Origin of the sequence: Caenimonas sedimenti (assembly GCF_007833165.1) — a bacterium.
In the GTDB taxonomy this organism is placed as follows: domain Bacteria; phylum Pseudomonadota; class Gammaproteobacteria; order Burkholderiales; family Burkholderiaceae_C; genus Ramlibacter; species Ramlibacter sedimenti.
Map to the genome: position 1 here is coordinate 223,722 of NZ_VOBQ01000013.1, position 57,671 is coordinate 281,392.

General features: G+C 67.1%; 48 protein-coding genes and 1 pseudogene (2 of these 49 cut by a window edge). 33 read left to right on the forward strand and 16 right to left on the reverse strand.

The window, feature by feature from the left end; translation table 11 throughout:
- The 3 genes in view from FN976_RS17340 to dapC are tightly spaced (at most 47 nt apart) and all read right to left on the reverse strand, a layout consistent with a single transcriptional unit that may run on beyond the window.
- Positions 1-168: the 5' portion of a PilT/PilU family type 4a pilus ATPase gene (locus FN976_RS17340; RefSeq protein WP_145894294.1), read on the reverse strand. The gene continues 978 nt to the left of window position 1, outside the view; the window shows 168 of its 1,146 coding nt (coding positions 1-168); it begins with the start codon at positions 166-168; the stop codon falls past the left edge of the window.
- A gap of 47 nt (positions 169-215) precedes the next feature.
- Positions 216-1,040, reverse strand: a complete 825-nt coding sequence (dapD, locus tag FN976_RS17345; RefSeq protein WP_145894295.1) for a 2,3,4,5-tetrahydropyridine-2,6-dicarboxylate N-succinyltransferase — start codon at positions 1,038-1,040, stop codon at positions 216-218.
- Positions 1,037-2,236, reverse strand: coding sequence for a succinyldiaminopimelate transaminase (gene dapC, locus FN976_RS17350; RefSeq protein WP_145894296.1), 1,200 nt, complete (start codon positions 2,234-2,236; stop codon positions 1,037-1,039). Before dapC ends, dapD begins: the two co-directional genes overlap by 4 nt.
- 161 nt (positions 2,237-2,397) lie before the next feature.
- Between dapC and FN976_RS17355 the strand changes: the two genes are divergently transcribed.
- The gene (locus FN976_RS17355; protein ID WP_145894297.1) at positions 2,398-2,850 is read left to right on the forward strand and encodes a hypothetical protein; all 453 of its coding nucleotides are present in this window, start codon (positions 2,398-2,400) and stop codon (positions 2,848-2,850) included.
- Between the two features lie 68 nt (positions 2,851-2,918).
- Here FN976_RS17355 and FN976_RS17360 read toward each other — a convergent pair whose 3' ends face one another.
- Positions 2,919-3,800, reverse strand: coding sequence for a DUF72 domain-containing protein (locus FN976_RS17360; RefSeq protein ID WP_145894298.1), 882 nt, complete (start codon positions 3,798-3,800; stop codon positions 2,919-2,921).
- A 143-nt stretch (positions 3,801-3,943) separates the two neighbouring features.
- On the opposite strand from FN976_RS17360, the gene smc reads away from it, so the two are divergent.
- Genes smc through def form a run of 5 tightly spaced genes read left to right on the forward strand, consistent with a single transcriptional unit; the run spans position 3,944 to position 11,588 of the window.
- A complete protein-coding gene (gene smc / locus FN976_RS17365; RefSeq protein ID WP_145894299.1) occupies positions 3,944-7,459 on the forward strand; it encodes a chromosome segregation protein SMC in 3,516 nt (1,171 codons plus the stop codon).
- On the forward strand, positions 7,456-8,484 hold the full coding sequence (locus FN976_RS17370) for a cell division protein ZipA C-terminal FtsZ-binding domain-containing protein (RefSeq protein ID WP_145894300.1): 1,029 nt from the start codon (positions 7,456-7,458) through the stop codon (positions 8,482-8,484). The genes smc and FN976_RS17370 overlap by 4 nt, the downstream gene beginning before the upstream one ends.
- The gene (gene ligA / locus FN976_RS17375) at positions 8,481-10,547 is read left to right on the forward strand and encodes an NAD-dependent DNA ligase LigA (protein WP_145894301.1); all 2,067 of its coding nucleotides are present in this window, start codon (positions 8,481-8,483) and stop codon (positions 10,545-10,547) included. Before FN976_RS17370 ends, ligA begins: the two co-directional genes overlap by 4 nt.
- A 60-nt stretch (positions 10,548-10,607) precedes the next feature.
- On the forward strand, positions 10,608-11,030 hold the full coding sequence (locus FN976_RS17380; protein ID WP_145894302.1) for an STAS/SEC14 domain-containing protein: 423 nt from the start codon (positions 10,608-10,610) through the stop codon (positions 11,028-11,030).
- An 18-nt stretch (positions 11,031-11,048) separates the two neighbouring features.
- Complete coding sequence (def, locus tag FN976_RS17385) at positions 11,049-11,588, forward strand: peptide deformylase (protein ID WP_145894303.1); 540 nt, start codon at positions 11,049-11,051, stop codon at positions 11,586-11,588.
- On the opposite strand, the gene FN976_RS17390 is transcribed toward def, so the two are convergent.
- From FN976_RS17390 to map, 3 genes are read right to left on the reverse strand one after another with little or no spacing between them, the layout of a single operon-like run.
- Positions 11,585-14,068: an alginate lyase family protein gene (locus tag FN976_RS17390; RefSeq protein WP_145894304.1), complete on the reverse strand. Its 2,484-nt coding sequence runs from the start codon at positions 14,066-14,068 to the stop codon at positions 11,585-11,587. The genes def and FN976_RS17390 overlap by 4 nt on opposite strands.
- Positions 14,069-14,105: 37 nt before the next feature.
- Positions 14,106-16,730: a [protein-PII] uridylyltransferase gene (locus tag FN976_RS17395; protein WP_145894305.1), complete on the reverse strand. Its 2,625-nt coding sequence runs from the start codon at positions 16,728-16,730 to the stop codon at positions 14,106-14,108.
- Positions 16,727-17,530 (reverse strand): type I methionyl aminopeptidase, encoded by an 804-nt coding sequence (gene map, locus FN976_RS17400; RefSeq protein ID WP_145894306.1) that lies wholly within the window; start codon positions 17,528-17,530, stop codon positions 16,727-16,729. The genes FN976_RS17395 and map overlap by 4 nt, the downstream gene beginning before the upstream one ends.
- A gap of 113 nt (positions 17,531-17,643) precedes the next feature.
- On the opposite strand from map, the gene purL reads away from it, so the two are divergent.
- The 6 genes from purL to FN976_RS17430 all read left to right on the forward strand — a co-directional run bounded on the left by purL (position 17,644) and on the right by FN976_RS17430 (position 26,777).
- Positions 17,644-21,600, forward strand: coding sequence for a phosphoribosylformylglycinamidine synthase (gene purL / locus FN976_RS17405; protein ID WP_145894307.1), 3,957 nt, complete (start codon positions 17,644-17,646; stop codon positions 21,598-21,600).
- On the forward strand, positions 21,597-22,004 hold the full coding sequence (locus FN976_RS17410) for a chorismate mutase (RefSeq protein ID WP_145894308.1): 408 nt from the start codon (positions 21,597-21,599) through the stop codon (positions 22,002-22,004). The genes purL and FN976_RS17410 overlap by 4 nt, the downstream gene beginning before the upstream one ends.
- A complete protein-coding gene (locus FN976_RS17415) occupies positions 22,001-22,990 on the forward strand; it encodes a Bug family tripartite tricarboxylate transporter substrate binding protein (protein WP_145894309.1) in 990 nt (329 codons plus the stop codon). Before FN976_RS17410 ends, FN976_RS17415 begins: the two co-directional genes overlap by 4 nt.
- Before the next feature lie 74 nt (positions 22,991-23,064).
- Entirely contained in the window at positions 23,065-23,733 is a 669-nt protein-coding gene (locus FN976_RS17420) for a heparan-alpha-glucosaminide N-acetyltransferase (RefSeq protein WP_145894358.1), read from the forward strand.
- A 99-nt stretch (positions 23,734-23,832) separates the two neighbouring features.
- Positions 23,833-26,262, forward strand: coding sequence for a catalase (locus FN976_RS17425; protein ID WP_145894310.1), 2,430 nt, complete (start codon positions 23,833-23,835; stop codon positions 26,260-26,262).
- 26 nt (positions 26,263-26,288) lie between these two features.
- Complete coding sequence (locus FN976_RS17430) at positions 26,289-26,777, forward strand: hemerythrin domain-containing protein (RefSeq protein WP_145894311.1); 489 nt, start codon at positions 26,289-26,291, stop codon at positions 26,775-26,777.
- A gap of 85 nt (positions 26,778-26,862) precedes the next feature.
- On the opposite strand, the gene FN976_RS17435 is transcribed toward FN976_RS17430, so the two are convergent.
- The 6 genes from FN976_RS17435 to FN976_RS17460 are packed head-to-tail and all read right to left on the reverse strand — an operon-like array spanning position 26,863 to position 31,128.
- Positions 26,863-27,642 carry a peptidylprolyl isomerase gene (locus FN976_RS17435; RefSeq protein WP_145894312.1) on the reverse strand — a complete coding sequence of 260 codons (780 nt, stop codon included), beginning with the start codon at positions 27,640-27,642 and terminating at the stop codon, positions 26,863-26,865.
- A 37-nt stretch (positions 27,643-27,679) separates the two neighbouring features.
- Entirely contained in the window at positions 27,680-27,943 is a 264-nt protein-coding gene (locus FN976_RS17440) for a BolA family protein (RefSeq protein WP_145894313.1), read from the reverse strand.
- Positions 27,940-28,488, reverse strand: a complete 549-nt coding sequence (locus tag FN976_RS17445) for a septation protein A (protein WP_145894314.1) — start codon at positions 28,486-28,488, stop codon at positions 27,940-27,942. The genes FN976_RS17440 and FN976_RS17445 overlap by 4 nt, the downstream gene beginning before the upstream one ends.
- 6 nt (positions 28,489-28,494) lie before the next feature.
- The gene (gene msrB, locus FN976_RS17450) at positions 28,495-28,914 is read right to left on the reverse strand and encodes a peptide-methionine (R)-S-oxide reductase MsrB (RefSeq protein ID WP_145894315.1); all 420 of its coding nucleotides are present in this window, start codon (positions 28,912-28,914) and stop codon (positions 28,495-28,497) included.
- Entirely contained in the window at positions 28,911-30,401 is a 1,491-nt protein-coding gene (locus FN976_RS17455; protein ID WP_145894316.1) for a protein adenylyltransferase SelO, read from the reverse strand. Before FN976_RS17455 ends, msrB begins: the two co-directional genes overlap by 4 nt.
- 43 nt (positions 30,402-30,444) lie before the next feature.
- Positions 30,445-31,128 (reverse strand): Crp/Fnr family transcriptional regulator, encoded by a 684-nt coding sequence (locus FN976_RS17460; protein ID WP_145894317.1) that lies wholly within the window; start codon positions 31,126-31,128, stop codon positions 30,445-30,447.
- A gap of 139 nt (positions 31,129-31,267) precedes the next feature.
- Between FN976_RS17460 and FN976_RS17465 the strand changes: the two genes are divergently transcribed.
- Entirely contained in the window at positions 31,268-32,413 is a 1,146-nt protein-coding gene (locus FN976_RS17465) for an ABC transporter substrate-binding protein (RefSeq protein WP_186510938.1), read from the forward strand.
- Here the strand turns inward: FN976_RS17465 and FN976_RS28915 are convergent.
- Positions 32,403-32,564 carry a hypothetical protein gene (locus FN976_RS28915; protein WP_186510939.1) on the reverse strand — a complete coding sequence of 54 codons (162 nt, stop codon included), beginning with the start codon at positions 32,562-32,564 and terminating at the stop codon, positions 32,403-32,405. The genes FN976_RS17465 and FN976_RS28915 overlap by 11 nt on opposite strands.
- Before the next feature lie 185 nt (positions 32,565-32,749).
- Between FN976_RS28915 and FN976_RS17470 the strand changes: the two genes are divergently transcribed.
- From FN976_RS17470 to FN976_RS17565, 20 genes and pseudogenes are all read left to right on the forward strand, one after another.
- Positions 32,750-34,378: a 3-(methylthio)propionyl-CoA ligase gene (locus FN976_RS17470; protein WP_145894319.1), complete on the forward strand. Its 1,629-nt coding sequence runs from the start codon at positions 32,750-32,752 to the stop codon at positions 34,376-34,378.
- A gap of 157 nt (positions 34,379-34,535) precedes the next feature.
- On the forward strand, positions 34,536-35,786 hold the full coding sequence (locus FN976_RS17475; RefSeq protein WP_145894320.1) for a branched-chain amino acid ABC transporter substrate-binding protein: 1,251 nt from the start codon (positions 34,536-34,538) through the stop codon (positions 35,784-35,786).
- 102 nt (positions 35,787-35,888) lie between these two features.
- Positions 35,889-36,836, forward strand: a complete 948-nt coding sequence (locus tag FN976_RS17480) for a branched-chain amino acid ABC transporter permease (protein ID WP_145894321.1) — start codon at positions 35,889-35,891, stop codon at positions 36,834-36,836.
- Between the two features lie 3 nt (positions 36,837-36,839).
- On the forward strand, positions 36,840-38,135 hold the full coding sequence (locus tag FN976_RS17485; protein WP_145894322.1) for a branched-chain amino acid ABC transporter permease: 1,296 nt from the start codon (positions 36,840-36,842) through the stop codon (positions 38,133-38,135).
- Positions 38,132-38,899 (forward strand): ABC transporter ATP-binding protein, encoded by a 768-nt coding sequence (locus FN976_RS17490; protein ID WP_145894323.1) that lies wholly within the window; start codon positions 38,132-38,134, stop codon positions 38,897-38,899. Before FN976_RS17485 ends, FN976_RS17490 begins: the two co-directional genes overlap by 4 nt.
- 1 nt (position 38,900) lies before the next feature.
- Positions 38,901-39,596, forward strand: a complete 696-nt coding sequence (locus tag FN976_RS17495) for an ABC transporter ATP-binding protein (RefSeq protein WP_145894324.1) — start codon at positions 38,901-38,903, stop codon at positions 39,594-39,596.
- A gap of 248 nt (positions 39,597-39,844) precedes the next feature.
- The gene (locus tag FN976_RS17500; protein ID WP_186510941.1) at positions 39,845-40,168 is read left to right on the forward strand and encodes a hypothetical protein; all 324 of its coding nucleotides are present in this window, start codon (positions 39,845-39,847) and stop codon (positions 40,166-40,168) included.
- 158 nt (positions 40,169-40,326) lie between these two features.
- On the forward strand, positions 40,327-42,426 hold the full coding sequence (locus FN976_RS17505) for a 3-hydroxyacyl-CoA dehydrogenase NAD-binding domain-containing protein (protein ID WP_145894326.1): 2,100 nt from the start codon (positions 40,327-40,329) through the stop codon (positions 42,424-42,426).
- Positions 42,427-42,447: 21 nt separating this feature from the next.
- Positions 42,448-43,938, forward strand: a pseudogene (locus tag FN976_RS17510) (M20 family peptidase); the annotation flags it as partial.
- 25 nt (positions 43,939-43,963) lie between these two features.
- Entirely contained in the window at positions 43,964-45,139 is a 1,176-nt protein-coding gene (locus tag FN976_RS17515; RefSeq protein WP_145894328.1) for an acetyl-CoA C-acyltransferase, read from the forward strand.
- Positions 45,140-46,963 carry an acyl-CoA dehydrogenase family protein gene (locus FN976_RS17520; RefSeq protein ID WP_145894329.1) on the forward strand — a complete coding sequence of 608 codons (1,824 nt, stop codon included), beginning with the start codon at positions 45,140-45,142 and terminating at the stop codon, positions 46,961-46,963.
- Positions 46,963-47,202, forward strand: coding sequence for a hypothetical protein (locus tag FN976_RS17525; RefSeq protein WP_145894330.1), 240 nt, complete (start codon positions 46,963-46,965; stop codon positions 47,200-47,202). Before FN976_RS17520 ends, FN976_RS17525 begins: the two co-directional genes overlap by 1 nt.
- Positions 47,199-47,993, forward strand: coding sequence for an SDR family oxidoreductase (locus FN976_RS17530; protein ID WP_145894331.1), 795 nt, complete (start codon positions 47,199-47,201; stop codon positions 47,991-47,993). The genes FN976_RS17525 and FN976_RS17530 overlap by 4 nt, the downstream gene beginning before the upstream one ends.
- 3 nt (positions 47,994-47,996) lie before the next feature.
- Positions 47,997-48,437, forward strand: coding sequence for a PaaI family thioesterase (locus FN976_RS17535; RefSeq protein WP_145894332.1), 441 nt, complete (start codon positions 47,997-47,999; stop codon positions 48,435-48,437).
- An 11-nt stretch (positions 48,438-48,448) separates the two neighbouring features.
- The gene (locus tag FN976_RS17540) at positions 48,449-49,465 is read left to right on the forward strand and encodes an NADP-dependent oxidoreductase (RefSeq protein WP_145894333.1); all 1,017 of its coding nucleotides are present in this window, start codon (positions 48,449-48,451) and stop codon (positions 49,463-49,465) included.
- 21 nt (positions 49,466-49,486) lie between these two features.
- Positions 49,487-50,167, forward strand: coding sequence for a glycine-rich domain-containing protein (locus FN976_RS17545; protein ID WP_255440536.1), 681 nt, complete (start codon positions 49,487-49,489; stop codon positions 50,165-50,167).
- Positions 50,168-50,196: 29 nt separating this feature from the next.
- The gene (locus FN976_RS17550) at positions 50,197-51,837 is read left to right on the forward strand and encodes an isovaleryl-CoA dehydrogenase (protein WP_145894360.1); all 1,641 of its coding nucleotides are present in this window, start codon (positions 50,197-50,199) and stop codon (positions 51,835-51,837) included.
- A gap of 23 nt (positions 51,838-51,860) precedes the next feature.
- Positions 51,861-52,811 (forward strand): glutathione S-transferase family protein, encoded by a 951-nt coding sequence (locus FN976_RS17555; RefSeq protein ID WP_145894334.1) that lies wholly within the window; start codon positions 51,861-51,863, stop codon positions 52,809-52,811.
- 5 nt (positions 52,812-52,816) lie between these two features.
- Positions 52,817-53,362 carry a methylated-DNA--[protein]-cysteine S-methyltransferase gene (locus FN976_RS17560; RefSeq protein WP_145894335.1) on the forward strand — a complete coding sequence of 182 codons (546 nt, stop codon included), beginning with the start codon at positions 52,817-52,819 and terminating at the stop codon, positions 53,360-53,362.
- Positions 53,363-53,456: 94 nt separating this feature from the next.
- Positions 53,457-54,779: a response regulator gene (locus FN976_RS17565; RefSeq protein WP_186510943.1), complete on the forward strand. Its 1,323-nt coding sequence runs from the start codon at positions 53,457-53,459 to the stop codon at positions 54,777-54,779.
- 5 nt (positions 54,780-54,784) lie between these two features.
- Here FN976_RS17565 and FN976_RS17570 read toward each other — a convergent pair whose 3' ends face one another.
- Together FN976_RS17570 and FN976_RS17575 are read right to left on the reverse strand one after the other, a co-directional pair.
- Entirely contained in the window at positions 54,785-57,157 is a 2,373-nt protein-coding gene (locus tag FN976_RS17570) for a PAS domain-containing hybrid sensor histidine kinase/response regulator (RefSeq protein ID WP_222432835.1), read from the reverse strand.
- A 91-nt stretch (positions 57,158-57,248) separates the two neighbouring features.
- Positions 57,249-57,671: the 3' portion of a DUF1223 domain-containing protein gene (locus FN976_RS17575; RefSeq protein ID WP_145894338.1), read on the reverse strand. It continues 309 nt past the right edge of the window; only the last 423 of its 732 coding nucleotides appear in the window; its start codon lies beyond the right edge, outside the window — the gene reads right to left on this strand; its stop codon occupies positions 57,249-57,251.

Here is a 57,671-nt window from a genome sequence, read left to right on the forward strand (position 1 = left end):
CAGCACTTCGGCCAGCAGTTGGCGAGTGGCCTCCGGCGGCAGCATCTGGTTGTTGATCGGCAGACACTGCCCGTTGATCTTGATCATGGCCGGCGCGTGCGCCGACAGATAGACGTCCGAGGCCTTTTTCTCGGCCATCAAACGCAAGATCTTTTCCATCGTGGACATGGGACCCCTCCGTCCTTCGGTTACTTCCGCCTACCCCTGGCGCACGTTCAATCGCGCAACAGGTCGTTCAAGCTGGTTTTCGCGCGCGTCTGCGCATCGACCCGCTTGACGATGATTGCAGCATACAGGCTGTATTTGCCGCCGTCTTTGGGGAGACTCCCGGAAATGACCACCGAACCCGCCGGAATCCGGCCATAGGTCACGGCGCCCGTCGCCCGGTCGTAGATCGGGGTGCTCTGGCCCAGGTAGACGCCCATGGAAATCACCGAGTTCTCCTCGACGATCACCCCCTCCACCACCTCGGAGCGGGCGCCGATGAAGCAGTTGTCCTCGATGATCGTGGGGTTGGCCTGCAGGGGCTCCAGCACGCCACCCAGGCCGACGCCGCCGGAAAGGTGCACGTTCTTGCCCACCTGGGCGCAGGAACCGACGGTGGCCCAGGTGTCCACCATGGTGCCTTCGTCGACGTAGGCGCCGATGTTCACGTAACTGGGCATCAGGATGGCGCCCTTGGCGATGTAGCTGCCCCGCCGGGCGACCGCCGGCGGCACCACGCGCACGCCCGTGGCCGCCATTTCCTCGGGCGACAGGTGGGCGAACTTGGTCTGCACCTTGTCGTAGAAGCCCAGGTCGCCGGCCCGCATGACCTCGTTTTCCTTCAGCCGGAACGACAGCAGCACCGCCTTCTTGACCCACTGGTGCACCGTCCACTGGCCGACGCCTTCCCGGGTGGCGACCCGCAGGTGGCCGTTGTTCATCTCCGCGATGACGTGGTCCACGGCCTCCAGCACTTCCTTCGGGGCGGACTTGGGCGAGAGGGTTGCGCGGTTTTCCCACGCGTTGTCGATGGTTTGCTGCAGTTGCTGGCTCATGAAGTGACTTCGGATTTCCGGACGAATTGGACAATGCGCTGGGCGGCCTCCACGCATTCGGCGGTGTCGGCGACCAGGGCCAGGCGCACGCGGCCGGCGCCCGGATTGGTGCCGCCAGCCTCGCGGGCGAGGTAGCTGCCCGGCAGTACCGTTACATTGTATTGAGAGAGCAGCTCGCGGGCGAATTCCGTGTCGCTGCCCTTCACGCCGGCCCAGAGATAGAACGATGCGTCGGGCAGCCGGACGTCCAGCACTTGCGCGAGCAAGGGCGTGACTTCGGCGAATTTGCGGCGGTACTGCTCGCGGTTGGCCGCCACGTGCGCCTCATCGTTCCAGGCCGCCACGCTGGCCGCCTGGACCACCGGGCTCATCGCGCTGCCGTGGTATGTGCGATACAGCAGGAACTGCTTGATGCAGGCGGAGTCACCCGCGACGAAGCCGCTGCGCAGGCCCGGCACGTTGCTGCGCTTGGACAGGCTGGTGAACGAGACCAGCCGGGGAAACTCGGTTCGGCCCAGCTTGCGGGCGGCTTCCAGGCCGCCCAGCGGCGGGGTGTCGCCGAAGTAGATTTCGCTGTAGCACTCGTCCGAGGCGATCACGAAGCCATGGCGGTCGGAAAGCTCGAACAGCTTTTTCCACTCCTCGAGGGGCATCACCGCGCCCGTGGGGTTGCCCGGGGAGCAGACAAAAATCAGCTGCGTGCGGTTCCAGATCTCCGTAGGCACGGCGTCCCAGTCGACGGCGAAGTTGCGCGCGGGGTCGCTGGGCGCGTAGTAGGCCTGCGCCCCTGCCAGCAGGGCTGCGCCTTCGTAGATCTGGTAGAACGGATTGGGGCAGACGACGACCGCATCCCGGGTGGGGTCGATCACCGTCTGCGCGAATGCGAACAGGGCTTCGCGCGACCCGTTCACCGGCAGCATCTGCGTGTTCGCATCCACCCCCAGCAGGCCATAGCGCACTTGCAGCCAGTGGCGGAATGCTTCGCGCAGCTTGGGCTCGCCGGCCGTCGCCGGGTAGACCGAGAGCCCCGCGAGCGAGCCGGTCAGCGCCTCCTTGATGAATTCCGGCGTGGCGTGTTTCGGCTCGCCGATGCCCAGGCTGATGGGGCGGTAGGCCGGGTTGGGCGTGACCCCGGCGAACAGTTGCCGCAGCCGTTCGAAGGGATAGGGCTGCAGCCGGGACAACAGGGGGTTCATGGGCGGGATTATCTCCGCCACCGCGGACCAGTCCGCGTGCAGTACCGGGCTGCGCGACTTTTGGTATCAGGAACCGACTCTGGCATGAAATAGCGGCACTGAGCGGGGCCGCAACCACGAAAGTGCAGGCACAAGCATGTGCTTGGGCCACCTGGATCTCCATGACGATCCGTGCGATCTCCCCCCGCTCCGCGGCTTTTGTGACCCTGATGGCTGCCGCCGCCGCCCTCACCGGCTGCTATGTGGTGCCCCTGCAGCAACCCCAGCCCGGTCCCGCCGTCATTCACGTTCCCACGCCACCGCCACCCGGGCCGGTGACTTTCACCGCGCGGCTGTACCCGTCGAACGACCTGGCGTCCCAGTATGGGATGGTCGGGGCACTGGTGACCAACGACCTGAACGGCCGGGGCCACTTCAGCACGAACATCGGTGGCGAAGCCTTCACCGGGGAAGCGACGCGGCACGCAGGTTCGCCGCGGGACGGAGTGGCCAATGGCGCGGGCAACCGCGGCGGCTACATCAACTGCCGCTACACCATGAACTCGCCGACGCTGGGCACGGGCACCTGCCGCCTCTCCACGGGCGCCACGTTCACCATGCACGTGGGCAGCTGAGAGGATCCAGCCCGCCGTTGCGCGGGCGCATCTCCGGAGGTGGCGGCGCGACAGCCATGGCGCGCATGTTAGGCAGCCGGGTCTCCTGCCAGCCCGATCAGCTCGCGCGCATTGTCCGGCGCGTGGCGCTTGTCGGTGTTGTCGAAATAGCAGTAGACGTCACGGCCGGTACGCACCGGTGGGCGCTCTCGCGTGATGAGGCGCGCATCGCTCACCTGCCGGCCGTCCCGCCAGGCCCGCACCAGCCGCGCCCAGCGTCGCAGTTCCTCGCTCGTGTAGCGGCTGTTGTACAGCTCGGTCGATCCATGCAGGCGCATGTAGACGAAATCCGCGGTGACGTCCTCGTACAGGGGCCAGGGCTTGGGGGTGTCCGCCACCACCCAGGCGACACCGTGCTTGCGCAACTGGCGCACGAAATCGGGCGTGACGAAGCTGGCATGGCGCACTTCGACGGCGTGGCGCCAGCGGCGGTTGCGCTGGGGCTCCAGGCTGGCCCGTCCTTGCAGGCGTTCATCGTGTCCGGCCGCCAGCTTGGCGGCGGCCGCGGCTGTCTTCGGGAGGAGCCGGAAGAACGCCTCGAACAGCGCCGGGTCGTACTGGAGATTCGGCGGAAACTGCCAGAGGATGGGACCGAGCTTGTCGCCCAGCTCGAACAGCCCGGACGCGAGGAAATTGGCGAGCGCCTGTTCGACCTTGCGCAGGCGCAGCATGTGGGTGATGTAGCGGCTGCCCTTGACCGCGAAGACGAAGCCGGGCGGCGTCTGCCGCGCCCACATCGCGTAGCTGGAGGGCCGTTGCAGCGAATAGAACGAGCCGTTCAGCTCCAGCGAGGGGAACTGGCCGGCCGCGAACTGGAGCTCGCGCGCCTGCGCCAGCCCCTTCGGATAGAAGTGCCCGCGCCAGGGCGTGTAGCGCCAGCCCGAAACACCGATGAAGGCCTTGCCCGCCATGCCCTGTTTTTGCCAGAAACCGGCGGGGCGCGGTGGTCTCTACCACAAGTCGTTGCAAGCGCCGCCCCAGAGCGGAAAGAACGCTTTCGTCCGCACGGTATCATTCCCCGCTCTTTCAGAACCAGCATCACGGGCGAGGGGTCGTGCGTCTCACTTCCATCAAGCTTTCCGGGTTCAAGTCCTTCGCGGAACCCACCAATTTCCTGTTGCCCGGCCAGCTGGTCGGCGTGGTGGGCCCCAACGGCTGCGGCAAGTCCAACATCATGGACGCGGTGCGCTGGGTGCTGGGCGAATCGCGCGCCAGCGAGCTGCGCGGCGAGTCGATGCAGGACGTCATTTTCAACGGCACGAACACGCGCAAGCCATCGTCGCGCTCTTCGGTCGAGCTGGTGTTCGACAACGCCGACCACCGGGCCGGCGGCCAATGGGCGCAGTTCGCCGAGATCGCCGTCAAGCGCGTGCTGACCCGCGACGGCACCAGCAGCTACTACATCAACAACCAGCCGGTGCGCCGGCGCGACGTGCAGGACGTGTTCCTGGGCACGGGTCTCGGGCCGCGCGCCTACGCCATCATCGGCCAGGGCACGATCAGCCGCATCATCGAATCCAAGCCGGAAGAGCTGCGCCTGTTCCTGGAGGAAGCGGCCGGCGTCTCCAAGTACAAGGAGCGGCGGCGCGAGACGGAGAACCGCCTCTCGGACACCCGCGAGAACCTCACGCGGGTGGAAGACATCCTGCGCGAGCTGAACGCCAACCTCGACAAGCTGGAGAAACAGGCCGAGGTGGCGCAGCGCTACAACACGCTGCAGGCCGACGTGACGCTCAAGCAGCACCAGCTGTGGTTCCTGAAGCGCGCCGAGAGCGAAACCGACCAGGGGCGGATCAAGGCGGAGGCCGACAAGGCCGTGAACGACCTCGAATCGCGCGTCGCCGACCTGCGGCGCATCGAAAGCGAGCTGGAAACCATCCGGCAGGCCCACTACGCCGCCGGGGACCAGGTGAACCAGTCGCAGGGCCTGCTCTACGAAGCCAGCGCCGAGGTCGGCCGGCTGGAGGCCGAAATCCGCTTCGTGGTGGAGGGCCGCCAGCGCGTCGAGCAGCGCCTGGTCCAGCTGAAGGAGCAAGCCGCCCAGTGGGTGGCACGCAAGGACGAGGCCACGGCCGAGACCGAGAACCTGGCCGCCCTGGGCATCGAGGCCGAAGAGAAGGCCACCGTGCTGGCAGCCCAGGTGGAAGACCAGGGCCTGCAACTTCCCGACTTGGAGGAAGCCCTGCGCCAGGCGCAGGCGCGCTCGTCCGAACAGCGCGGCGCCGTGGTGCAGGTGCAGCAGCAGATCCAGGTGCTGGCGGCCGACCAGCGCAACATCGAGGAGCAGTCGCGCCAGTTGAACCAGCGGCGCGAACGCCTCGTCGTCGACCGCAATGCGCTGGCGGCGCCGGACGAGGCGCGCCTCGTCAACCTGCAGGCGCAACTGGCCGCCGCCCAGGACGCCGCCGAAACCGCCGATGCGCGCCTGCATGAGTTGCAGGAGCAGGTGCCGCAGCTCGACGAAGACCGCCGGGCCAAGCAGCAGTCCGTCAACGCCGAAAGCGGCAAGCAGGCCGACCTGTCGGCGCGCATGGAAGCCCTGAAAGCCTTGCAGGAGAAGGTGCGCACGGACGGCAAGCTGCAGCCCTGGCTGGCGAAGCATGGCCTGGGCGGGCTGCAAGGCCTGTGGACGCGCATCCACATCGAGCAAGGTTGGGAAAGCGCCCTGGAAGCCGCGCTGCGCGAGCGCATGAACTCGCTGGAGATTTCCCGGCTGGACATGGTGCGCGCGTTCGCGAACGACGCGCCGCCCGCCCGCCTGGCGTTCTACAGCCCGCCGCCCGCGGGCGTGCCGGAACCCGCGGCCGCGCTGCCGCGCCTGGCCGACCTGCTGCGCCTGAACGACGCCGGCCAGAAGGCCTTGCTGTCCGACTGGCTGCACGGCTGCTACACGGCGGCGAGCTTCGAGGATGCCCTGGCGGCCCGCGAGAAGCTGCAGGCCGGCGAAGTGATCTACGTGAAATCCGGCCATGCGGTGAGCCACCACAGCGTGAGCTTCTACGCGCAGGATTCGGAGCAGGCCGGCTTGCTGGCCCGCCAACAGGAGATCGAGAACCTCGAGAAGCAGCTGCGCGCGCAGACGCTCATCCATGAGGAAGCGCGTTCGGCGCTGGTGCGCGCCGAGGCGGCCTACACCGATGCCTCCCAGCGTCTGATGGCCGCACGCCGCGAAGCGGCCGAGACGCAGTCGAAGTCCCACGAGCTGCAGGTCGAAACCCTGCGCCTGACCCAGCTGGCCGAGCAGACCCGCGCCCGAAGCGAGCAGATCGCCGGCGACCTGGCCGAAGTCGATGCGTTGCTGGAGGAACTGCAGGAGCGCCGCGTCGCCGCCGAAGGCCGCTTTGAAGAGCTGGACATGCAGCTGGCCGACAGCCAGGAGCGCCACGCCCAGCTCGACGAGCGTGTCATCGAGGGCGAACGCAAGGTGGCCGAGGCGCGCGAGCAGCATCGCGGCCTGGAGCGCCAGGCGCAGGAGGCGCAGTTCGCCCAGCGCGCGCTCGAAGCCCGCAAGGGCGAGCTGCAGCGCGCCATCGAGACTGCGACGCAGCAGGCCGCCTCCATCGCCGCGGAAGAACAGCGCGCACAGGACGAGTTGACGCGCCTGACCGACGCTGCCGCGCAGGCCGGCCTGCAGACCGCGCTGTCGCTCAAGCTGGAACGCGAGCAGGTGCTGGGCGCCAAGCGCAGCGAATACGACGACCTCACCGCCAAGCTGCGCGCGAGCGACGAACGCCGCCTGCAACTGGAGCGCGAGCTCGATCCGCAGCGGCAGCGCATCACCGAGCTGCAATTGAAGGAACAGGCGGCGCGTTTGGGCCTGGAGCAGTACACGCAGCTGCTGGCCGACGCCCAAGCGGACCTGGAAGCCGTGGCCCTGTCGATCACGCAAGGCAACGTGCGCCTCACCGGCCTGCAGTCCGAGATCGACCGGATCCACCGCGAAGTAGCCGCCTTGGGCGCCGTGAACCTGGCTGCGCTGGAAGAACTGACGACCGCGCGCGAGCGCAAGCAGTTCCTGGACGCCCAGTCCGCCGACCTGAACGAAGCCATCACCACGCTGGAAGACGCCATCCGCAAGATCGACGGCGAGACCCGCGAGCTCCTGGGCAGCACCTTCCAGACGGTCAACGAGCACTTCGGCAAGATGTTCCCCGAGCTCTTCGGCGGCGGCAACGCGCGCCTGGTCATGACGGGCGAGGAGATCCTCGACTCCGGCGTGCAGGTGATGGCGCAGCCGCCCGGCAAGAAGAACCAGACCATCCACCTGCTCTCGGGCGGTGAGAAGGCATTGACGGCGATCGCGCTCGTGTTCGCCATTTTCCAGCTGAACCCCGCGCCGTTCTGCCTGCTCGACGAGGTCGACGCGCCCCTGGACGATGCCAACACCGAGCGCTATGCCAAGCTGGTGACCAGCATGAGCCGCGAGACGCAGTTCCTCTTCATCAGCCACAACAAGATCGCCATGGAAATGGCGGAACAGCTGATCGGCGTGACGATGCAGGAGCAGGGCGTCTCGCGCATCGTGGCGGTCGACATGGAGTCGGCGGTGTCGATGGCCGAAGCTGCATGAGCGGTTTCACGGTCGGCCTGGCGATCCTCGGTGGGTTGATCCTGGCGGCGCTGGTCGCCTACAACGCCTGGACGACGCGGCGCAACACGCCGAAGCAGCCTGATTTCGTGGTCACCAAGACGAGCGAAGCAGGCGAAACGGTGCGTGCGGAGCCGACCTTCGATCCTGTCGTGACCATGGGCCCGATCCCGGTGCCGGAGCGCAAACCGGGGCTGGACGCGCTGATCGACGTCCTGGCGCCCATCGTCATCGACTCCGTGGTCACCGGTGAAGCGGCGCAGGCGGCCCTGCCGCCCACGCGACGCGCCGGCAGCAAGCCCTTCGCCATCGAAGGCCGCAACGAGACGACGGGCGAATGGGAAACGCCGCGCGCCGGCCAGCGCTACAACGCCTTCCAGGCCGGTGTGCAGCTGGCCAACCGCAATGGCGCGCTCAACGAGATCGAATATTCCGAGTTCGTCGTCAAGGCGCAGGCCTTCGCCGATGCCGTCAACGGCGCGCCCGAATTCCCGGAGATGCTGGACGAGGTGGCGCGGGCCCGCGAGCTCGACCAGTTCGCCAGCGCGCACGACGCGCAACTGGGCTTCACCTTGCGCGCCCGCGCCGCGGCGTGGAGCCCCGGGTACCTGCAGCAGCACGCCGCGAAGCTGGGGTTTGTCGCCGGCGCGCTGCCGGGCCGGATGGTGCTGCCCGCAGCGTCGAACGGCGGCTCACCGATCCTGGGGCTCTCGTTCTCGACCCAGGCGGCGCTCGCCGACGACCTCTCGCAGTCGGCCATCCGCGAGGTGACGCTCAGCCTCGACGTGCCGCAGGTGCCGCGCAGCGAACAGCCGTTCATGCGCATGCGTGACGCCGCCATCGCATTGGCTGCCTCGATGGAAGGCTTGATCACCGACGACAACGGCACGGTGCTCGCCAACGATGCGCTGGATTTCATCGGCGCCGACCTCGAAGACCTCTACGACACGCTGGACGCGCGCGACCTCTCGGCCGGGTCACCGCAGGCACGGCGCCTGTTCTCGTGAAGGCGCAGATCCCTGCCGCCGTCGCCGAGCGCGCGGACGCGCTGCGGCAACTGCTGCACCACCACGCCCACCGCTACTACGTGCTGGACGATCCGGAGCTCCCGGATGCCGAGTACGACAAGCTGTTCCGCGAGCTGCAGGAGCTCGAATCCGCGCATCCGGAGCTGTTGACGCCGGATTCGCCCACCCAGCGCGTGGGGGGCAAGGCACTCGAAGGTTTTGCCAAGGTGCGGCATCGCGTGCCGATGCTGTCGATCCGGACGGAAACCGACATCGAGGCCACGGGCGCGGAGAACTTCGACGGCCGCGTGCGCCGTGAACTGGGCCTGAAGGAAGGCGATCCGCCGGTCGAATACGTTGCCGAACTCAAGTTCGACGGCCTGGCCATCAACCTGCGCTACGAGAACGGGGTGCTGGTCCAGGCCGCGACGCGTGGCGATGGCGAGATCGGCGAGGACGTCACGCAGAACATCCGCACCATCGGCCAGATTCCGCTGAAGCTGCCGCAGGATGCCCCGCCGGTGCTGGAGGTGCGTGGCGAGGTCTACATGCGCCGCGACGATTTCGAGAAGCTGAACGAGCATCAGCGCGAGAAGATCGCCCAGGGCATGAAGAACGAGCGGACCTACGTCAACCCGCGCAACGCGGCGGCCGGGGCCGTGCGCCAGCTCGATCCGGCCGTGTCGCGGCAGCGGCCGCTTTCCTTCTTCGCCTATGGCTCGGGGGAGGTCACGCCGGCGGAAGCGGGCGGACCGGACTTCCGCAGCCACTACGAGGCGCTGCTCACGCTGCGCTCCTGGGGATTCCCGGTGTCCGCCCGGACGCAGCTCGCCACCGGCGCGGCCGAACTCGTCGCTTTCCACCAGGCGGTGGGCCAGGAGCGCGACAGCCTGCCGTTCGACATCGACGGCGTGGTCTACAAGGTCAACAGCTTCGCGCTGCAGAAGCAGATGGGCTTCGTCAGCCGCGAGCCGCGCTGGGCCGTGGCGCACAAATACCCGGCGCAGGAGCAGTTGACGACCGTCGACGCGATCGAGGTGCAGGTGGGCCGCACCGGCAAGCTGACCCCGGTGGCCAAGCTCGCGCCCGTGTTCGTGGGGGGCGTCACCGTGACCAACGCGACGCTGCACAACGAGGACGAGGCGCGGCGCAAGGACGTGCGGGTGGGCGACACGGTGATCGTGCGGCGCGCCGGTGACGTGATCCCTGAGGTCGTCGCCGTGGTGGCCGAGAAGCGGCGGGCCGATGCGCCGCAGTTCACCATGCCGCGCACCTGCCCCGTGTGCGGCTCGGAAGCCCTCCGCGAGGAAGGCGAGGCCGACTACCGCTGCACTGGCGGCCTGTTCTGCGGCGCGCAGCGCATGGGTGCCATCCTGCACTACGCGCAGCGGCGCGCCCTGGACATCGAGGGCCTGGGCGAAAAGCTCGTGGAACAGGTGGTGGAGGCCGGCATCGTGCGGACCCTCCCGGACCTGTACCGGCTGGGCCTGACCTCGCTGATGGCGCTGGAGCGCATGGGCGAGAAATCCGCCCAGAACCTCCTCGCCGGCCTGGAGAAATCCAAGCAGACCACGTTGCCCCGCTTCCTCTATGGCCTGGGCATCCGGCATGTGGGTGAGTCGACGGCGCGCGATCTGGCACGCCACTTCGGCAAGCTTGACGCCATCCTGGACGCGAGCGTCGACCAGTTGCTGCAGGTGCCGGACGTCGGGCCGATCGTTGCCGAGAGCGCCCATGCCTTCTTCCAGCAGCCGCACAACCGCGAGGTCATCGAGCAGTTGCGCGCCTGCGGCGTGCATTGGGAAGAGAGCGAACCGGAAGCCCAGGCGCCCAAGCCGCTTTCGGGCAAGACGGTGGTGCTCACCGGCACCTTGCCGACCCTGAGCCGCGATGAGGCCAAGGACCTGCTGGAGGCGGCCGGCGCGAAGGTCGCTGGTTCGGTCAGCAAGAAGACCGACTATGTCGTGGCGGGCGGGGAGGCGGGCAGCAAACTGGAGAAGGCCCGCGAACTGGGGATCGTGGTTCTGGACGAAGACGGGTTGAAAGCGTTGCTCCAGGGCTGAACGGGCCCTGTGGCGATTTTGCATATCGCCAGCGCGCATCATTCTTGCTACAACTCAACCGTGGCAGAAGAAGACCAGCACTCACGTTCCAAGGGCTACAAGGTGAAAGTCACCCAGGAAGCGGGCTATGCCCGGCTGACGGTGGTGGGGAAGCCGACGTTCGATGAACTGCTCTCGCTGATCCACGTGGTGGGCGTGCACAGCGGGGAATGGCCGGGGGAGCTGCTGCTGCTGGACCTGCGCGGCATCTTGACGCGCTATTCCCGGGAGCAGGAATACCGGGTCGGCCAGGAGATCGTGACCAGCCTGGGGCACCTGCGTCGCATCGCTTCGATCGTGCCCACCGACCGGATCACGCGCCTCGCCGAGCGCGCAGCCAGGCGCAGTGGGTTGCGGGTGCGAGTATTCGACGACAAGGCGGAGGCGGTGGAGTGGCTGACCGGGAGTGATGGCGGCCAGGACGTGCCAGACTCTTCACCATGATTCTGTAGGATCGCCATCATGGCCATCCGAGACATCCTGAAAATGGGCGACACCCGCCTGCTGCGCGTCGCCCAGCCGGTGAAGAAATTCAACACGCCCGAGCTTGCCGAGCTGCTCGCCGACATGGAGGACACGATGAAAGCGGCGAGCGGCGCAGGACTGGCGGCGCCGCAGATCGGCGTCGACCTGCAGGTGGTGGTCTTCGGGACCGATGCGCCCAACCCGCGCTACCCGGATGCGCCGCCGGTACCGAAGACCGTGCTGGTCAATCCGGTGATCACGCCTGTGGGCGAGGAAGAGGAGGACGGCTGGGAAGGCTGCCTGTCCGTCCCGGGGCTGCGCGGGGTCGTGCCGCGCTGGCGCCGCATCCGCTACCAGGGCTTTGACGCCCAGGGGCGCCCGATCGACCGGGTCGCCGAGGGCTTCCATGCCCGTGTGGTCCAGCACGAATGCGACCACCTGATCGGCAAGCTGTACCCGATGCGCGTTCGCGACTTCGCGCAATTCGGCTACACCGACGTGCTGTTCCCCGGGCTGGATGCGGCGGACGACGACTAGGGCCGGAACCGAGAGATCGAAATGCGGCGGCCGCTTGGCAGGCTCAGCACAGCCGAGGTCGTGCTGCTGAACTCCAATGTCACCTGGCCGACGTTCGCGTTTCCGACAACGGGCCTCCTGTACGCGCCCCCCAGGCTCTGCCCGAAGGCGTATTGCGCCCAGGTGCCGAGATAGCGGCCGGCCCCGCCGGTCGAGGTCAAGGTGGCCCCATACCAGACGCCCCGCCCGCTGTCCTCATACATGTAGCCGCCCAGCACCATCACGCCGTCCTGTACTTCCAGCACGAAGCCACGCCCGTTCTCCGTGGGATCCCACCACACGCCTGTCTCGGGCTCACCAAGAGGCTGCGGGCTGCGCGCACCGCCACTGCCGAAATCGAAGCGTTCGATGGGAACACTGCCGCCGGCCCACGTGAGCACGCCCGCATGCCCGGTGGAAAAGGACACGGTAACGCTTCCCACCGCTTGTGCCCCAGCGGGCGGCTTGTACGGTCCGCCCAGGGTCTGGCCGCCGCGGTACTCGAGCAAGGTGCCCGCGTAAGTGGCGCCCCCGCGGTTCTCAAGCGGCGCTGCATACCAGACTGCCTGCCCGGCGGCGTCGAACAGGTAGGCACTCAGCAGCAGGCCGTCCCCGTGAGGTGTGATGGCGAAGCCCCTGCCATCCTCCACTCGGTTCCACCACCAGCCCGCATTGGGCAGCGCGATGGCCGCGCTCCTCGTCCCGGCGTGGAAACAGCTGGCGTTGCCGCCGGCATGCGGGTGCGTGAGGGGCCGCGCGTTCACGACGCCGCCGCGAATGAGCTGGGCCAGCCGAACCGAGTTTGGGTGATCCGGGAAGCGCGCACCATAGGCTTCGAGCCAGGCGGAATACGTCGAGCCGCCGACGGCCTGCACGACCCCCACCATGTCGAAATCCGGATAGGCGGGCGCGTTGCTGCAGTTCGAGGCATCCGCGCCCGCATAAGCCCGCATCAATGCCGGGTTGTCCACCGCATCGAGCAGGAATTTGACGGCGGTGTGCAGCGACTTGCCATCCACGGCTAGCGCGTACGCGTCGTAGCCCTGCACCGCCGCCAGTTCGGCGATGAACACCAGGTTGAGCAGCATGGTGTCCTGGTAGCGGTAGGCGCATGCACCTCGCGCCACTTCCCGTGGGAAGCTGCCATCCGCGCGCATCTGGTGCAGGCCCATGACGACTTTTTCCATGCCCTCGGCCACTGCGAGCCTGTCACCCTGGACGATGCCCCAGGCCATCTTCATGCCTCGGCTGAGATAGCCCGTGTTGAAGGGCGCCTCCCCGTTCTGGATGCCGCCGGGTGGTTCGGTGGAAAAGGCGACCAGGCGATCGAACCAACGGTCGATGAGCACCCTGTCCGTCGGCATGACGAGCGGGTCATGCCGCAGCATGCTCCAGGTTTGCAGGACGGGCAGCATGGACCACAAGATCTCGTACTTCTGGCGAAAATCTTCCTGGTTCGGCTGGCCCACGACGATCCCGGGGAAGGCCGACAGCGCGTCAGCGGCGGCCCAGCTGCGCAAATGATCGAGCAGTTGCCTGGCGATGGCCGGGTTGCCCGTAGCCAGAAAGTCCGAACCGTAGCTGCTCATGAAATCCCGGAACCGGCCCAAGGCCTGCTGCTCCATGCATTCCGTTCCTGAGCAGGTCAGGGCGACGATGGGCGGATGCGTCGGCTGCGGGACGGAAAAAACGATGCTCGCGTGGGTGCCCGCCGATGCAGCCAGACTGGCGCGGTCCCACAGGGGACTGGAAGCGCCCGGCTGCGTCGTGAACTGCGTGGCGCCCATCACGACGTCCGGCAGCTTGCGCGCCAGGGCCAGCACCATGCTCCGCAGTTCGGCGGGGAGGCCCGCGATGCCGTCAACTCTGGCAGTACCGCCAGCCGTGTCGGCATTCAGGTACACGTCGGCCATCCCCGCGATGCCCCTCAGGTTGGGGTCGGTGCTTGGAAACAGTTCCAGCCGTAGCACCGGCTCGTCGCGCTGCCGGTTGTAGGTGAGTCCGAAGCGCGGGTAGGCGATGCCCTCGGAGTTGCGCAGATCGGTGAACGCGATCTGCGCGTACTCGCGCACACGCTGCTGGCCGCCTTCCACGTAGCGGGTCTCCCACACCGTGATGGCGGCCGATGCGAAGGTGACGGTGGGCAGCGAGGCCGCTTCCGCGGCCAAAGGATTGACGGCGCAGAAATCCAGGGCCTTGCGACCGCCGAGTGCCGCTAGTTCGGCGCGCCGCTTGTCCACGTCCACCAAGAGCTTGCCCGGCCTGTTGACGGAGAAATCCTCGAACCGCCGCCCGCCGATGACCGATGTGTCGACCGTGAAACAGGTGGCGGGTGGCAGTTGGGGCCCCGGGCACACTTGGGCCGTGCGACTCCATGCAGGCTCGGGGGCCAGCACCAGCGCCCCCGCCAGGATCGCGAGGAGGGAGACACTGTGTGCCTGCATGGACGTGGGCGGCTTCATCGATGGAGTATGCGCGCCATCGCCGGCTGAGCGGCGGTCAGGCGGAGATCGCCTCCAGCAGCTCCGTCTCGATTTCGATCTGCCGCCGGTTCTGCTGCAGCTCCGCACCGTCGATCAGGAAGGTGTCCTCGACGCGTTCGCCCAGGGTGCTGACCTTGGCGAGCTGCAGGTTGATCTTGTGCCGCGCCAGCACGCGCGCCACGGAATACAGCAGGCCGACGCGGTCGCTGGCGGAGATCGAGAGCAGCCAGCGCTGCGCCTTCTCGTCCGGCCGGAGGTCGATGCGTGGCGCGATCGGGAAGCTCTTGACCCGGCGCGACACGCGGCCGCGGCTGGGTGGCGGCAGCGGCCCGGCGGTGTTGATCGTCAGCGCCAGTTCCGACTCGACCATGCTGCACAGCTCCCGGTAGTGGTCGGGCAGCATCGCCGTCACCACCTGGAACGTGTCGAGCGCATAGCCGTTGGTCGCGGTGTGCACCTTGGCGTCGAGGATGCTGAAGCCGGCCTGGTCGAAATAGCCGCAGATGCGCGCGAACAGGTCGGTCTGGTCCGGGGTGTACACCAGCACCTGCAAGCCTTCGCCCACGGGGGACAGGCGCGCGCGCACGATGACGCGGTCGCCACCGACGTGGCGCGACACGTGGCGCGTGTGCCAGGCGATGTCGCTGGCGTCGTGGCGCATGAAGTAGCCGACGTCGAGCGAGTCCCACAGTTTCTTGTGCGCCTCGAAGGGCAGGGCGAACAGCTGCAGTTGCACCAGCGCGTCGCGTTTGCGGGCCTCCACCTCGGCGCTCGGGTCGGGGGCGCGCCCCCCCAGCCGGCGCAGGGTGTATTTGTACAGGTCCTCCAGCAGCTTGCCCTTCCAGGCGTTCCAGACCTTGGGGCTGGTGCCGCGGATGTCGGCCACAGTCAGCAGGTACAGGGCCGTCAGGTTGCGCTCGTTGCCCACGCGCTCGGCGAAGGCGCCGATGACGGCCGGGTCGCCCAGGTCTTCCTTCTGCGCGACGCGGCTCATCGCCAGGTGCTCGCGCACCAGGAATTCGACCAGCTGGCAGTCCTCGGCGGCGATGTCGTGCGCGCGGCAGAACCGCCGCACTTCGCGCGCGCCCAAATCGGAATGGTCGCCGCCGCGCCCCTTGGCGATGTCGTGGAACAGGGCGGCGATGTAGAGGATGTAGGGCTTGTCCCAGCCGGCGGCCAGCTGCGAGCAGAACGGATACTCGTGGGCATGCTCCGCCATGAAGAAGCGCCGGACGTTGCGCAGCACCATCAGGATGTGCTGGTCCACCGTGTAGACGTGGAACAGGTCGTGCTGCATCTGCCCGACGATGCGGCGGAACACCCACAGGTAGCGTCCCAGCACCGACGTCTGGTTCATGAGGCGCATGGCATGCGTGATGCCCTGCGGCTGCATCAGGATCGCGCGGAACGTCGCGTGGTTCACCGGGTCGTCGCGGAAGCGGGCGTCCATCACCTTGCGCGCGCTGTACAAGGCCCGCAGCGTCCGCGCCGACAGGCCTTTGACGCCCACGGTCGTCTGGTACAGCAGGAAGGTCTCCAGGATCGCCTGCGGCTGTTTCAGGTACAGGTCGTCGCTGGCCACCTCGATCATCCCGGCCTTCTCGAGGAAGCGCTCGTTGATCGGCCGCGGTTCCTGCGTCGCCGGGTTGAGCCGCTCCTCGATGTTGAGCAGCAGGATCTGGTTCAGCTGCGCCACCGCCTTGGCCGCCCAGTAGAAGCGCTTCATCAGCACTTCGCTCGCGCGTGAGACGACGCGTCCGTCGGCGCGCACCAGGGGCAGGTAGCCGAACGATTCCGCCACCGCGCCCTGCAGGTCGAAGACGAGGCGATCCTCCCGCCGGTTGGCGACCACGTGCAGCTTGGCGCGGATCAGGCTCAGCAATGCCTCGTTGCGCTTGATCTGGCGGGCCTCAAAAGGCGTCGCCAGGCCACGCCGCGCGAGCTCGTCCCAGCTCTTGCCGAAGCCCGCCGCGTTGGCCACCCACAGGATCACCTGCAGGTCGCGCAGGCCGCCGGGCGATTCCTTGCAGTTCGGCTCCAGCGAATACGGGGTGTTCTCGAACTTGGTGTGGCGCTGCCGCATCTCCAGCGTCTTGGCCACGAAGAAGTTGCGCGCGTCCACCGTCTGGCGGAAGCGGCCCTGGAACTCCAGGAAGAGCTTGCGCGAGCCGGTGATCAGGCGCGACTCGAGCAGCGAGGTCTGGACCGTGACGTCCCCCACGGCCTGGGCCACGCATTCCTCCACGGTGCGAACGCTCGACCCGATCTCCAGGCCGGCGTCCCAACAGCTGCCGATGAAGGCCTCGATGCGGCGCTTGAGCGGCGCGTCGCCGTCGGGCGATACGCCGTCGGGCAGCAAGAGCACCACGTCGACGTCGGAATGCGGGAAGAGCTCTCCCCGGCCGAAGCCGCCCACCGCCAGCAGCGCCACGCCGGCAGGCAAGCCGGCCTGCTGCCAGAGGGCCTGCAACGCACCGTCGGCGAGTTCGCTGAGGGCCTGCAGCAGGCCGCGGATGCCCCGGGTGGAAGCGCTGACGGCGCGCAGGCCGGCGATGACTTCGCCTTTGCGAGCGAGATAGGCTTCGCGGACCGCCTGGATGTCGCGGCCGGCGACAGCCGGCACCGCCGCGGCCTGGTTCATCCGTTGACGAAGGCCGGCGGTGGCGGACTCCCCGCCGAGAGCGTCAGCACCTCGTAGCCGGTTTCGGTCACCAGCACCGTGTGTTCCCACTGGGCCGACAGCGAATGGTCCTTGGTGACGATGGTCCAGCCGTCATTGCCGAATTCCTTCACGTCGCGCCGGCCGGCGTTGATCATGGGCTCGATGGTGAAGGTCATGCCGGGCTGCAGCTCTTCGAGCGTGCCGGGCTTGCCGTAATGCAGGACCTGCGGCTCTTCATGGAAGTTGCGGCCGATGCCGTGCCCGCAGAACTCGCGCACCACCGAGAAGCCCTGGCTCTCAGCGAATTTCTGAATGGCGAAGCCGACGTCGCCCAGGCGCACGCCTGGCCTCACATGGGTGATCCCATGCCACATGGCTTCATAGGTGATGCCGCACAGCCGCTTGGCGGCGATCGACGCCTCGCCGACCAGGAACATCCGGCTGGTGTCGCCGTACCAGCCGTCTTTGATGACGGTGACGTCGACGTTGACGATGTCGCCCTTCTTCAGCGGCTTGTCGTTGGGGATGCCGTGGCAGACGACGTTGTTGACCGAGGTGCACAGCGAGGCGGGGTAGGGCGGATAGCCCGAGGGCTGGTAGCCGAGCGTGGCGGACAGCGTGCCCTGCTTCTTCATGCATTCGGCTGCCAGCCGGTCGATTTCGCGGGTGGTGATGCCGGGCTTGATGTGCGGGGTGAGGAAGTCCAGCACCTCGGAAGCCAGCCGCCCCGCCGTGCGCATGCCTGCGATGCCCTGTTCGTCTTTGTACGTGATGCCCATGGGCCGATTATCCCATCGGGGCAAAGGCCCCGCAGTTAGAATCCTTGTTGCCCCGCGTCCCAGTCAGCGGCGCGGCGGCTCTCGAGAAATCCCCCAAGCGACCAGGCCATACCGTGTCCCTGCACATCACCGAGTTCGAGGGCGGCAATGCCCTCAGCGACTTCCGGGCCCAGCAACTCCTGCCCCGCCTCCAGGCCCTGTTCGAGGAGATCGAGGGCGTCGCCGCCCGGTACGTCCACCTCGTCGCCACCGAAGAGCTGCCATCGCACGTCGAGGACAACCGCCTCGGGCTGCTGCTGACCTATGGTGAGCCCTATGACGGCCCCAGCTCGGGCCCGCTGATCGTGGTGACGCCGCGGTTCGGCACGGTTTCACCCTGGGCGTCCAAGGCCACCGACATCGCGCGCAACTGCGGGCTGGCCGTCAAGCGCATGGAGCGCTTCGTCGAGTACCGGCTGGTCCTCAAGGGCAGCTGGTTGCGCGCCACGCGCGAACCCGGGGCGGAGACCCTGGCGGCGCTCGCGGCCCTGCTGCACGACCGGATGACCGAGAGTGTCGTGGCCGAGCGCCAGGACGCCATCCGCATGTTCCAGGAACTCGCGCCCCAGCCCATGGAGCACGTGGACGTGCTGGAGGGGGGCCGGGCGGCGCTCGAAGCCGCCAACAGCAGGTTCGGCCTGGCCCTCGCCGCCGACGAGATCGACTACCTGGTGACCGCATTCCGGGGCCTGGGGCGCAACCCGACGGACGTCGAGCTCATGATGTTCGCGCAGGCCAACAGCGAGCACTGCCGGCACAAGATCTTCAACGCCAGCTTCACCGTCGACGGCCAGCCGCAGGAGCTCAGCCTGTTCGGGATGATCCGCAACACGCACAAGCTGCATCCCGAGCACACTGTCATCGCCTATTCGGACAATGCCGCCGTGATGGAAGGCCACGCGGTCGAGCGCTTCCTGCCGGGCGCGGACCGGCTCTACGCCAAGACCGCGGCGACGCACCACGTGCTGATGAAGGTCGAGACGCACAACCACCCGACGGCGATCTCGCCTTTCCCGGGCGCTTCCACCGGCGCGGGGGGCGAGATCCGGGATGAGGGCGCCACCGGCCGCGGCGCGCGGCCGAAGGCCGGCCTGACGGGGTTCACGGTGTCGAAACTGTGGGACGGCCGGTTCGGCAAGCCGGACCACATCGCCAGCCCGCTGCAGATCATGACGGAAGGCCCGCTCGGCGGTGCCGCCTTCAACAACGAGTTCGGCCGACCCAACCTGCTGGGCTACTTCCGCGAGTACGAGCAGGAGGTGGCGGGCGTCGCCCGCGGGTACCACAAGCCGATCATGATCGCCGGCGGGCTCGGGCTGATCGATGCGGGGTTGACATCGAAGATCCCGTTCCCGCCAGGCACGCTGCTGGTGCAGCTGGGCGGCCCGGGCATGCGCATCGGCATGGGCGGCAGCGCCGCGAGTTCGATGGCGACCGGCACCAACACCGCCGACCTGGATTTCGATTCCGTCCAGCGTGGCAACCCGGAAATCCAGCGGCGCGCGCAGGAGGTGATCAACCAGTGCTGGGCGCTGGGCGAAGCGAATCCCGTCCTGGCCATCCACGACGTGGGCGCAGGTGGCTTGTCCAACGCCTTCCCCGAGCTGACCAACGATGCCGGCCGCGGCGCGCGTTTCGACCTGCGGCGCGTGCCGCTGGAAGAATCCGGCCTCGCCCCCAAGGAGATCTGGTGCAACGAGAGCCAGGAGCGCTACGTCCTGGCCATCGCCCCGGAATCGCTGGAGCAGTTCCGCGGCTTCTGCGAGCGCGAGCGCTGCCCGTTCTCGGTGGTGGGCGTCGCCACCGAGGAGAGGCAGCTGGTCGTCGCCGACGAAGGCGCCGACACACCTGTCGACATGCCGATGGAAGTGCTGCTCGGCAAGCCGCCCAAGATGCACCGCGACGTGACCCGCGTGCCGCGCGAGGTTTCAGCCATCGACCTGACAGGGGTCGCCTTGCAGGACGCCGCGATCCGCGTCCTTGCGCACCCGACCGTCGCGTCCAAGCGCTTCCTCATCACCATCGGCGATCGCACCGTCGGCGGCTTGAGCCACCGCGACCAGATGGTCGGCCCCTGGCAGGTGCCGGTGGCGGATTGCGCCGTGACCCTGGCCGATTACCGGGGACTCGCCGGCGAGGCGATGAGTGTGGGCGAGCGCACGCCCCTGGCATCGACGGACGCCGCCGCGTCGGGCCGCATGGCGGTCGCCGAGGCCATCACCAACCTGCTGGCCGCGCCGATCGAGCTGCCTCGCGTCAAGCTGTCGGCCAACTGGATGGCGGCGTGTGGCGAGCCCGGCGAAGATGCCGCGCTGTACGACACGGTGCGAGCCGTCGGCATGGAGCTTTGTCCGGCGCTGGGCGTTTCCATCCCGGTCGGCAAAGACAGCCTGTCGATGCGCACGCAGTGGAACGACGCGGAAGCCATGCGCAAGGTCACCTCGCCGGTGAGTCTGATCGTGACGGGCTTCGCCAGCATCGCCGACGTGCGCGGCACGCTGACCCCGCAGCTGGAGGCGACGCAGGACACCACGCTGGTGCTCGTCGATCTCGGCAAGGGTCGCCATCGCATGGGTGGCAGCATCCTGGCGCAGGTTCTCGAACAGCCGGGGGGCGCGGTGCCCGACCTGGACGAAGCGCAGGACCTGGTGAATCTCGTGACCGCCGTCAACGCACTGCGGGCACAAGGCCGGATCCTGGCTTACCACGACCGCAGCGACGGCGGCCTGTTCGCCGCGGCCTGCGAGATGGCTTTCGCCGGGCATGTCGGCATCGCGCTGAACGTCGACATGCTGGTGACCGAAGGCGACGGCATCAGCGACAGCCGCGCCGAGTTCGGCGACGCGAAGAACTGGGCCTCGCAGGTGAGCGCGCGGCGCGAGGAGCTGACGCTCAAGGCGTTGTTCAACGAGGAACTGGGCGTGTTGTTGCAGGTGCGCACCGAAGACCGCAATGACGTCATGCAGGTGCTGCGCACGCATGGACTGTCGAAGTTCAGCCACTTCGTCGGCAAGACCCGTCCCGCGTCGTCCGAAATCGATGCCGGCAAGGGCGAAGTGCAGGTCTGGCGCGACACCAGGACGGTATTCAGCGCCAAGCTGGCCGACCTGCACCAGGTCTGGGACAGCGTGAGCTGGAAGATCTGCCAACTGCGTGACAACCCGGTGTGCGCGGACAGCGAGCACGCGGCGGCCGGCGAGGCCACCGACCCGGGCCTGCACGTGCATATCCCCACTGAAATTCCGGTGACCCCGGCCTTGTTGCTCTCGCGCCCCAAGGTCGCCATCCTGCGCGAGCAGGGCGTGAACTCGCACGTCGAAATGGCCTATGTGTTCACCGAAGCCGGTTTCGATGCCTACGACGTCCACATGACCGATCTGCAGACCGGCCGCGCCTCGCTGGCCGACGTGCAGGGCATCGTCGCCTGCGGCGGCTTCAGCTATGGCGACACGCTGGGCGCCGGCATCGGCTGGGCCCGCAGCATCACCTTCAACCCGGTGCTGACCGGGCAGTTCCATGCGTTCTTCGCCCGCAGCGACACCTTCGGCCTGGGGGTGTGCAACGGCTGCCAGATGTTCGCCGAGCTGGCCGACATCATCCCTGGCGCTGAAGCCTGGCCGCGGTTCACCACCAATCGCAGCGAGCGTTTCGAGGCCCGCCTGTCGATGGTGGAGGTGCTGGAATCGCCCAGCCTTTTCCTGCGGGGCATGGCGGGCTGGCGCCTGCCCATCGCCGTGGCGCACGGCGAAGGCTACGCGGACTTCTCGCAGCGCGGCAACCGCGAGCGCATCGTTCCCGCCATGCGCTTCGTCGACAACGACGGCCAGCCCACCGAGCGTTATCCGTTCAACCCGAACGGCAGCCCGGGCGGGCTGACGGCGGTGACGACACCGGACGGACGCTTCACCGCGCTGATGCCGCACCCGGAACGCGTGTTCCGCAACGCCCAGATGAGCTGGACGCCGGGTGACGCGGCCGATTTCAGCCCCTGGATGACCTTGTGGCGCAACGCGCGCAGGTGGGTCGGATGACGAAGGAACCCGATCCGCAGGGCGGCGCGTTGCGCCGCTTCAGGGATCCGGCGTACCGTCCGCTCGCCGGCGACCTGGCCGGCATCCGCCGGGAGATCGACCGCATCGACGATGCCGTCGTGCGCCTGCTGGCCGAGCGCGCCATGTACGTGAAAGACGCCGCCCGCTTCAAGCACGATGCTTTCCAGGTGAGTGCGCCGGCGCGGCAGGCCCAGGTGTTCGCCCATGTGCGCGCGCTGGCCGCACGGCACAATCCTGCGTTCAACGGGGGCTTCGAAGGACTGCCGGAGGTGGTGGAAGCCGCTTACCGGGCCCTGGTCGCCGGCTATATCGCCAGCGAACAGCAGTACTTCGGCCAGACCGAACCCATTTCTCCATCTACCCAAGACGAAGTTCCTGAATGACCCAGCGCCGCAAACTCCTGCAAGCCCTGGCGGCCACGCCCGCTGTTCTCCTGGCCGGCCCCTGGTCGTCCGCACGTGCGCAGGGCGAATACCCCGCCAAACCGATCCGCCTGATCGTGCCGTTTCCCGCCGGCTCCACGCCCGATGTCTTCGCGCGCGTGGTGAGCGAGAAGGCGTCCCAGGGCTTGAAGCAAGCCATCGTCATCGAGAACCGCGCGGGTGCCGGCGGCAACCTGGGCACCGACCTCGTGGCCAAGGCAGCGCCGGATGGCTACACGATCGGCGCTTCCATCACCGGGCCTCTGGTGAACAACGTCGTGCTGTACAAGAAGATGCCGTACGACCCCTTCAAGGATCTCACGCCCATCACTTTCGGTGTGCACCAGGCCAACGTGCTGGCCGTCAGCCCGGCCCTCGGCGTCAACACGCTCAAGGAGCTGATGGACCTGCTGCGCAAGAACCCGGGCAAGTACAACTATGCGTCCATCGGCCTTGGCAGCCTTTCGCACCTGAGCATCGAGATGCTCAAGTCGCTGACCAACAGCTATGTCGTGCACATTCCTTATGGCTCGTCCCCCGCGGCCGTGACCAGCGTGCTGGCTGGCGACACGCAGATCGTGAGCCTGGCGCCGCTGGCCGTGATGCCCCAGGTGGCGGCGGGCAAGCTGAAGGCCATCGCGGTTTCCACTGCCAAGCGTGTGCCGCAGATCCCGAACCTGCCGACATTCCGCGAGTCGGGGGTGGATTTCGACGGCAGCGCCTGGATCGGGCTGGTCGCGCCCGGTGCGACACCGGCGCCGATCATCGAGCGCCTGAACCGTGAATTCGTGGCCGCCATGCGCGACCCCGCCATCAACGAGAAGCTGAGGTCGCAGTACATGGACGCGGAGCCGGGCACCCCGCAGCAGTTCGCCGCTTTCATGCAGGGTGAACTGAAGAAGTGGGGCCCTGTCATCAAGCGCAGCGGCGCGACCATCGACTCCTGAACCCCTTGGCCGGGACTTCCGCCAGCGCCCGTTTCGACCGCATCGACGCCCTGCGGGGCGTCGCCATCACGTGGATGACGGTCTACCACTTCTGCTTCGACCTGAACCACTACGGCTGGCTCAGGCAGGACTTCTACCGCGACCCGTTCTGGACCTGGCAGCGCACCGCCATCGTCAGCCTGTTCCTGTTCTGCGCGGGGTTGGGGCAGGCGGTCGCCGTTGCGCAAGGGCAGAGCTGGCAACGCTTCTGGAGGCGTTGGGCGCAGGTGGCAGCTTGCGCGCTGCTGGTGACGATCGCGTCGTCGTTCATGTTCCCCCACAGCTTCATCTACTTCGGGGTGCTGCACGGTATCGCCCTGATGCTGGTCATCGTCCGGCTGACCGCGCATTGGGGCCAGTGGCTGTGGCTGGCTGGCGCGCTCGCGATTGCCGCCGCGCTCAGCGCGCCTGCCTTGCATGCCAGCTGGCCGGGCGGAAGCTTCCTCCACGAGCGTGCGTGGAACTGGATCGGCCTGGTGGCGCACAAGCCGCGCACCGAAGACTACGTGCCGCTGCTGCCTTGGCTGGGTGTCATGTGGTGGGGCGTGGCGGCGGGCCAGTGGGCGTTCCGGCACGCGCCCCATGGGCTGCAAGGACCCATCCCGCGCGCGGCCGCGCCACTCGCATGGATGGGCCGCTGGAGCTTGAGCTGGTACATGCTGCACCAGCCCTTGCTCATCGGTTTTTTGCTATTGGTCCGATAGGCGCCGGCGGCGCAGCAGTCGAACTCCGCCTACATGCCGGGCCAACGGCCCCGCGTACCGTCAAGCCCGGCACTTTCGCCGCCTGACGAGAACGAAGCAATGCCCAAATCGACCAAGGCGCAACCCGCGCCCAGGAAAACCGGCGCCAAGTCGGCCGCCCGCAACACCGACAGCGGCCCCAGCAAGGTTCCACCCGCCGCCACCCATGACTTGCCGGCCCGGAAGGCGCAGGACGTGCAGGCTCTGGCTGCGGGCATGCCGCACAACCTGAACAAGGCAGGGGAGCACGGCTTCGCCAATGGCGTCGCGCCACGCGCCGGCGCCACCGTCGAGCCGCAGTCCCGCCTGCCCGCCGCCAGCACGCTGTCCGAAGAGAACGGCTCCGAGAAGCTCGGCAGCACCGCGGTGGACGGCCTGAACGCGACCATCGAGCCGCTTGACCGCGTCCGGGTGGACTCGACCGGGCGGTTCCTCACCACGAACCAGGGCGTGGCCGTCGCGGACAACCAGAACTCGCTGAAGCTGGGCACGCGCGGGCCGGTGCTGCTGGAAGATTTCATCCTGCGCGAGAAGATCACGCACTTCGACCACGAACGCATTCCGGAGCGCATCGTGCATGCGCGCGGTTCGGGCGCGCATGGTTTCTTCGAGTGCTACGAACCCTGCACGGACATCACCAAGGCGGCGCCCTTCCAGGCCGCGGGCAAGATCACGCCGGTGTTCGTGCGCTTCTCCACCGTCCAGGGCGAGCGCGGCTCCAAGGACACGGCGCGCGACGTCCGCGGATTCGCCGTCAAGTTCTACACCGACGAAGGCAACTGGGACCTCGTCGGCAACAACATCCCGGTCTTCTTCATCCAGGACGCGATGAAATTCCCCGACCTCGTGCACGCGGTGAAGCCCGAGCCCCATCACCAGATGCCGCAAGCGGCGAGCGCGCACGACACGTTCTGGGACTTCGTCTCGCTGATGCCCGAGTCCACGCACATGCTGATGTGGGTGATGAGCGACCGGGCCATTCCGCGCAGCTACGCCACCATGCAGGGCTTCGGCGTGCACAGTTTCCGCATGGTCAACGAGGCGGGCGAATCGGTGTTCGTCAAGTTCCACTGGAGTCCCGTCGCCGGCACGCATTCGCTGGTCTGGGACGAAGCGGTGAAGATTTCCGGGGCCGACCCGGACTTCCACCGGCGCGACCTGTGGGAGCGCATCGAGGCGGGCAACTATCCGGAGTACGAACTCGCCCTGCAGGTGTTCACCGAGGAGCAGGCCGACCAGTTCAGCTTCGACATCCTGGATGCCACCAAGATCATCCCGGAGGAACTGGTGCCGTTGCGCAAGGTCGGGCGGATGGTGCTCAATCGCAACCCCGACAATTTCTTCGCCGAGACGGAGCAGGTGGCTTTCTGCGCCGCGCACGTGGTGCCGGGCATCGATTTTTCCAACGACCCGCTGCTGGCCGGGCGCATCCACTCCTACGTGGACACGCAGATCTCGCGCCTGGGCGGCCCGAACTTCCACGAGATCCCGATCAACTCGCCTGTCGCCCAGGTGCACAACAACCAGCGCGACGGCATGCACCGGCAGGCCATCCACCGCGGCCGCGTCTCCTACGAGCCGAATTCGCTGGCGGGCGGCTGCCCGTTCCAGGCCGGTGCGGCGCAGGGGTTCGTCAGCGTCCCGGCTCGCCTGCAGGCGCAGGACGAGCAAGCCAAGGTCCGCGCCAAGCCGGAGAAGTTCGCCGACCACTACACGCAGGCGACGCTCTTCTTCGAAAGCCAGACGCCGGTGGAGCAGGACCACATCGCCAACGCGTTCCGCTTCGAACTTTCCAAGGTGACGGTGCCCGCGATCCGGGAACGCATGGTGGCATCGCTGCGCAACGCTTCCGAGGCGCTGGCGAAGAAGGTCGCCATGGGCCTTGGCATGGACCCGCTGCCGGCGCCGTTGCCGCGCGCGCTGCCGGACCCAGCCGCGCCCGAGGTGGCGAAGTCGCCTGCGCTGTCCCTGCTCTTCCGTCCGGGCGACGGCTCGATCAAGGGCCGCAAGGTCGCGATCCTGGTCGCGCCCGGCGTGGAAGGGGAGTCGATCAAGAAAGCCCAGGCCGCGTTGCTGGAGCAGGGCGCCGTGGGCCGGCTGGTCGGGCCGCGGATCGGCCCCATGCCAACGGCGAGCGGCGATGCCCTGGACGCCGATGCTTCACTCGAAAACGAGCCAGGCTTCCTCTTCGATGCGCTGATCCTCCCCGATGGCGACGAGGCCGTGGCCGCCCTGGCGCAGGACGGCCACACCATGGAATTCATCAAGGACCAGTTCCGCCATTGCAAGACCATCCTGGCCCTCGGCGCGTCGCGCCTGCTCCTGGTGAAAGCCGGCCTGCCGGCCAGCATGGACAAGAGCCAGGCACAGGGCGACACCGGTTTGCTGGTCGCGGAAGCGGCTGGAGTGGACGAGGCGATGAGTGCCTTCATCGCCGGCATGGCGAAGCACCGCCACTTCGGCCGCGAGATGGACCCGCCGCTGCTTTGAACCGATCACCCACTCGAGGAGACCCCATGCCACAAATCCCCGACAACAAGGACGCCTGCGAACTGCTGGACGCCGACCACATCGCCGTCAAGCACCTCTTCGTCGAATACGCGCGGCTGGCCACTGCGGCGCCGGACGACAGCGCCGCCGACCGCACTGCCCTCGCGCTGAAGATCTGCGCCGAACTCACGGTGCATGCCCAGATCGAGGAAGAGATCTTCTACCCCGCCTTGCGCGAGGCGCTGCCGGATGCCGGCGACCTGCTGGAGGAGGCCGAAGCCGAGCACCAGGAAGCCAAGGACCTGATTGCGCAGATCCAGGCGCTGGGACAGGCGGACGCGGAGATGGACGCGCTGGTGGCCAGGCTGAACGGCGCGATCGAGCACCACGTGAAGGAAGAGCGCGACGAGCTGTTTCCCAAGGCCAAGGCCGCACCCGAAGTGGATCTGGTTGCGCTGGGCGAGCAACTGCGGCAGCGGCAGGCGGAGTTGGCGGGGCAAGCGGCCACCACCTGAGCCAACGAAAAAGCGGCGCTTGGGCCGCTTCCTGGATCCCCGCCTGCGCGGGGATGGAATGACATGCGCGCCACAGCGCGCGCTGTCATTCCACCTTCGCGCTCTTGCGCAAGTTGTCCTGGAAGGTCGACAGCTTCTGCTGCTGCAGCTGCTGCGAGATCTGCGGCTTCACATCGTCGAACTTCGGCAGCTGCGCTTCACGCACGTCGTCGACGCGGATCACGTGCCAGCCGAACGTGGTCTTCACCGGAGCGTCGGTCGTCTGGCCCTTGTTCAGCTTGGTCATCGCCTGGGCGAACTCGGGCACGTAGCTGCTGGCGGTGGCCCAGTCCAGGTCGCCGCCGTTGGCACCCGACCCCGGGTCCTTGGACTGCTTCTTGGCGAGGTCCTCGAACTTCTGGCCCTTCTTCAGGTTGGCGATGACCGCCTTGGCGTCCTCTTCCTTCTCCACCAGGATGTGGCGCGCCTTGTATTCCTTGCCGCCGTTGGCCGCGGCGAACTTGTCGTACTCGGCCTTGATTTCGGCGTCGGTGACGGGGTTCGCCTTCTGCCAGTCGGCGAACAGTTCGCGGATCAGGATGGTCTGGCGGGCCAGCTCGATCTGGGCCTTGAAGTCGTCGGTGGCGTCCAGGCCGCGCTTCTGCGCTTCCTGCATGAAGATTTCACGGGCGATCACTTCGTCCTTCAGCTGGCCCTGCATTTCCGGCGGCACGGGCCGGCCGGCCTTGGACAGCTGCAACGCCAGCATGTCGACGCGCGCCTTGGAAACGGGCTTGCCGTTGACGATGGCGACGTTCTGCGCGGCGGCCGGCAGGGCGATGCTCAAGGTGGCCGCGGCCAGCGCGGTCAGGAGGACTTTTTTCATGGGAATTTCCCTTTGGGGACAGGAGGGTGTTCAGTGGTCAGAGTGTCTCGATCGCCAGCGCATGCAGGCCGCGCTCGAGAAAATCGCGCAGGGAATCATACACAAGGCGATGGCGCGCCACCGGAGACAGGCCGGCGAAGCGGGGGGAGGCGATCCGCACCCGGAAATGGGTGCCGCCGCCAGGCGCCGCGCCCGCGTGCCCCGCATGGGCAGCGCTTTCGTCGATCACTTCGAGCTGGCTGGGCGCGAGGAGTTCCGCGAGCCGGGCGCGCAAGGCTTCTGCCGTGATGCCCGTCGTCACGAGTCGCCGGCTTCCTTGGGTTCCTTGACGAACCGCCCGAGGTACACGGCCTGGGCGACGACGAAGACCGCCATCAATCCCAGCCCGCCGAACAGCTTGAAGTTCACCCAGGTGTTGGTGTCGTAGTTGAAGGCCACCCAGAGATTGAGGACGCCCATGACGGCGAAGAAGCCGATCCAGCTCCAGTTCATGGTGCGCCAGGCGTTGTCGGGCAACTCCAGCTGCGCGCCCATCAGCGATTTCAGGAAGTTCTTGCGGAAGAACAGCATGCCGGCCGCGAGCGCGCCGCCCATCAGCCAGTAGAGCACCGTCGGCTTCCACTTGATGAACGATTCGTCGTGCGCCAGGATGGTGGCACCCCCGAACACCACGATGATGCCCAGGCTCAGCCATTGCATCGGCTCGATCTTGCCGGTGGAGTAGCGCAGCCAGGCGATCTGCGCGATGGTCGCCACGATCGCCACGCCGGTGGCGACGTAGATGTCCCAGATCTTGAACGCCGCGAAGAAGAGGGCAATGGGGAAAAAGTCGATCAGGAGTTTCATCAGGCCTCAGGATTTTTGGTCTTCGCCCTGGAAATCCAGCGAAGCGGAATTCATGCAATAGCGCAGGCCGGTGTCCGTCGGACCGTCGGGGAACACGTGTCCGAGATGGGCGCCACACTGCGCGCACACGGTTTCGGTGCGGACCATCCCATGGCTCATGTCACGGATCTCCTTGATGGAACCGGGCACCGCCTCGGAAAAGCTCGGCCAGCCGCAGCCGGCGTCGAACTTGGTGGCGGAGTCGAACAGCTTGGCGCCGCAGCACACGCAATGGTAGCTCCCGTCGGCCCACACGGCTTCGTACTTGCCGGTGAAGGGCCGTTCGGTGGAGGCCCGCCGGGTGACTTCGAAGGCGCCGCGTTCGGCTCCCTTCTGGTCCAGCAGGGCTTTCCATTCGGCGTCGGTTTTCTGGATCGGGAAGGTCATGAGGAGCAACTGATCTCGATGTGGGCAGCCCAGTCGGGCGGGAAGCCGGCCTTGTCCTCGTCCCCCGGGTGCTCGTCGAAGGGCGATTGGACCAGGCGCAGCAGCGTTTCGACCCCGGAATAGTCCTTAAGTTTCGCCTGCCGGATGGCAAGCTCGCACAGGTGGTTGCGCAGCACGTACTTGGGGTTGATGCTGAGCATCGCAACTGCCGCGGCGTGCCGGTCTGCCGGCAGTCGCGCCTCATACAGTCGGAGCCAGCCATCAAAACCTTGCCGGTCCAGGAACAGGTCGCGCAGGGAATCCACGCCGGCACCGCCAACGAAGTGCGAGAGGCGACGCCAGAAGATCGGGTAATCGACCCGGCCGGCCGCCAGCAGCTTCAGCACGCCTTCGATCAGTTCGCGGTCCCCGGGCTGCTCGTCCGCGAGGCCCAGCTTGGCCCGCATGCGCGCTTCGAGCTCGCGCGGGAACACCGTCTTGTACGACTCCAGCGCGGCCAGCGCGAGCTCCTGCTCGCCAATCAGCGGCAGCAGGGCCTGGCCCAGGCAGAACAGGTTCCAGTAGGCGACGTTGGGCTGGCGGTTGTAGGCATAGCGTCCCGCATCGTCGCTGTGGTTGCAGATGTGGTTCGGATCGAAGGCGTCGAGGAACTGGAACGGACCGTAGTCGATCGTCAGGCCCAGGATGCTCATGTTGTCCGTGTTCATGACGCCGTGGCAGAAGCCGGTGGCCTGCCACTGCGCCACCATGGCGGCGGTCCGCTCGCTGACCTGCTCCAGGAAGGTGGCATAGGCGTTGCCCGTGAACTTCTCCGTCGCGCGGCATTCCGGGTAGAACTTGTCGATGACGTAATCGGCGAGCTGGCGCAATTCATCGTACCGCTCGCGCGCCGAAAAGTGCTCGAAGTGCCCGAAGCGCACGAAGCTGGGCGCCACGCGCGTCACCACCGCCGCGGTCTCGACCTCCTCGCGCCGGACCGGCTGGTCGGAGCCGGTCACCATCAGCGCACGCGTGGTCGGGACGCCGAGGCCATGCATCGCCTCCGAGCCGAGGTATTCGCGGATGCTGGAGCGCAGGACGGCGCGGCCGTCCCCCATGCGGGAATAGGGCGTGAGCCCGCTGCCCTTGAGTTGCAGCTCCTGCACACCCAAGGGTGTCTCGATGCCGCCGAGCAGGATCGCGCGGCCATCGCCGAGCTGGCCGGCCCAGACGCCGAACTGGTGGCCGCTGTAGACCGACGCGAGCGGCCGGCTGCCTTCGGGCACGCTGTTGCCGGTCAGCGCGGTAACGGCTTCCGCGGACTCGAGCCGGGCAGGGTCCAGGCCCAGGGAACGAGCCAGTGCCGCGTTGCGGCTGACGAGGTAGGGCGCGGGCAGCGGCGTGGGCCGCAGGTCGGTGAAGAAGGCAGGGCCGAGGGCGGCGAAGCCGTGTTCCCAGCGTGTGCCCAGCACCGGTGCGGCGGCCGGTGCGTCGATTGTTTCGGACATCCGCCGATTGTCCCCGCTTCGGGGCGTCCGCAGGGACGTACGGTTACTGGTCGTCCAGCATGGCCATGAGCCGGGACTCATCGGCGATGCCGACCCGGCCGGATTCCAGAGTGACGATCCCCTGCCGCTCCAGGTCCTTCAGGACACCGTTAACCGTCTGGCGCGAGAGACCCGCCAGGATTCCGAGCTCTTCCTGCGAGAGGTGAACCGAGCGGCGCCCGTGCCAGAACATGCGGCTGAGCGACAGTGCGACCCGCTGCTCGGGTGACCGGATGCGGCCGGCTTCGATGATCGCCATGGCCTGGCCCAGCCGCAGGTTCAGGTGGTCCGCCAGCGCATGGTTGAAGGCCAGGCTGGTCTCGCGCAGCGCCTCGAACTCCGCTCGCGGCAAGCAGAGCAGCTCGGTTTCGCGCAGCGCGATCACGTCATAGCGGCGCGGCTCCTGCTTCATCACCGAGCCGCCGCCCAGCCACTCGCCGGCGGGGATGCCCATGAAAGCGGCCAGCCGGCCCTCTGCCGACTGGCTCTGGATTTTCACCAGCCCCGACAACACGGCGTACCAGCCTTTCACTTCCTCGCCCGCGTGGAGCATCACGTCGCCCTTGTTTCCCTGCAGGGTGTAGGCGTGGCCGGCGACGCGCGTCCGCTCGTCTTCGGAGAGCGGGGCAAACCAGGGCTGCGCCCGCAGGAACTGCACGGAGGGCCGGGAGACGTCGTGAAGGAGCATGGCGGAAGAGGACGGCGGCGCGAACATGTCGCCGCGTGGACACCTGCTGTCGGTGTACCGACAGCTTTTGGCATTGTCAATGGCGTCTTCCAGACTGCTCCGGCCGCGCGCCATCGGCGCGGACCACAAGGAGACAGACATGGACGCATGGAAAATCGGCCGCCGCGCATGGGGCCTCGTACTGGCTGGCGCCCTGGCGGGAGCGGCAGCCGCCGCCGAGCCGGGGGTGAGCGACCGCGAGGTGGTCGTCGGCCAGTCGATCGGCCTCACCGGCCCGCTGGGCGAGCTGGGGCAGGACATCGCCAACGGGGCGCGGGCCTACTTCGACGGGGTCAACGAGCGCGGCGGCATCCATGGCCGGCGCGTGCGGGTCATCACGCTCGATGATGGCTACAAGGTCGACCAGACGGTGCGCAACGTGCAGCAACTGGTCGAAGAGGACCAGGTGTTTGCGCTGTTCAACGTGATGGGCACCCCCAACAGCGCGGCCATCCTGCCGCTGGTGGAACGCGCCGGCGTCCCGTTCTTCTCCCCCTTCACGGGCGCGGAGGTCACACGCAGCCCGGTGCTGCCCGGGGTCTTCAACGTGCGGGCGAGCTATCGCGACGAGGCCGAAAAGCTGGTGCAGCACCTCGCCACGGTGGGCATCCAGCGCGTTTCGGTGGTGCACCAGGCGAACGGCTTCGGCAAGGACGGCATGGCCGGCGTCGAGGCGGCCATGCAGCGGCGGGGCCTGAAGATCCATTCGGCGGCATCGATCCAGACCGACGCTTCGGACGCCGGCCAGGCGGTCGCCGCGCTGAACGACTCGCGCCCGGGCGCCGTGATCCTCATCACGGCGGGCAAGCCCACCTTCGAATTCATCAAGGCCTACAACAAGCTGCGCCGCGGCATGCAGTTCTACACCTTGTCCGTGATGGGCGCCCAAGCGAACATCCGGGCGTTGGGACCGGATGGCGTCGGGGTGGTGGTGGCGTCGGTGGTGCCTTTTCCCTGGAGCCACGCGCATCCGCTGGCCAAGGAATACCAGGCCGCGATGAACCGCATCGGGCAGCGCGAGTATTCCTTCGTCAGCTTCGAGAGCTACATCAACGCGAAGGTCCTGGCCGAGGCCATGCGCCGCGCCGGGCGCGACCTGACGCGTGCCAGGCTGGTGGCCGCCGCCGAAGGCATGGCGCATGTGAGCTTCGGCGGCTTCGATCTCGGCTACGGCAAGGACCAGCGGCAAGGTTCCCGCTTCGTCGAGCTCACCATCATCGGGGCCAATGGCCGCTTCACGAAGTAGCGGTGCCCGTCTGCACCCAGCGGCGGTAGCGGGCGGGCTCCATCGTGAACCAGCGCTTGCAGGCGGCCCCAAACTCGTTGGTCGTGCCGTACCCGAGCAGGCGCGTGCGATCGATGCCATGCGCCTCGAACAGCTCGACCACGCCCCGCATCCAGGCCGATGAACTGCTGATTTCGGGTCAGGCCTGCATCGCATCCCATTCCACGGAAGTCCAGGCCGGCCGTCAAGCCGGGTTTCTGTCTACTCGCCGACACCAGTTGCATCGTGGCGGCGCCCTGCCGCACACTGCGCGGCTTACCATTCACGCACCCTGAAGTTCAAACAAGAGGAATTCCGATGCTGGGCCTGATGCAAGACCGTCCCCTGCTGATCTCGTCGCTGATCGAGTTCGCCGACCGCCATCACGGCGACGGCGAGATCGTGTCGCGCCGGGTCGAGGGCGACATCCACCGCTACCAATGGAAGGACGTGGCCCGGCGCGCGCGCCAGGTGGCCAACGCGCTCGACGGGATGCAGCTGCTGTTCTCGGACCGCGTCGCCACGCTGGCGTGGAACGGCTACCGGCACCTCGAACTGTATTTCGGCGTCTCTGGCTCCGGCCGTGTGCTGCACACCATCAACCCGCGCCTGCATCCCGACCAGATCGCCTGGATCGCGAACCATGCCGAAGACCAGGTGCTCTGCTTCGACCTGAGCTTCCTGCCCCTGGTGCAGGCGGTGCATGCCCGCTGCCCCGGCATCAAGGCCTATGTCGCCCTGTGCGACGCCGCCCGCCTGCCCAAGGACAGCGGCGTGCCCAACCTGTTGGCCTACGAAGACTGGATCGGCGGCCAGTCCGTCGCTTATGCCTGGCCCACCTTCGACGAGAACTCGGCCTCGAGCATGTGCTACACGAGCGGAACCACCGGCCACCCGAAAGCGGCGCTCTACAGCCACCGCTCGACAACCTTGCACGCCTATGCGGCAGCGCTGCCGGACGTGATGTCGCTGTCGGCGCGCGACTCCGTGCTGCCTGTCGTCCCCATGTTCCACGTCAACGCCTGGGGCATCCCGTATTCGGCGGCACTCACCGGCTGCAAGCTCGTGTTCCCGGGACCGGCGCTGGATGGCAAGTCGGTCTATGAACTGATCGAGGGCGAAAAAGTCACCTACGCCGCCGGCGTGCCCACCGTCTGGCAGATGCTGCTGACGCACATGAAGCCCGAGGGGCTGCGGTTCTCCACCCTCAAGCGCACCGTCATCGGCGGCTCGGCCTGCCCACCGGCCATGATCGATGCCTTCCGCGAGCAGTACGGCGTCGAAGTCCTGCATGCCTGGGGCATGACCGAGATGAGCCCGCTGGGCACGCTGTGCACCCTGAAGAACAAGCACCTGGATCTGCCCGCTGCCGAGCAGATGAAGATCCGCCTGAAGCAGGGGCGGGCCATCTACGGGGTCGACATGAAGATCGTGGATGACCAGGGCACCGAGCTGCCCTGGGACGGCAAGACCTTCGGCGACCTGCTCGTGAAGGGCCCCTGGATCGTGCGCGAGTACTTCAAGGGCGAGGGCGGTGACCCGCTGGTCGACGGCTGGTTCCCGACCGGGGACGTCGCCACCATCGACCCCGACGGCTACATGCAGATCACCGACCGCAGCAAGGACGTCATCAAGTCCGGCGGCGAATGGATCAGCTCAATCGACATCGAGAACATCGCCATGTCGCACCCGGCCGTGCTGATGGCCGCGTGCGTCGGCATGCCCCACCCCAAGTGGGACGAGCGCCCCATCGTGGCGGTGGTGAAGAAGCCGGGTGCCGAGGTGAGCCGCGAGGAACTTCTGCAGTTCTACGAAGGCAAGATCGCCAAGTGGCAGGTCCCGGACGACGTGGTCTTCGTCGACGCCATCCCGCTCGGCGCCACCGGGAAGATGCTGAAGACGCGGCTGCGCGAACAGCTCAAGGACTACCGCTTGCCGGGCGCCTGACCCGCCACAGTGGTGCATCGCCTGACCCGCACTGCGAAACGGCTGTCGCCTGCGCGATAACGCCGCTGCGGGTTAGGTGCAATCCCTGACGCTGCGCTGCACAAATGGTTATACCCTGCGCCCTGTCGCGATTCATCTTTCAAGTAGGAGACAGCCCGTGAAATTCATGCTGAAAACAGTTGCCGCCGGTGCCCTGATGGTGGTGGCCGGCGCCGCCTTCGCCCAGAAGGGCGAAACCGTCAGGATCGCCTTCATGGACCCGCTGTCGGGCCCGTTCGCGAACGTCGGCCAGAACCAGCTGAAGAGCTGGCAGTACGTCGCCGACCGGTTCTCCAACAAGAACGCCGCCGGCGTCAAGTTCGAGGTGGTGGGCTTCGACAACAAGGGGTCGCCGCAGGAAAGCCTGAACACGTTGAAAGCCGCCATCGACCAGGGCTTCCGCTACGTCACGCAGGGCAACGGTTCCGGTGCGGCCTGGGCCATCCTGGACGCCGTCAACAAGCACAACGAGCGCAATCCGGGCAAGGAAGTCGTCTACCTGAACTACGCCGCGGTGGACCCGGCGATGACCAACGCCGCCGAGAAGCCCGGCACGCCCGAGTGCAGCTTCTGGCATTTCCGGCTCGACGCCGACACGTCCATGAAGATGGAGGCCCTGACCTCCTTCATGAAGGACCAGCCGAAGGTCAAGGCCGTCTACCTGCTGAACCAGAACTACTCGCACGGCCAGCAGGTCGCCAAGTACTTCAAGGACGCGATCGCCCGCAAGCGCCCGGACGTCAAGATCGCCGGTGAAGACCTGCACCCGATCGGCCAGGTCAAGGATTTCGCGCCCTACGTCGCGAAGATCAAGCAGTCCGGCGCGGACTCGGTGCTCACGGGCAACTGGGGCCAGGACCTGACGCTGCTGGTCAAGGCCATGAACGATGCCGGCCTGAAGATCCCGCTGTACACCTACTACGCCGGTGTCACCGGCACGCCCACGGCCCTGGCCGGTGGCGGCGACAGCGAGGTCTACGTGGTGGCCTACGGGCATTCCAACCACAAGGGCGAACTCGGCGAGATGGGCCAGGAGTTCCTGAAGAAGTTCAACGACGACTACTACACCTTCGCCACCTACAACGGCATCCAGCTGCTGTCGGCCGCGATGGCCAAGGCCAAGTCGACCAACCCGGTGGCCGTCGCCAAGGCGATGGAAGGCCTGTCGGTCAAGAGCTTCGCCGGCGAAGTGCAGATGCGCGCGTCCGACCACCAGCTCCAGCAGCCGATGTTCATCACCAAGTGGCAGAAGGCGAAGCCGGGCGAGTACAGCGTCGAGAAGACCGGCTACACCTTCGTGCCGATCAAGCAGCTGGACCCGTATGTCTCCAGCACGCCCACCAGCTGCCAGATGAAGCGGCCGGGCTGATCCCCGCAACGACCGGGCCGGGGCACAGTCGCTGCGTCCCGGCTTTTTTTCGCGCGTCCTGCCATCACTCTTGATGGCCATTAGAACGAGAAGCTGACACGGATGGAGTTCTTCACCATATCGCTGCTGAACGGCATCAGCTACGGGCTGCTGCTGTTCATGCTCAGCTCGGGCCTGACGCTGATCTTCAGCATGATGGGCGTGCTCAATTTCGCGCACGCCAGCTTCTACATGCTCGGTGCGTACTTCGCGTACAGCACCACGCGGCTGGTCGGCTTCTGGCCGGCGCTGTTCATTGCACCGCTGCTGGTGGGACTGCTGGGCGCCATGTTCGAGAAGTACGCGCTCCGGCGGGTGCACAAGTTCGGCCATGTGCCCGAACTGCTGATCACGTTCGGCCTCTCGTTCATCATCCTCGAGATGGTGCAGCTGATCTGGGGCACCAGTTCCGCCGATTACCGCGTACCGTCCGAGCTGGGCGGACCGCTGTTCACGCTGTTCGGCACGCAATTCCCGCTGTACCGCGGCTTCATGATGCTGGTGGCGGTGCTGATGCTGATCGCGATCTGGCTGCTCCTGACACGCACCCGCATCGGTCTGGTGATCCAGGCCGCGCTGACCCACCCGGACACCGTCGAGGCGCTCGGCCATAACGTGCCGCGGGTCTTCATGCTGGTGTTCGGCGGCGGCGCCGCGCTCGCGGGGCTGGCAGGCGTCATCGGCGGCAATGCCTTCGTGACCGAACCCGGCATGGCCGCGACCGTCGGCTCGGTCATCTTCGTCGTGGTGGTCGTCGGCGGCATGGGCTCGCTGGCGGGGGCCTTTGTGGCCTCGCTCGGCATCGGCATCATCCAGACCTTCGCCGTCGGCGTGGATGCTTCACTCATGGGCGCCGTCGGCATGTTCGGCATCAACATCACGCCGGAGAGCTTCGGCTTCGCGCTGTGGAAGCTGAAGATCAGCCAGATCGCACCGATCCTGCCTTACATGTTCCTGGTGCTGATCCTGATCTTCCGCCCCAAGGGCCTCCTCGGAACGCGGGAGGGCTAGAGGATGGCCAACAAGAACTACTACGAATTCAAGCCGCACAACGTCGGCCGCTGGATCATCTGGGGCCTGTTCGCGGCCGTGCTGCTCGTGGCACCCATGCTGTTCCGCAGCAGCCTGGCCCACACGATGCTCAGCCAGATGGGCATCGCGATCATCGTCTGCCTGTCGTACAACATGCTGCTGGGGCAGGGCGGCATGCTCAGTTTCGGTCACGCCGTGTATTCGGGCATGGGTTCGTTCCTGGCGGTGCACACGTTGAACCTGGTCACCAAGGGCCAATGGCCGATCCCGGTCAGCCTGATCCCGATCGTGGGCGGCCTGTCCGCGGCGTTCTTCGCCGTGCTCTTCGGCTACGTGACCACCAAGAAGGCGGCAACCCCCTTCGCGATGATCACGCTGGGCATCGGCGAGCTTGTATGGGCTTCGTCATTGATGTTCCCCGAGTTCTTCGGCGGCGAGGGCGGCATCTCCACCAACCGGGTGACCGGGCCCAAGCCCCTGGGCATCACGTTCGGGCCGCAGATCCAGCTGTACTACCTGATCGCGGTCTACACCTTCATCTGCACCGGGCTGATGTTCGCCTTCACGCGCACGCCGCTCGGCCGGATCATCAACGCCGTGCGCGACAACCCGGAGCGCGTGGAGTTCGTGGGCTACGACACGCAGAAGGTGCGCTACATCGTCTTCATCATCGCGGCCTTCTTTGCCGGCATCTCTGGCGGGTTGGCGACCCTGAATTTCGAGATCGTGACTTCCGAAGTCGTCAGCGGGCCGCGTTCCGGCGCCTACCTGCTGTTCACCTTCCTGGGCGGCGCCACCTTCTTCTTCGGCCCGATCATCGGCGGGATCCTGATGGTGCTCGCCTTCGTGTTGTTGTCGGAGCTGACGAAGGCGTGGCTGCTATACCTGGGGCTGGTCTTCCTGTTCATGGTGATGTACGCGCCGGGCGGCATCGCCAGCCTGATCATGATGAATTTCCGCGTGGCCGCGTTCGGCCGCTTGAAGGAACTCTGGGTGAGCTACCTCGCGCTGGCGGTCACGGCGCTGATCGTGCTGCTGGGCGCCGCGGCGATGATCGAGATGGTCTACCACCTGCAGCTGAACGCGGCGCTGGGCCCCAAGCTGAAGTTCCTCGGCGCCGAACTCGACGCCAAGGGCGTCAACAGCTGGTTCGGCGCGGCATTCGTCATGCTCACCGGGATCGGCCTGTTCGAGGTTGCGCGCAGGCACTTCTCGCGGCAATGGGGCGAGATCCAGGAATTCATCGAGAAAGAAATGAAGCGTAGGGAAACCCTGTGACAGCGGCACTCGAACTCAAGGACCTGCGCAAGAGCTTCGGCAAGACGGAGATCATCCGCGGCTGCAGCCTGGCGGTGAATGCCGGCGAACGGATCGCGGTGATCGGGCCCAATGGCGCCGGCAAGTCGACGCTGTTCAACCTGATCAGCGGCCGCTTCGCGCCCTCCAGCGGGGAAGTCCTGCTGAACGGCCACCGGATCGACGGCAAGAAGCCGTTCGAGATCAACCGGCTCGGCCTCTCGCGCAGCTTCCAGATCACCAACATCTTCCCCAAGCTCTCGGTCTTCGAGAACCTGCGCTGCGGCGTGCTCTGGAGCCTGGGCTACAAGTACACCTTCCTCAAGTTCCTGGCCGACCTGGACGACGCCAACGAGCGGGCGGAGCAACTGCTCCAGATGATCCGCCTGCACAAGAAGCGGGACGTGCTGGCGATCAACCTCACCTACGCGGAGCAGCGGGCGCTGGAGGTCGGCATCACCATCGCCGGCGGCGCCAACGTCATCCTGCTGGACGAACCGACGGCCGGCATGAGCCGGGAAGAAACCCGGCGCTTCATCGAGCTGATCAAGGAAGTGACCGTCGGCAAGACGCTGCTGACCGTGGAGCACGACATGGGCGTGGTGTTCGGCCTGGCGGACAAGATCGCCGTCGTGGTCTACGGCGAGATCATCGCCTTCGACACGCCGGAGAACGTGCGGGCGAACCAACGCGTGCAGGAAGCCTACCTCGGCTCCTCCGTCGCCGACGCACAGGCTGGGCACTGACATGCTGAAAATCGAGAACCTGCACGCCTACTACGGCAAGGGCCACGTCCTGCACGGCGTCGAATTCGAAGTGGGGCAGGGCGAAATCGTTGCCCTGCTCGGGCGCAACGGCTCAGGCCGCTCCACCACGGCCAAGGCCATCATGGGCATGGTGGAGAACACCGGCTCGATCACCTGGAAAGGCCAGCCGATCCAGGGACGCAAGCCCTACGAAATCGCCCACCTGGGCATCGGCTACGTGCCCGAGAACCGGGACATCTTCCCCAAGATCACCGTGCACCAGAACCTGATGCTCGGCCAGAAGAGCTCCAAGCAGGTCGGCCGCTGGAGCTTCGATGACATGTACACCATGTTCCCGCGCCTGAAGGAGCGCCAGCACACCGAGGCCGGCGTGCTCTCCGGCGGCGAGCAGCAGATGCTGACGCTGTGCCGCACGCTGATGGGCGACCCGGAGCTGATCATCATCGACGAGCCGACGGAGGGCCTCGCGCCGAAGATCGTGGAGCTGGTGGGCGAATACCTGAAGACCCTCAAGGCGAAGGGCGTTTCGGTGCTGCTGATCGAGCAGAAGCTGACCATCGCGATGGCGATCTCCGACCGGGCCCTCGTGATGGGGCACGGCAGCATCGTGTTCAACGGCACCCCCGACACGCTGCGCGCGGACGCCTACATCCGCAAGGAATGGCTCGAAGTCTAGGATCTTCCCGAAGCCTCATCCGGCAGCTGATCAGCCGGGCAGACCCCGAAATACCGGCCGCCCCCGACGGCCTTTCTCCCAACGCCTGAAGGCGGGCCGCGCGGATGAGCAAGTCGGCCGGCCCGTAGAGTGTGGCAACACGTAAGCCATCCTGACCGGCACGGCTGCTGGGTGTAGGCTGTCGTTTCGAAGAGGAGGGTCCGCTCGTGTCCGGCTCACGCTTTCCGCGATCCGCGGTTGCTTTTCAGATGCTCGCCGCACTCGACAAACACGAAGCGGAGATCACCGCCGTCATCGACCATTGGTGGGATGCGGCCGAATACTCGCAGGTGAGTGCGACAGCGGACGAATTGCGCGCCTATGCGAGCGCACTGCCGCATTGCGCCGTGGCATCGTTGAGCGTCCTGATCTCGCACACCGAGCTGTTGCAACGGGCGTGGCTGGCGGCGAAGTGCGGAATGGCGGTGGCTGGGAACCCCGAGGTCCGTTCGCTGCTGGAGGAGCACCTGAGGGGGGTCGGACTCCTCAAGGCGAAGCTCTGCCATCCGGTTCGCATCGATTCCCACGGCTAGAGGCGCAAGGGCTACCATGCCCAGGCGGGCGCCGGATGCTGGCGATTCGGCTTCCAGCGCCTTTGTCCCGGTCGCGACAAACGGGGATCTCGAACCGCGCGCACGCCTTAGAATCATCAAAATAGTACGACCGTTCTTTTCTTCCAAAGGAAACCAGCATGACCGCTGAATACAAGGTGCACGGCGACGTGGCCGTGATCACGTTGAACAACCCGCCCGTGAACGGCCTGGGCTACGCCACCCGCACCGCGATCACCAGCGGTCTCGACCAGGCGAATGCGGATCCGGCGGTGAAGGCCATCGTGATCACCGGCGCCGGCAAGGCGTTTTCCGGCGGCGCGGACATCAAGGAGTTCGGTTCGCCCAAGGCCGGTGCCGAGCCGAACCTGCTCTCCGTCATCCTGGCGTTGGAAGCTTCTGCGAAGCCCACGGTGGCCGCGGTCCATTCCGTCTGCATGGGCGGCGGTCTCGAACTGGCCCTGGGCTGCAGCTACCGCATCGCCGCGCCGGGTACGAACGTCGCGCTGCCCGAAGTGAAGCTGGGCCTGATCCCCGGCGCCGGCGGCACGCAGCGCCTGCCGCGCGTGCTGGGCGTGGAAGTCGCGCTGAACATGATCGTGAGCGGCGAGCCGGTGAAGAGCGAGATGCTCGCCCAGATCCCCGGGCAGAGGCTGTTCGACAAGATGGCCGCTTCGCCGGAGTCGCTGGCCGAAGAGGCGCTCGCTTACGCGCGCTCCGTGGCTGACGTCCGTCCCATGCCGCTGGTGCGTAACCTCCCGTGCAAGCACCCGCTGGGCGACGCCTACTTCCAGTTCGCGCGCAACATGGTCAAGGGCATGGCGAAGAACTTCCCGGCGCCCGCCAAATGCGTGGATGCCGTCGAAGCGGCGACGAAGATGAAGTTCAACGACGGCATGGCCAACGAACTCCAGATCTTCACGGCGCTGATGCTCACGCCGGAAAGCCGGGCGCTGCGCCACCTGTTCATGGCCGAGCGCGCCGCCAGCAAGATCGCCGACGTGCCGGAGGACACTCCGAAGCGCGAGATCAAGGCGGTGGGCGTCATCGGCGCCGGCACCATGGGCGGCGGCATCGCGATGAACTTCCTGAATGCCGGCGTGCCGGTGACCATGCTGGAGATGAAGCAGGAAGCCGTTGACCGGGGCGTCGCGACGATCCGCAAGAACTACGAATCGCAGGTCAAGCGCGGCAAGCTGAAGCAGGACAAGTACGACCAGCGCATGGCGCTCCTCAAGACGACGCTGGACTACGGTGACCTGAAGGATGCCGACCTGATCATCGAAGCGGTGTTCGAGGAGATGGGCGTCAAGCAGAAGGTCTTCGAGAAGCTCGACGAGGTCGCCAAGAAGGGGGCCATCCTGGCGTCCAACACTTCCACGCTGGACGTCGACAAGATCGCGGCGTTCACCAAGCGGCCCGAAGACGTCGTCGGCCTGCACTTTTTCAGCCCGGCCAACGTGATGAAGCTGCTGGAAGTGGTGCGCGGCAAGAAGACCGCCAAGGACGTGATGGCCACCGTGATGGGCGCGGCCAAAAAGATCAAGAAGACGGCGGTGGTCTCCGGCGTCTGCGACGGCTTCATCGGCAACCGCATGATCGAGCAGTACAGCCGCCAGGCCGGCTTCCTGCTGGACGAAGGCGCGACGCCGGCGCAGGTGGACCGCGCGGTCGAAAAATTCGGCTTCGCCATGGGCCCGTTCCGCATGGGCGACCTGGCCGGCAACGACATCGGCTGGGCGATCCGCAAGCGCCGCGCCACCGAGATCGCCGACATGAAGTACAGCCGGACCGCCGACAAGCTGTGTGAACTCGGCCGCTTCGGCCAGAAGACCGGCGCCGGCTGGTACGACTACCAGGCGGGCAAGCGCGACGCGATCCCGTCCGAGCTGGTCGTGAAGATGATCGAGGACTACCGCAAGGAGCAGGGCATCACCCCGCGCAAGATCTCCGACGAGGAGATCGTGCAGCGCCTGGTGTTCGCGCTGGTCAACGAAGGCGCGCGCATCCTGGAAGATGGCATCGCCGCCCGCGCCAGCGACATCGACATGGTCTACATCACGGGCTACGGCTTCCCCATCCATCGCGGCGGCCCGATGCTCTACGCCGACCAGGTCGGCCTGTTCAACGTGGTGCAGGCCATGAAGCGCTTCCAGCAGAACCCGCGCGACGACGCGAAGTTCTGGGAACCGGCGCCGTTGCTGGCGAAGCTGGCGGCTGAAGGGAAGACCTTCAGCTAAGCACCGTCATCCCCGCGGAGGCGGGGATCCAGGGCTCCCTGCATGATCAAGCGCATCGCTCTCGCACTCGCAGGCCTCGTCGGCCTGCTGGTGCTCGCCGTCGCCATCAACACGCTGCGGCAAGGCTCACGCCAGATCGATGTGCCGCCGGCACCGCCATTGGCTCTGGATGAAAAGGCGGTGGCCGACAAGCTGGCCGGCGCGATCCGCTTCCAGACGATCGCCAGCTACGACAACCCATCCCTGAACGCCGACCAGTTCCTTCAGCTGCACGAGTACCTGAAGCAACGCTTCCCCCGGGTGCACGCCTCGCTGCAACGCGAGGTGGTGGCCGGGATGACGCTGCTGTACACCTGGAAGGGCAGCGACGCCAACGCCAAGCCTGTGGCGCTGATGGCCCATCACGACGTGGTGCCCGTCGCACCCGGCACGGAACGCAGCTGGGAGGAAGAACCGTTCTCCGGGACCGTGAAGGAGGGCTTCGTGTGGGGCCGTGGCGCCTGGGACGACAAGGGCAACCTGATCGCCCAACTCGAGGCCGTGGAGATGCTCCTCGCATCCGGTTTCCAGCCACGGCAGACCATCTACCTCGTGTCGGGGGCGGACGAAGAAGTCTCCGGCGCGGGCGCGGCTGCGGTCGTCAAGCTGCTGCAGGAACGCAAGGTCCGGCTCGACTTCGTCCTCGACGAAGGCATGCTGATCGCCGACGGCCTCGTCCCCGGACTCGACAAGCCGGCCGCCCTGATCGGCATCGCGGAGAAGGGCTACCTGTCGGTCGTCCTGCGCGTTTCGGGCACGCCTGGCCACTCGTCGATGCCGCCGCCCAAGGGTTCGACCGCCGTCGGCATGCTGGCCGCGGCGCTGCGCCGGATCGACGACGAGCAATTGCCCGCGCAGCTGCGCGGGATCGCCCGCGAGATGTTCGAGACACTCGCGCCGGAAATGAGCGGCTTGCAGCGGGTGGCCTTGTCCAACCTGTGGCTGTTCGGCCCCCTCGTGCAGGCCCAGCTCGAGAAGGGCGCCAGCACCAATGCCATGCTGCGCACGACGACGGCGCTGACGATCGTGAACGCCGGCAACAAGGAAAACGTGATCCCGGGCGTCGCCGAGGCCACTGTCAATTTCCGGCTCCTGCCGGGTGACACGCGTGACGGCGTCCTGCAGCACGTGCGCAGCAAGACGGGCGAACGCTTCGAACTCATCTCGCTCGGGGGTGCCGAGCCTTCGCCCGTATCGCCCACGTCGTCGGACTCGTACCGGCAGCTCAGCCGCACGGTCCGTTCGCTTTTCCCCGGCGCGGTGGTCGCTCCCGGCCTGCTGGTGGGCGGCACCGACTCGCGGCACTTCACGCCCATCAGCGACCACATCTACCGCTTTTCCCCCGTGCGTGCCAAGCCGGAAGACCTGACGCGCTTCCACGGCACCAACGAACGCATCGCCGTCGCCAACCTCGGCGAACTCGTCCGCTTCTATCACCAGCTGCTGCGCAACCTGAACGCGCCAGCCCCTTGAGATCCCCACCAGAAAGGCCTTTCCCATGACCAACGCCGTCATCGTCTCCACCGCCCGCACGCCGCTCGCCAAGAGCTGGAAGGGTGCCTTCAACATGACGCACGGGGCGACGCTGGGTGGGCATGCCGTGAAGCACGCCGTGCAGCGCGCCGGCATCGACCCCGGCGCGATCGAAGACGTGCTGATGGGCTGCGCCAACCCCGAGGGCGCGACCGGCGCCAACATCGCACGCCAGATCGCCCTGATGGCCGACCTGCCCATCACTGTGTCGGGCGCCACCGTGAACCGTTTCTGCTCCAGCGGCCTGCAGACCATCGCCATGGCCGCCCAGCGCGTGATCGCCGGTGAGGGCGACGTCTACGTGGCGGGTGGCGTGGAGAGCATCTCCTGCGTGCAGCAGGAAATGAACCAGCACATGCTGGCTGACACCGCCCTGGCCAGGAAAAAGCCCGAGATCTACTGGTCGATGCTGCAGACGGCGGAGCAGGTCGCGAAGCGCTACAACATCAGCCGCGACGTGATGGATGAGTACGGCGCGGCCAGCCAGCAGAAGGCGTGCGCGGCGCAGGCCGAGGGCAAGTTCAACGACGAGATCGCCGCGATGACGGTGCAGGCCGGCGTGGCTGACGCGGTGATGGGCCTCATCACCAAGGAAGTGACGATCAGCAAGGACGAAGGCCTGCGCGAAGGCACGACCAAGGAAGGCATCAGCGGGATCAAGCCGGCGCTGCCGGGCGGCGTGATCTCCGCCGGCAATGCCAGCCAGTTTTCGGACGGCGCAGGGGCCTGCGTGATCACCAGCGAGGCGTACGCCAGCAAGAACAACCTCAAGCCCCTGGGCCGGTTCCTCGGCTTCGCCGTCGCCGGCTGCGAGCCGGATGAAATGGGTATCGGCCCGGTGTTCGCCGTGCCGAAGGTGCTCAAGCGCCTGGGCCTGACGGTGCAGGACATCGACCTGTGGGAGCTGAACGAAGCCTTCGCGGTGCAGGTGCTCTACTGCCGCGACAAGCTGGGCATCCCGGCGGACCGCCTGAACGTGAACGGCGGCGCCATCGCCGTCGGGCACCCGTATGGTGTTTCCGGCCAGCGCCTGACGGGCCACGCGCTGATCGAAGGCAAGCGCCGCGGTGCGAAGCGCGTGGTGGTCACGATGTGCATCGGCGGCGGCATGGGCGCGGCGGGCGTGTTCGAAGTGCTGTAAATGAGCCTGCGCCCGACCCTCGACTTCCTCCTCTACGACTGGTTGAAGGTCGGGCAGCTCGGCGAGCGGTCCCGCTTCAGCGACCACTCGCGCGAAACCTTCGACGCGGTGCTGGACACCTGCGAGCGCATCGCCCGCGAGAAGTACGCCCCGTTCAACCGGCTGGTCGACACCGAGGAGCCGCGCTTCGACGGCGAGAAAGTGATCCTGCCGCAGGCGACCCACGACGCCTGGGAAGCCTACGCCGGCTCCGGCATGCTGGGCGCGGCGCAGGACTACGCCATCGGCGGCATGCAGCTGCCCTACACGGTGGAAGCCGCGGCCAACACCTTCTTCACGGTCGCTTCGGCCAGCATCGGCGGCGGCCTGCTCACCGTGGGCAACGCGAACCTGTTGCTGGCCCATGGCACCGAACTCCAGAAGAAGGTCTTCGCGCTCAACGAGTTCTCCGGCCGTTGGGCGGGGACCATGTGCCTGTCCGAGCCGCAGGCCGGCTCGTCGCTGTCGGACGTCGCGACGCGCGCCACGCCGGACGGCGCGGATTTCGAGAGCGACCCGTTCGGTCCGCGCTACCGCCTCAAGGGCAACAAGATGTGGATCTCGGCCGGCGAGCATGAGCTCACCGAGAACATCGTCCACCTGGTGCTCGCGAAGATCCCGGGACCGGACGGCAAGCTGGTGCCCGGCACCAAAGGCATCTCGCTGTTCGTTGTGCCCAAGAAGATGGCGGATGCGGAAGGCCGCCTCACCGGCGAGCGCAACGACATCGCGCTCGCCGGACTGAACCACAAGCTGGGCTGGCGCGGTACCACCAACACGCTGCTGAATTTTGGCGAAGGCAAGTACCCCGTGCGCGGTGCGCCCGGAGCCATCGGCTACCTGGTCGGCAAGCCGGGCGAAGGCCTGCGCTGCATGTTCCACATGATGAACGAGGCGCGCATCAGCATCGGCCTGGCCGCGACGGCGCTGGGCCTGGCCGGCTACTACGCCTCGCTGGACTACGCGAAGAATCGCCCGCAAGGCCGCCCCGCCGGGCCCTCCGGCAAGGATGCGTCACAGCCGCAGGTGCGCATCATCGAACACGCGGACGTCAAGCGCATGCTGCTCGCCCAGAAGTCCTACTGCGAAGGCGCGCTGGCCCTGCTGCTGAACTGCGCGCGCCTGGTCGATGAACAGCACACCGGCACGCCCGAGGCGGCGGAGGAGGCCAGGTTGCTGCTGGAAGTGCTGATGCCCGTGGCCAAGAGCTGGCCCAGCGAGTTCTGCCTGGAGGCGAACTCGCTGGCGATCCAGATCCATGGCGGCTATGGCTACACGCGCGACTTCCCGGTCGAACAGTATTGGCGCGACAACCGCCTGAACATGATCCACGAAGGCACGCACGGCATCCAGGCCGCCGACCTGCTGGGCCGCAAGGTCGTGATGGAGGGCGGCAAAGGACTCACGCTGCTGGCCGGACGCATCAACGCCACGGTCGAGCGCGCCTTCAAGCGCGGTGATCTGGCCGAATACGGCAATGCGCTGGCGCAGGCCCTGCAGAAAGTCGGCGCCGGCACGCGTGCCGCGTGGTCCACGAACCAGCCGGGCGATGCCCTGGCGAACGCGGTGCCCTACATGCAGGCCTTCGGCCACCTGGTGATCGCCTGGACCTGGCTCGATGTGCTGCAGTCCGTCCCGCCCACCGGGGGGACGCCGGCCGACGAAGGCCGCCGGCGCGCGGCCCGCTATTTCTTCCACTACGAGCTGCCGAAGATCGGGGCCTGGCTGCGGGTCGTCGAAACGCGGGACCGCACCTGCGCCGACACGCCGGAAGAGGCCTTCTGATGGCGACGGCGCAAACCATCGAACGGATCGAGAAGCTGATCTGGGTGCTGGCCTATGGCGGGTTGATCCTGCTGGTGCTGGGCCTGGCGACCACCCGGCTCAGCGCGGTGACGGGGTGGGTGATGGTGGTCGCCGGCAGCCTGATCGCGCTTTCCGGCTTCGTGCTCATCCCCGTGCGAGCCCGCATGGGCACGGCCGACGGCGCACAATCGAAACCCATCCAGACGGAGAACGAATGACGACGCGCACGACCCAGCAACTTTTCAACCTTGAAGGGCGCACGGCGCTGGTGACCGGCGGCTCGCGCGGACTGGGCCTGCAAATGGCGCACGCGCTGGGCGAGGCTGGTGCCAAGGTGATGCTCACCTCGCGCAAGGCGGCCGACCTGGAGGAGGCCGTGGCCGACCTGCAGGCCGCCGGCATCGATGCGCGCTGGATCGCGGCCGATTGCTCGCGCGAGGACGACATCCGCAAGATGGCCGACCAGGCCATGGAACGCATCGGCGACATCGACATCCTCGTCAACAACGCGGGCGCTGCCTGGGGCGCACCCGCCGAAGACCACCCGGTGGAGGGGTGGGACAAGGTGATGAACCTCAACGTGCGCGGCTATTTCATCCTCAGCCAGCACGTCGCCAAGCGCAGCATGATCCCGCGCAACAAGGGCCGGATCGTCAACATCGCCTCCATCGCCGGCCTGGGGGGCAGCCCGCCGGACATCCAGACCGTGGCCTACAACACGTCCAAGGGTGCGGTCATCACGCTGACCCAGGCGCTCGCCTGCGAATGGGGCAAGTACAACATCAACGTCAACGCCATCTGCCCGGGCTTCTTCCCGAGCAAGATGACGCAGGCGACGCTGCAGCGCCTGGGCGAAGACGAGCTCGCGGCGCACGCCCCGCTGCGGCGGCTGGGCGACGATGAGGACCTGAAAGGCATCACCTTGCTGTACGCCTCGGACGCCGGCAAGCACATCACCGGCCAGTGGCTGGCGGTGGACGGCGGCGTGAGCGTGATCACCGGAGGCTGACGCGTGGCCAGTCCCAAGCTGTTCGGCGTCGAGATTCCCTTCGTCCACCATCTCGGCTTCGAGCTGGTGAAGTTCGAAGGCGGCCAATCGCAGATCGACTATCTCCCCAAGCCGGAGCACCTGAACTCGTTCCTGGTGACCCACGGGGGCGCCGTGATGACCTTGCTGGACGTGACCATGGCCACCGCCGCGCGCAGCGTGGAGCAGGACATGGGGGTGGTCACGATCGAGATGAAGACGCTGTTCATGCAGCCCGCCCGCGGCCAGTTGAGCGGCAAGGGCCGGCTGATGCACCGCACCGCGACCATGGCCTTCACCGAAGCCACCATCTACGACAGCGCCGGACGCGCCTGCGCGCACGGCACCGGCACGTTCAAGTACGTGAAGCGGCTGCCCACGGGGCCGAAGAGCGCCAATCCATTGAACGTCATTTCCACCGACTGAACGAGAAAGACATGCCCAAGAACAAGCAGATCCTGCTGGACAACCGCCCGCAGGGCGAGGCCAGCGCCAGCAATTTCAAGCTCGTGACCACGGAGACACCGCCCCTGAACGAGGGCGAGGTCCTGGTGCGGCATCACTACCTGAGTCTCGACCCGTACATGCGCGGCCGCATGAACGATGCCAAGAGCTATGCCGTCCCGCAACCGGTGGGCCAGGTCATGCAAGGGGGCAGCGTCGGTGAGGTGGTGGAGAGCCGGCACCCGAAGTACGCGGTGGGCGACAAGGTGCAGGGCATGGGAGGCTGGCAGGAGTACAGCGTCGTGAAGGCCGACACGCCGGGTGCGCTGCGCAAGCTCGACACCACGCATGTGCCGATCTCGCACTACCTGGGCGCCGTCGGCATGCCGGGCGTGACCGCGTTCTACGGCTTGGTCAAGATCATCGAACCGAAGGCCGGGCAGACGGTCACGGTCAGCGCGGCCAGCGGCGCCGTCGGCAGCGCCTTCGGCGCGCTCGCCAAGGCGCGCGGCTGCCGCGCGGTCGGTATTGCCGGCGGTCCCGACAAATGCAAGTACGTGGTCGAGGAGCTCGGCTTCGACGCCTGCATCGACTACAAGGTCCACAAGGACGCCGCTTCCTTGAGCAAGGCCTTGCGCGACGCCTGCCCCGATGGCATCGACGGCCACTTCGAGAACGTCGGTGGCATGGTGCTGGATGCGGTGCTGCTGCGCATGAACGCCTTTGGCCGCATCGCCCTGTGCGGGATGATCGCGGGCTACGACGGCCAGCCGATCCCGTTGTCCTATCCGCAGCTGATCCTGACCAACCGCCTGCGTATCCAGGGCTTCATCGTCAGCGAGCACATGGAAGTCTGGCCCGAGGCGCTGACGGAACTCGGCACGCTGGTCGGCACCGGCAAGCTGCGCCCCCGCGAGTCGGTCGCCGAGGGCCTGGAGGCGGCACCCGAAGCTTTCCTGGGCATGCTGAAAGGCCGCAACTTCGGCAAGCAGGTCGTCAAGCTGGTGTAGGACGGGACGAAAGTCGCGGACATGAACGGTTGGCTTGCACTGATCATCGCCGCGCTGGCGGCCGTTCCCTTGGCCTGGTGGTATGGGGAGACGCGGAAGAGGCGGCTCACGTGGCGCCGCGACTTCATCCGTGCCTACCGGTTCCCGCCGGGCCTGGCGGAAAAGCTGCGTCGCAAGCACCCGAACCTCAGTGCCGAACAAGTCCGGGTGGTCGAGATCGCCTTGCGCGAGTTCTTCCTGTTCTACCTGCGCTCAGGATCCCAGAGCGTCGGCATGCCTTCGAGGGTCACGGATGACCTGTGGCACGAGTTCATCCTCGACACCAGGGCCTATGCCGCGTTCTGCCAACAGGCCTTCGGCCATTTTTTCCACCACGTGCCCTCGGGCGGCCTGGGTCAGGGCAAGAAGAAGGACGCAGCCCTTCGGCGCACCTGGCGCCTGGCCTGCGCCGCCGAGCGCATGCACCCGGCCAAGGCCCGGAAGCTGCCCCGCCTGTTTGGCCTGGACGCGCAGTTGGCCGTGGCGGGGGGCCTGGTCTACAGCCTGCACTGGGCCGGCAGCCAGAAGGAGGAGGAGGGCGGCTGTGGTGGAGGAGCCTGCGGCGGGGGCGGCCTCGCCTCGGGCGAGGGCAGCGGATGCGCAGGCGGAGCCGGCTGCTCGGGCGGCGGGGGCTGCGGAGGCGGCGGCTGTGGTGGTGGCTAGGCAATCCAGCGAGTGAATGACCGATGATGATCGATGCAACGCACGAAGTCTTCAACCAGCCGGCAGCCCTGGCGGACTACAACCTGTTCGAGGGCCATCAGGCCTTGCGCGATGCGCTGGAGTTCAACGCCCCGGCGCTGGACACGACGGCACTCTCGGCCCTGGGCGCGAGGCTCGGTAGCGCGGAAATGCAGTTGCATGCGCGCCTGGCCAACGTGCATGGCCCGCAACTGCATAGCCATGACCGGTTCGGCCGGCGGGTCGACGAGGTGGAGTTCCACCCCAGCTATCACGCGCTGATGGAACTGGCGGCCGGCGCGGGCCTGCACGGCACGCCTTGGGCGGGCGAGAGCGCTTCGCCCCATGTGCAGCGCGCCGCCGGTTTCATGATGTTCACCGAGCTGGAGCCGTCGATCCTGTGCCCGATCTCCATGACGTACGCGGTGACGCCGGCCTTGCGCGGCAACGCGGCCGTCTACCGCGATTGGGGGCCCGGGCTCACCAGCCGCGCCTACGACCCCGCGCTGAAAATCTGGCGCGACAAGGCCGGCCTGACCATGGGCATGGGCATGACGGAGAAGCAGGGGGGCTCCGACGTGCGCGCGAACACCACGCGTGCCGAACCGGATGGGCAGGACGGCTGGGGCGGGCGCTTCCGCGTGACTGGCCACAAGTGGTTCTTCTCGGCGCCGATGTGCGACGCCTTCCTGGTCCTCGCGCAGACGGCGTCCGGCCTGAGCTGCCTTTTCCTGCCGCGCGTCCTGCCGGATGGATCGCGCAACGCCATCCGCATCCAGCGCCTGAAGGACAAACTCGGCAACAAGGCCAATGCGAGTTCCGAGGTCGAATTCCACGGCGCCACGGCTTGGCTGGTGGGGGACGAAGGCCGCGGCATCCCGCAGATCCTCGAGATGGGCACGATGACGCGCCTGGATTGCGCGCTCGGCACCAGCGGGCTGATGAGGCAGGCGCTCTCGATCGCGCTGAACCACGCATCGCAGCGCGAAGCGTTCGGCAAGCGGCTGATCGCGCAGCCGCTGATGCGCAACGTGCTGGCCGACCTGGCGCTGGAAAGCGAAGCCGCGACCGCCCTGGCCATCCGGCTGGCGCGTGCCTTCGATCGGCGCGGGGACGCGCACGAAGCAGCGATGGCGCGCCTGCTCACGCCCGTCGCCAAATTCTGGATCTGCAAGCGCGGCAGCCATTTCGCGCAGGAAGCGATGGAATGCCTGGGCGGCAACGGTTACGTGGAGGAAGGCGGGGAAGGCATCATGGCCCGCATCTACCGCGAGATGCCGCTCAACTCCATCTGGGAAGGCGCCGGCAACATCATGGCGCTGGACCTGCTGCGCGCCCTGCGCAAGGCCGATGCAGCCGCCGCGCTCGCGCACGAGCTCGCGCCTGCCAAAGGCGCGCACCCGGCGTTCGACCGGTTGGCGGCCAGCCTGCCCACCCGCGTGGAGGAAATGGCGACGGAGATGGAGGCTCGCCGCCTGGCGCAGGATGTCGCCCTGGCGGTGCAGGCTGCCCTGCTGTGCCAGACCGCGGCCCCTGCCGTCTTCTCCGCCTTCTGCGATTCCCGCCTGGCCGGCAACTGGGGGCAGGCTTTCGGCACCCTGGGTGGCGGCACGGATTTCGATGCCATCCTCCAACGCGCCCAGCCTCGCTGAATCACCGCGCCGAACGGAACCCAATGAACGACCTGATCCTGCACCACTACGCCACTTCGCCGTTTTCCGAGAAGATCCGGCTGATCTTCGGCCTGAAAAAGCTGCCCTGGAAATCGGTGGAGATCCCGCAGATCATGCCGAAGCCGGATGTGGTCGCGCTCACGGGCGGCTACCGCAAGACGCCATTCCTGCAGGTCGGCGCCGACATCTACTGCGACAGCGCGCTGATCTGCGACGTGCTCGAACACGTGCGGCCTGAGCCCACGCTGTACCCGCCGCACCTGAAGGGCGTGAGCCGCGTCTTCGCCCAGTGGGCCGACACCAGCCTGTTCTGGGCCGCGATGGCCTACAACCTGGGCCCCAAGGGTGCCGCGCACGTGTTCGGCAAGCAGCCGGAACTGGCCCGCGCGTTCGGCGACGACCGCAAGGCCATGAGCGCCAACCTGGCGCGGCCGCGCACCGCCGACGGGACCTCGGCCTACCGGTCCTACTTGCGCCGCATCGCGCACATGGTGGAGGAGCACGAGTTCCTGTTCGGCACTGAACCCTGCGTGGCGGACTTCGCGACCTACCACCCGCTCTGGTTCACCCGCACGGTCGTGCCGCCCATGGCCGACATCCTGGCAACCACGCCGGCCGTCGGCGAATGGATGGACCGGATGGCGGCGCTGGGCCACAACGTGCCGATCCCGCTCAGTGCGGCCGACGCGATCACGATCGCCGCGGCGGGCGAGCCGCAGCCACCGGGCGCCAACCTGCTGGTGGACAGCGCCTTCCAGGACGACCACGGAATCCCGCTGGGCACGCGCGTCACCATCACGGCGGAATCGTTCGGGCCGGAGCCGACCGAAGGCGAGCTGATCGCCGCGACGCGCACGCATTACAGCCTGCGCCGCAGCGACGAGCGCGCCGGCACCCTGCATGTGCATTTCCCGCGCATCGGCTATTCGCTGCGCAAGGCCGAAGCCGCCTGATTCCCATGGCGCAAGCCGCCGGCTTCTGCCTGTTCGACACGGCCATCGGCGCCTGCGGCCTGGCCTGGGGCGGCTCGAAGCTGGTGGGCGTGCAGTTGCCGGAAGCGGACCCGCCGGCCACACGGGCCCGCATGCAAGGCCGCTTTCCTGACGTCCCCGAAGCGGCGCCGCCGTCCTGGGTGCAAGCCGTGATCGTTCGTGTGCAGGCCTTGTTGGCAGGCGCGCATGACGACCTGGCGGATGTGCCGCTGGACATGGGCGGACTGCCGGCTTTCCAGCAGCAGGTGTATGCCGTGGCCCGCGCGATCCCGCCCGGCGAAGTCCTGACCTACGGAGAGGTGGCGCGGCGCATCGGCGACCCGGGTGCGGCCCGCGCCGTCGGCCAGGCGCTGGGCCACAACCCGTTCGCACCCATCGTGCCCTGCCATCGCGTGCTGGCCGCGGGTGGCCGCTCCGGCGGGTTCTCGGCGGATGGGGGTGCACGCACCAAGTTGCGGATGCTGGAGATCGAAGGGGCGCGACTGGGCGATGCCCCCGGCTTGTTCGACTAGTTGCTTATTGCGCCGGAGCCGCGTAGCCTCCACGGACCGCCAGTCTCGAGCCCCGCGGCCTGCGCGGGACCCTGGCGGTGCGATTGGCCCATCCATGCGTGTACGCTTCTGGGGAACAAGAGGGTCGATCGCGACGCCCGGGCCGGGGACCACCCACTTTGGCGGCAACACGTCGTGCGTGGAAATCACCACGGATGCCGGTGATCTGCTGGTGCTGGATTGCGGCACCGGCGCGCATCCGCTTGCCACCGCCCTGATGGCGCGGGCCAGGAAGCCCATCCACGCGAACATCCTCCTGGGCCACACCCACTGGGACCACATCCAGGGGTTTCCGTTCTTCAGTCCCGCCTTCGTGAAAGGCAATACCGTCGCCATCCATGGCCCCGAAGGCAGCCACGGCTCACTGCACAAGGTGCTGGCCGGCCAGATGGAGTTCACCTACTTCCCGGTGGAACTGAACCAGTTGCCCGCCGCCATCACGTACCACGACCTGGCCGAGGGCATCCACACCATCGGCAACGTTCGCGTGGCGGCGCAGTTTCTCAACCATCCGGCGCAGACCCTCGGCTACCGCATCGAGGCCGACGGTGCGGTGGTGGTGTACCTGGTGGACCACGAGCCTTTCTCCAGCGAGCTGTGGCGCGCTGGAGAACAGCCCGGCCGCATCGAATCCATCCTGCACGACGGCGACCGGCGCCATGCCCGATTCATGGCGGACGCCGACCTGGTCATCCATGACGCGCAGTACACGCGGGAGGAGTACGAAGCGAAGAAGACGTGGGGCCACAGTTCGTACGACTACCCGGTGCAGCTCGCGGCCGCGGCCGGCGTGCGGCGCCTGGCGCTCACGCATCACGATCCTTCGCATGACGACGGCTTCGTGGCGGAGATCGAAGCCCAGGCGCGCGCGCTCGCCGCCACGCTTGGCAAGGAGATCGAGGTCTTCTGCGCCTACGAGGGATGGGAGATGAACATCGAGCCGCGCGCGGCCCCCAGATCGTTCGTCACGTCCGAAGCTTCCCAGCCTTCAGCGGCGCAACGAAGTTTCGAGATCCTCGTGGTCGACGATGATCCCGACACCCTCGCGCTGATCGTCCGGGCGCTGGAGGCCGACTACACGGTCACCCAGGCCAGCAGCGGCGCGCAGGCGCTGCAGATGCTCACGGGAAGCATCCCCGACATGATGGTCGTGGACTACAAGATGGCGGAAATGGACGGCATGACGCTGGTCAGGACCTTGCGCGCCCAGCCGAAAACCGAGCATCTGCCGGTGCTGATGCTGACGGGCATGGCCGATGAGGCGAGCACGCGCGCGGGCTTCGACGCCGGCGTGACCGACTACGTGACCAAGCCCTTCTCGATTCCCCAGCTGACGGCGCGCGTGCACGCCTGCCTGGCCAGGATGCCGGCAAGGTAAAGGCTTCAGACCACTTCGACGCGGTCGAGGAAACTGGACAACTCCGCGAGGCATCTTTGCGATGCAGCGCCATCGGAGACTGCCGCGGCCTGCTCGAGGGCCAGGCCGATGTCGGTGATGGCCTGGAATCCGTAGCCGCCGCCCGAGCCCCGCATCGAATGCCCGAGCCGGCTCACGGTGTCGAAGTCTCCATCGGCCAGCGCGGCCCGCATGGCGATCACATCCTTCCGGCGGTTTTGCAGGAATGCCGGGATCAGATCGGCCAACACGGGATTCGCGCGTACCTCGATCACATCCTGCGCGCTGGACCGCCGCGACGCCGCAGTGGCCGCCGAATGCTCGCCAATCGCCTGCAGCAGCACTTCCTGCTTGATCGGTTTGGTCAGGAAGGCGGTGCAACCCGCCGCCAGGCACTTTTCCCGGTCTCCCAGCAGCGCCGATGCGGTGAGGGCGATGATGGGCGTCGGCGTGCACTGGTGGTCCTGCTCCCACGCGCGGATGTTGCGCGTCGAGGTCAAGCCATCCATCACGGGCATCTGCCGGTCCATCAGCACCAGGTCGTAGCGGCCGGCGATGAACTTGTCATAGGCGATCGCCCCGTTCTCGGCGATGTCGATCCGGTAAGGCGTGTGCTGCAGGTATGCCATGGCGATGGTGCGGTTGTCCGGCGAATCCTCGACCAGGAGGATCCGCAGCGCGGGCAGCACGGGTTGCGGGCCTCCCCCCTCGGTCACGGCCGCGCGCAGCGTCGCGCCTTCCCACAGGGCGAGCGGGACGGTGAAGGAGAACTCGCTGCCCTGGCCAACCCCGCTTTCCACCCAGATGCGCCCGCCCATGAGCTCCACCAGGCGCTTGGAAATCGTGAGGCCCAACCCGGAGCCGCCATATTTGCGCGTGGTGGACGAATCGGCCTGCGTGAACTGCTCGAAGACCGCGCCCAGCTTGTCGCCGGGGATCCCGATGCCGGTGTCCGAAATGACGAAACACAGCGTGCCGGGAGCCGCGGCCGGTGGCGCCGGCCTGACGCGCAATGCGACTTCGCCGGATTCGGTGAACTTGATCGCATTGCCGAGCAGGTTGAGCAGGACCTGGCGCAGACGCGTCGGGTCGCCCACCAGGTCGGTCGGCACTTCGGGCGCCACCTCGCACACCAGGGCCAGCCCTTTCTCCGAAGCGCGCACCGCGACCATTTCCCGCGTCTTCTCGATGACATCGGTGAGCGAGAACCCGGTGTGCTCCAGTTCGAGCTGGGAGGCCTCGACCTTGGACAGGTCGAGGATGTCATTGGTGAGATTGAGCAGGTTGTCGCCCGCGCGGCGGAAGATCTGCACGTAGTTGTCCTGCTCCGGCGTCAGCGGCGTCTTGGCGAGCAGGTCGGCAATGCCGATGATGGCGTTCATCGGGGTGCGGATTTCGTGGCTCATGCTGGCCAGGAAGTCGGACTTCGCGCGGCTTGCGGTCTCGGCCATGGCTTTCGCATGCTGCAGCTCGGTCTCGAGCTGCTTGCTCTGCGTGACGTCGCGCGCGGCGGCGAAAACCCCCTGCAAGGTGCGGCCGCGGTCGTAGATCGTGGTGGCGTTGTACGAGACCACGGTTTCCTTGCCATCCAGCGCACGCGCCGTCAGCTCATAGTTGCTGACCTTCTTTTCGCTCAGCACGAGCTTGATGGCGGCCTCGGCGCGCTCGGGATCGGTGAAGTAGTTCTTGAATGGCGCGCCGATCAATTCGTCGCGCGTGCAGCCGGTGAGCGCCTCCATCTGCTTGTTGACGTCGGTGATGATGCCGGAGGGGTCGGTGGTCATCAGGGCGTCGATGCTCGACTCGATCAGCGAGCGCGTGTAGAACTGCTGGTCGCGCAGGCGCTGGTCCAGCTTCTTCTGCTCGGCTTCCACCAGCTGGCGGGCCGTGTTGTCCGTGCCGATCAGCAGGTAGCCGATGATGGCGTCCTGGGCATCGCGCAGGGCGGTGACCGAAACCACGGCGGGGAAGCGGCTGCCGTCCTTGCGGAAATACGTGAGCTCGTAGATGTCCTCGATCCCGCGCGAGGCCTTGAACACCAGCGCCTCGAAGCCCGGCGTGATGGGCGTGCCAAGCTCGATGCTCAGGGCCTTGGCGCGCGCGATCACCTCCTGCGGATCCGAAATGTCCGCCGGCGTGATCTTGTTCATCACCTCGGCCGCGGTATAGCCCAGCATGCGCTCGGCGCCCACGTTGAAGATCTGGATCACGCCCTTGGCATCGGTGGCGATGCTGCTGAAGTTGGCGCTGTTGAAGATGGCGCGTTGCAGCGCCGCGCCCGCCTTCAGGAGTGTCTCGTCAGTGTGGTCGCGGCTGCTGTCCGTATCTCCGGGGACGACGGGTTGCTTCTTTCTGGCCATGAATGACTTCCTGGAAAGCGGCGAGAGAGTTGCCGCGGTTCTCAAAATGGAAGCCTGGAACAGGACCATTCCGGTACAGGGTACTCCGAAGCTAGCAGGAAAGGCTGAGGGCTTGCAGCGGGCGGCCGGTCTTTGGCTCGAAGACCACATTCACCTGGCGAGGATGCTGTCCTTCGGCGGCCACGGCACGCAGCCGCAGCTTCTGCGTGCCCACGTATTGACCCGCCGGCACGTACTGCCGGACCACGAAGTCATGCTGCAGCAGCTCGCCCGCGTTTTCGCCGGCCTTCACCTTGCTGCTGTGGGCATGCTCGGTCACGGTCCAGTACGCCGACCACGCCTGGCCGGCTGCCGATGGCGTGACCAGTGCTTCGAAGGCACCGTCGGCCGCACCGGACAGCGTGATGGCCGCGAGAGCAGGTTCCGCCTTGGCGGTGAAAGCCCGGCCGTAGTCGCGCCAGTCCTGGCCGTTGCGAACCACCTGCGGCGTGTAGATGTTGCGCAGCCGGTTGGC

What these genes read in the sequence shown, in the direction of transcription:
- FN976_RS17570 (WP_222432835.1), bottom strand. Translation starts at nt 57,157, where the DNA reads ATGGCCAGAAAGAAGCAACCCGTCGTCCCCGGAGATACGGACAGCAGC.
- FN976_RS17415 (WP_145894309.1), top strand. Translation starts at nt 22,001, where the DNA reads ATGACCCAGCGCCGCAAACTCCTGCAAGCCCTGGCGGCCACGCCCGCT.
- FN976_RS17420 (WP_145894358.1), top strand. Translation starts at nt 23,065, where the DNA reads ATGACGGTCTACCACTTCTGCTTCGACCTGAACCACTACGGCTGGCTC.
- FN976_RS17515 (WP_145894328.1), top strand. Translation starts at nt 43,964, where the DNA reads ATGACCAACGCCGTCATCGTCTCCACCGCCCGCACGCCGCTCGCCAAG.
- FN976_RS17465 (WP_186510938.1), top strand. Translation starts at nt 31,268, where the DNA reads ATGGACGCATGGAAAATCGGCCGCCGCGCATGGGGCCTCGTACTGGCT.
- FN976_RS17470 (WP_145894319.1), top strand. Translation starts at nt 32,750, where the DNA reads ATGCTGGGCCTGATGCAAGACCGTCCCCTGCTGATCTCGTCGCTGATC.
- FN976_RS17445 (WP_145894314.1), bottom strand. Translation starts at nt 28,488, where the DNA reads ATGAAACTCCTGATCGACTTTTTCCCCATTGCCCTCTTCTTCGCGGCG.
- FN976_RS17480 (WP_145894321.1), top strand. Translation starts at nt 35,889, where the DNA reads ATGGAGTTCTTCACCATATCGCTGCTGAACGGCATCAGCTACGGGCTG.
- FN976_RS17360 (WP_145894298.1), bottom strand. Translation starts at nt 3,800, where the DNA reads ATGGCGGGCAAGGCCTTCATCGGTGTTTCGGGCTGGCGCTACACGCCC.
- FN976_RS17355 (WP_145894297.1), top strand. Translation starts at nt 2,398, where the DNA reads ATGACGATCCGTGCGATCTCCCCCCGCTCCGCGGCTTTTGTGACCCTG.
- FN976_RS17435 (WP_145894312.1), bottom strand. Translation starts at nt 27,642, where the DNA reads ATGAAAAAAGTCCTCCTGACCGCGCTGGCCGCGGCCACCTTGAGCATC.
- FN976_RS17530 (WP_145894331.1), top strand. Translation starts at nt 47,199, where the DNA reads ATGACGACGCGCACGACCCAGCAACTTTTCAACCTTGAAGGGCGCACG.
- FN976_RS17495 (WP_145894324.1), top strand. Translation starts at nt 38,901, where the DNA reads ATGCTGAAAATCGAGAACCTGCACGCCTACTACGGCAAGGGCCACGTC.
- FN976_RS17520 (WP_145894329.1), top strand. Translation starts at nt 45,140, where the DNA reads ATGAGCCTGCGCCCGACCCTCGACTTCCTCCTCTACGACTGGTTGAAG.
- FN976_RS17460 (WP_145894317.1), bottom strand. Translation starts at nt 31,128, where the DNA reads ATGCTCCTTCACGACGTCTCCCGGCCCTCCGTGCAGTTCCTGCGGGCG.
- FN976_RS17505 (WP_145894326.1), top strand. Translation starts at nt 40,327, where the DNA reads ATGACCGCTGAATACAAGGTGCACGGCGACGTGGCCGTGATCACGTTG.
- FN976_RS17455 (WP_145894316.1), bottom strand. Translation starts at nt 30,401, where the DNA reads ATGTCCGAAACAATCGACGCACCGGCCGCCGCACCGGTGCTGGGCACA.
- FN976_RS17425 (WP_145894310.1), top strand. Translation starts at nt 23,833, where the DNA reads ATGCCCAAATCGACCAAGGCGCAACCCGCGCCCAGGAAAACCGGCGCC.
- FN976_RS17540 (WP_145894333.1), top strand. Translation starts at nt 48,449, where the DNA reads ATGCCCAAGAACAAGCAGATCCTGCTGGACAACCGCCCGCAGGGCGAG.
- FN976_RS17430 (WP_145894311.1), top strand. Translation starts at nt 26,289, where the DNA reads ATGCCACAAATCCCCGACAACAAGGACGCCTGCGAACTGCTGGACGCC.
- FN976_RS17500 (WP_186510941.1), top strand. Translation starts at nt 39,845, where the DNA reads ATGCTCGCCGCACTCGACAAACACGAAGCGGAGATCACCGCCGTCATC.
- msrB (WP_145894315.1), bottom strand. Translation starts at nt 28,914, where the DNA reads ATGACCTTCCCGATCCAGAAAACCGACGCCGAATGGAAAGCCCTGCTG.
- FN976_RS17560 (WP_145894335.1), top strand. Translation starts at nt 52,817, where the DNA reads ATGGCGCAAGCCGCCGGCTTCTGCCTGTTCGACACGGCCATCGGCGCC.
- FN976_RS17565 (WP_186510943.1), top strand. Translation starts at nt 53,457, where the DNA reads ATGCGTGTACGCTTCTGGGGAACAAGAGGGTCGATCGCGACGCCCGGG.
- map (WP_145894306.1), bottom strand. Translation starts at nt 17,530, where the DNA reads ATGGGCATCACGTACAAAGACGAACAGGGCATCGCAGGCATGCGCACG.
- dapC (WP_145894296.1), bottom strand. Translation starts at nt 2,236, where the DNA reads ATGAACCCCCTGTTGTCCCGGCTGCAGCCCTATCCCTTCGAACGGCTG.
- FN976_RS17390 (WP_145894304.1), bottom strand. Translation starts at nt 14,068, where the DNA reads ATGAAGCCGCCCACGTCCATGCAGGCACACAGTGTCTCCCTCCTCGCG.
- FN976_RS17525 (WP_145894330.1), top strand. Translation starts at nt 46,963, where the DNA reads ATGGCGACGGCGCAAACCATCGAACGGATCGAGAAGCTGATCTGGGTG.
- FN976_RS17410 (WP_145894308.1), top strand. Translation starts at nt 21,597, where the DNA reads ATGACGAAGGAACCCGATCCGCAGGGCGGCGCGTTGCGCCGCTTCAGG.
- FN976_RS17545 (WP_255440536.1), top strand. Translation starts at nt 49,487, where the DNA reads ATGAACGGTTGGCTTGCACTGATCATCGCCGCGCTGGCGGCCGTTCCC.
- FN976_RS17395 (WP_145894305.1), bottom strand. Translation starts at nt 16,730, where the DNA reads ATGAACCAGGCCGCGGCGGTGCCGGCTGTCGCCGGCCGCGACATCCAG.
- dapD (WP_145894295.1), bottom strand. Translation starts at nt 1,040, where the DNA reads ATGAGCCAGCAACTGCAGCAAACCATCGACAACGCGTGGGAAAACCGC.
- FN976_RS17485 (WP_145894322.1), top strand. Translation starts at nt 36,840, where the DNA reads ATGGCCAACAAGAACTACTACGAATTCAAGCCGCACAACGTCGGCCGC.
- def (WP_145894303.1), top strand. Translation starts at nt 11,049, where the DNA reads ATGGCCATCCGAGACATCCTGAAAATGGGCGACACCCGCCTGCTGCGC.
- FN976_RS17555 (WP_145894334.1), top strand. Translation starts at nt 51,861, where the DNA reads ATGAACGACCTGATCCTGCACCACTACGCCACTTCGCCGTTTTCCGAG.
- FN976_RS28915 (WP_186510939.1), bottom strand. Translation starts at nt 32,564, where the DNA reads ATGCGGGGCGTGGTCGAGCTGTTCGAGGCGCATGGCATCGATCGCACG.
- FN976_RS17370 (WP_145894300.1), top strand. Translation starts at nt 7,456, where the DNA reads ATGAGCGGTTTCACGGTCGGCCTGGCGATCCTCGGTGGGTTGATCCTG.